This window comes from Streptococcus sp. HMSC072D03 (genome assembly GCF_001812855.1).
GTDB lineage: Bacteria > Bacillota > Bacilli > Lactobacillales > Streptococcaceae > Streptococcus > Streptococcus salivarius_D.
Map to the genome: position 1 here is coordinate 1 of NZ_KV810660.1, position 41,593 is coordinate 41,593.

The 41,593-nt window shown below is 40.3% G+C and carries 42 protein-coding genes and 1 other annotated feature; of the genes, 36 read left to right on the forward strand and 6 right to left on the reverse strand.

What is annotated here, in order from left to right; all coding sequences use genetic code 11:
- Positions 1–122: 122 nt before the first annotated feature.
- Positions 123–1,055 carry a manganese-dependent inorganic pyrophosphatase gene (locus HMPREF2877_RS05715; protein WP_070579090.1) on the forward strand — a complete coding sequence of 311 codons (933 nt, stop codon included), beginning with the start codon at positions 123–125 and terminating at the stop codon, positions 1,053–1,055.
- A 55-nt stretch (positions 1,056–1,110) separates the two neighbouring features.
- Positions 1,111–1,770: a DUF1803 domain-containing protein gene (locus HMPREF2877_RS05720; protein ID WP_070579121.1), complete on the forward strand. Its 660-nt coding sequence runs from the start codon at positions 1,111–1,113 to the stop codon at positions 1,768–1,770.
- A 29-nt stretch (positions 1,771–1,799) separates the two neighbouring features.
- On the opposite strand, the gene HMPREF2877_RS05725 is transcribed toward HMPREF2877_RS05720, so the two are convergent.
- Both HMPREF2877_RS05725 and recX read right to left on the reverse strand, forming a co-directional pair.
- Entirely contained in the window at positions 1,800–2,333 is a 534-nt protein-coding gene (locus tag HMPREF2877_RS05725) for a nucleoside tri-diphosphate phosphatase (RefSeq protein ID WP_002886644.1), read from the reverse strand.
- Positions 2,334–2,403: 70 nt separating this feature from the next.
- Positions 2,404–3,180 carry a recombination regulator RecX gene (gene recX / locus HMPREF2877_RS05730; protein WP_002886645.1) on the reverse strand — a complete coding sequence of 259 codons (777 nt, stop codon included), beginning with the start codon at positions 3,178–3,180 and terminating at the stop codon, positions 2,404–2,406.
- A gap of 34 nt (positions 3,181–3,214) precedes the next feature.
- On the opposite strand from recX, the gene rlmD reads away from it, so the two are divergent.
- Both rlmD and asnA read left to right on the forward strand, forming a co-directional pair.
- Complete coding sequence (gene rlmD, locus HMPREF2877_RS05735; RefSeq protein ID WP_002886646.1) at positions 3,215–4,570, forward strand: 23S rRNA (uracil(1939)-C(5))-methyltransferase RlmD; 1,356 nt, start codon at positions 3,215–3,217, stop codon at positions 4,568–4,570.
- Positions 4,571–4,679: 109 nt separating this feature from the next.
- Positions 4,680–5,672, forward strand: coding sequence for an aspartate--ammonia ligase (gene asnA / locus HMPREF2877_RS05740; protein ID WP_013990097.1), 993 nt, complete (start codon positions 4,680–4,682; stop codon positions 5,670–5,672).
- 152 nt (positions 5,673–5,824) lie between these two features.
- Here asnA and HMPREF2877_RS05745 read toward each other — a convergent pair whose 3' ends face one another.
- Positions 5,825–7,183: an aspartate kinase gene (locus HMPREF2877_RS05745; protein ID WP_045772151.1), complete on the reverse strand. Its 1,359-nt coding sequence runs from the start codon at positions 7,181–7,183 to the stop codon at positions 5,825–5,827.
- 129 nt (positions 7,184–7,312) lie between these two features.
- Here HMPREF2877_RS05745 and HMPREF2877_RS05750 point away from each other — a divergent pair, with 129 nt between their 5' ends.
- The 14 genes from HMPREF2877_RS05750 to HMPREF2877_RS05815 all read left to right on the forward strand — a co-directional run bounded on the left by HMPREF2877_RS05750 (position 7,313) and on the right by HMPREF2877_RS05815 (position 18,845).
- Entirely contained in the window at positions 7,313–7,951 is a 639-nt protein-coding gene (locus HMPREF2877_RS05750; protein WP_070579093.1) for an HAD family hydrolase, read from the forward strand.
- 211 nt (positions 7,952–8,162) lie between these two features.
- Positions 8,163–8,954 carry an enoyl-CoA hydratase gene (locus tag HMPREF2877_RS05755; protein WP_037597443.1) on the forward strand — a complete coding sequence of 264 codons (792 nt, stop codon included), beginning with the start codon at positions 8,163–8,165 and terminating at the stop codon, positions 8,952–8,954.
- A 104-nt stretch (positions 8,955–9,058) separates the two neighbouring features.
- The gene (locus HMPREF2877_RS05760) at positions 9,059–9,493 is read left to right on the forward strand and encodes a fatty acid biosynthesis transcriptional regulator FabT (protein WP_002885562.1); all 435 of its coding nucleotides are present in this window, start codon (positions 9,059–9,061) and stop codon (positions 9,491–9,493) included.
- Positions 9,493–10,455: a beta-ketoacyl-ACP synthase III gene (locus tag HMPREF2877_RS05765; protein WP_045769289.1), complete on the forward strand. Its 963-nt coding sequence runs from the start codon at positions 9,493–9,495 to the stop codon at positions 10,453–10,455. Before HMPREF2877_RS05760 ends, HMPREF2877_RS05765 begins: the two co-directional genes overlap by 1 nt.
- Positions 10,456–10,517: 62 nt before the next feature.
- Entirely contained in the window at positions 10,518–10,742 is a 225-nt protein-coding gene (locus HMPREF2877_RS05770; protein WP_002885495.1) for an acyl carrier protein, read from the forward strand.
- Between the two features lie 105 nt (positions 10,743–10,847).
- Positions 10,848–11,813 (forward strand): enoyl-[acyl-carrier-protein] reductase FabK, encoded by a 966-nt coding sequence (fabK, locus tag HMPREF2877_RS05775; protein WP_002886654.1) that lies wholly within the window; start codon positions 10,848–10,850, stop codon positions 11,811–11,813.
- 22 nt (positions 11,814–11,835) lie between these two features.
- Positions 11,836–12,756: an ACP S-malonyltransferase gene (gene fabD / locus HMPREF2877_RS05780; protein ID WP_045769288.1), complete on the forward strand. Its 921-nt coding sequence runs from the start codon at positions 11,836–11,838 to the stop codon at positions 12,754–12,756.
- A gap of 12 nt (positions 12,757–12,768) precedes the next feature.
- The gene (fabG, locus tag HMPREF2877_RS05785) at positions 12,769–13,503 is read left to right on the forward strand and encodes a 3-oxoacyl-[acyl-carrier-protein] reductase (protein ID WP_070579097.1); all 735 of its coding nucleotides are present in this window, start codon (positions 12,769–12,771) and stop codon (positions 13,501–13,503) included.
- Positions 13,504–13,564: 61 nt separating this feature from the next.
- The gene (fabF, locus tag HMPREF2877_RS05790) at positions 13,565–14,797 is read left to right on the forward strand and encodes a beta-ketoacyl-ACP synthase II (RefSeq protein WP_045769286.1); all 1,233 of its coding nucleotides are present in this window, start codon (positions 13,565–13,567) and stop codon (positions 14,795–14,797) included.
- A 3-nt stretch (positions 14,798–14,800) separates the two neighbouring features.
- Positions 14,801–15,295, forward strand: a complete 495-nt coding sequence (gene accB / locus HMPREF2877_RS05795) for an acetyl-CoA carboxylase biotin carboxyl carrier protein (RefSeq protein ID WP_002885548.1) — start codon at positions 14,801–14,803, stop codon at positions 15,293–15,295.
- Positions 15,292–15,717 (forward strand): 3-hydroxyacyl-ACP dehydratase FabZ, encoded by a 426-nt coding sequence (fabZ, locus tag HMPREF2877_RS05800; RefSeq protein WP_070579100.1) that lies wholly within the window; start codon positions 15,292–15,294, stop codon positions 15,715–15,717. The genes accB and fabZ overlap by 4 nt, the downstream gene beginning before the upstream one ends.
- A 118-nt stretch (positions 15,718–15,835) precedes the next feature.
- The gene (locus HMPREF2877_RS05805; protein ID WP_002885488.1) at positions 15,836–17,206 is read left to right on the forward strand and encodes an acetyl-CoA carboxylase biotin carboxylase subunit; all 1,371 of its coding nucleotides are present in this window, start codon (positions 15,836–15,838) and stop codon (positions 17,204–17,206) included.
- Between the two features lie 5 nt (positions 17,207–17,211).
- A complete protein-coding gene (accD, locus tag HMPREF2877_RS05810) occupies positions 17,212–18,078 on the forward strand; it encodes an acetyl-CoA carboxylase, carboxyltransferase subunit beta (RefSeq protein WP_045769285.1) in 867 nt (288 codons plus the stop codon).
- Positions 18,075–18,845 (forward strand): acetyl-CoA carboxylase carboxyl transferase subunit alpha, encoded by a 771-nt coding sequence (locus HMPREF2877_RS05815; protein ID WP_002886662.1) that lies wholly within the window; start codon positions 18,075–18,077, stop codon positions 18,843–18,845. Before accD ends, HMPREF2877_RS05815 begins: the two co-directional genes overlap by 4 nt.
- A 28-nt stretch (positions 18,846–18,873) precedes the next feature.
- On the opposite strand, the gene HMPREF2877_RS05820 is transcribed toward HMPREF2877_RS05815, so the two are convergent.
- Positions 18,874–19,356: an S-ribosylhomocysteine lyase gene (locus HMPREF2877_RS05820; protein ID WP_002885585.1), complete on the reverse strand. Its 483-nt coding sequence runs from the start codon at positions 19,354–19,356 to the stop codon at positions 18,874–18,876.
- A 143-nt stretch (positions 19,357–19,499) separates the two neighbouring features.
- Between HMPREF2877_RS05820 and HMPREF2877_RS05825 the strand changes: the two genes are divergently transcribed.
- From HMPREF2877_RS05825 to gorA, 5 genes are all read left to right on the forward strand, one after another.
- Positions 19,500–21,107 (forward strand): ribonuclease Y, encoded by a 1,608-nt coding sequence (locus HMPREF2877_RS05825; protein WP_070579103.1) that lies wholly within the window; start codon positions 19,500–19,502, stop codon positions 21,105–21,107.
- A gap of 211 nt (positions 21,108–21,318) precedes the next feature.
- A complete protein-coding gene (locus tag HMPREF2877_RS05830) occupies positions 21,319–22,065 on the forward strand; it encodes a DeoR/GlpR family DNA-binding transcription regulator (protein ID WP_013990106.1) in 747 nt (248 codons plus the stop codon).
- Positions 22,062–22,973, forward strand: coding sequence for a 1-phosphofructokinase (gene pfkB, locus HMPREF2877_RS05835; RefSeq protein WP_002885581.1), 912 nt, complete (start codon positions 22,062–22,064; stop codon positions 22,971–22,973). Before HMPREF2877_RS05830 ends, pfkB begins: the two co-directional genes overlap by 4 nt.
- Entirely contained in the window at positions 22,970–24,946 is a 1,977-nt protein-coding gene (locus HMPREF2877_RS05840) for a PTS fructose transporter subunit IIABC (RefSeq protein ID WP_045769282.1), read from the forward strand. Before pfkB ends, HMPREF2877_RS05840 begins: the two co-directional genes overlap by 4 nt.
- Positions 24,947–25,092: 146 nt before the next feature.
- Positions 25,093–26,445: a glutathione-disulfide reductase gene (gorA, locus tag HMPREF2877_RS05845; RefSeq protein ID WP_070579106.1), complete on the forward strand. Its 1,353-nt coding sequence runs from the start codon at positions 25,093–25,095 to the stop codon at positions 26,443–26,445.
- A gap of 277 nt (positions 26,446–26,722) precedes the next feature.
- Here the strand turns inward: gorA and HMPREF2877_RS05850 are convergent, their stop codons facing one another.
- Both HMPREF2877_RS05850 and HMPREF2877_RS05855 read right to left on the reverse strand, forming a co-directional pair.
- Positions 26,723–27,967: a bifunctional folylpolyglutamate synthase/dihydrofolate synthase gene (locus HMPREF2877_RS05850; RefSeq protein ID WP_014633558.1), complete on the reverse strand. Its 1,245-nt coding sequence runs from the start codon at positions 27,965–27,967 to the stop codon at positions 26,723–26,725.
- A 44-nt stretch (positions 27,968–28,011) separates the two neighbouring features.
- Positions 28,012–28,473: a DUF6556 family protein gene (locus HMPREF2877_RS05855; protein ID WP_045769279.1), complete on the reverse strand. Its 462-nt coding sequence runs from the start codon at positions 28,471–28,473 to the stop codon at positions 28,012–28,014.
- A gap of 108 nt (positions 28,474–28,581) precedes the next feature.
- Between HMPREF2877_RS05855 and HMPREF2877_RS05860 the strand changes: the two genes are divergently transcribed.
- The 13 genes from HMPREF2877_RS05860 to HMPREF2877_RS05920 all read left to right on the forward strand — a co-directional run bounded on the left by HMPREF2877_RS05860 (position 28,582) and on the right by HMPREF2877_RS05920 (position 41,503).
- On the forward strand, positions 28,582–29,727 hold the full coding sequence (locus tag HMPREF2877_RS05860) for a cysteine desulfurase family protein (RefSeq protein ID WP_070579109.1): 1,146 nt from the start codon (positions 28,582–28,584) through the stop codon (positions 29,725–29,727).
- Positions 29,728–29,781: 54 nt separating this feature from the next.
- On the forward strand, positions 29,782–31,005 hold the full coding sequence (gene thiI, locus HMPREF2877_RS05865) for a tRNA uracil 4-sulfurtransferase ThiI (RefSeq protein WP_013990113.1): 1,224 nt from the start codon (positions 29,782–29,784) through the stop codon (positions 31,003–31,005).
- A gap of 105 nt (positions 31,006–31,110) precedes the next feature.
- Positions 31,111–32,622, forward strand: coding sequence for an accessory Sec system glycosyltransferase GtfA (gene gtfA / locus HMPREF2877_RS05870; RefSeq protein ID WP_045772165.1), 1,512 nt, complete (start codon positions 31,111–31,113; stop codon positions 32,620–32,622).
- Positions 32,615–33,934 (forward strand): accessory Sec system glycosylation chaperone GtfB, encoded by a 1,320-nt coding sequence (gene gtfB / locus HMPREF2877_RS05875; RefSeq protein WP_002885503.1) that lies wholly within the window; start codon positions 32,615–32,617, stop codon positions 33,932–33,934. Before gtfA ends, gtfB begins: the two co-directional genes overlap by 8 nt.
- 4 nt (positions 33,935–33,938) lie before the next feature.
- Positions 33,939–34,475 carry a GNAT family N-acetyltransferase gene (locus HMPREF2877_RS05880; RefSeq protein WP_070579112.1) on the forward strand — a complete coding sequence of 179 codons (537 nt, stop codon included), beginning with the start codon at positions 33,939–33,941 and terminating at the stop codon, positions 34,473–34,475.
- Positions 34,476–34,587: 112 nt separating this feature from the next.
- Positions 34,588–34,662, forward strand: a sequence feature (ribosomal protein L21 leader region).
- Positions 34,663–34,702: 40 nt separating this feature from the next.
- Complete coding sequence (gene rplU, locus HMPREF2877_RS05885) at positions 34,703–35,017, forward strand: 50S ribosomal protein L21 (RefSeq protein ID WP_002885597.1); 315 nt, start codon at positions 34,703–34,705, stop codon at positions 35,015–35,017.
- A gap of 35 nt (positions 35,018–35,052) precedes the next feature.
- On the forward strand, positions 35,053–35,343 hold the full coding sequence (rpmA, locus tag HMPREF2877_RS05890) for a 50S ribosomal protein L27 (RefSeq protein ID WP_002885483.1): 291 nt from the start codon (positions 35,053–35,055) through the stop codon (positions 35,341–35,343).
- Between the two features lie 56 nt (positions 35,344–35,399).
- Positions 35,400–36,095: a GNAT family N-acetyltransferase gene (locus tag HMPREF2877_RS05895; protein ID WP_070579115.1), complete on the forward strand. Its 696-nt coding sequence runs from the start codon at positions 35,400–35,402 to the stop codon at positions 36,093–36,095.
- Between the two features lie 199 nt (positions 36,096–36,294).
- The gene (locus HMPREF2877_RS05900) at positions 36,295–36,669 is read left to right on the forward strand and encodes a DUF1149 family protein (RefSeq protein WP_002885550.1); all 375 of its coding nucleotides are present in this window, start codon (positions 36,295–36,297) and stop codon (positions 36,667–36,669) included.
- A gap of 1 nt (position 36,670) precedes the next feature.
- Positions 36,671–37,513, forward strand: a complete 843-nt coding sequence (locus HMPREF2877_RS05905) for a DegV family protein (protein WP_070579118.1) — start codon at positions 36,671–36,673, stop codon at positions 37,511–37,513.
- 59 nt (positions 37,514–37,572) lie between these two features.
- A complete protein-coding gene (dapB, locus tag HMPREF2877_RS05910; protein WP_013990119.1) occupies positions 37,573–38,340 on the forward strand; it encodes a 4-hydroxy-tetrahydrodipicolinate reductase in 768 nt (255 codons plus the stop codon).
- A complete protein-coding gene (locus HMPREF2877_RS05915) occupies positions 38,337–39,539 on the forward strand; it encodes a CCA tRNA nucleotidyltransferase (protein ID WP_045769276.1) in 1,203 nt (400 codons plus the stop codon). Before dapB ends, HMPREF2877_RS05915 begins: the two co-directional genes overlap by 4 nt.
- An 83-nt stretch (positions 39,540–39,622) precedes the next feature.
- The gene (locus tag HMPREF2877_RS05920; RefSeq protein WP_022496253.1) at positions 39,623–41,503 is read left to right on the forward strand and encodes an ABC-F family ATP-binding cassette domain-containing protein; all 1,881 of its coding nucleotides are present in this window, start codon (positions 39,623–39,625) and stop codon (positions 41,501–41,503) included.
- The last annotated feature ends 90 nt before the right edge of the window (positions 41,504–41,593 follow it).

Sequence of the window (41,593 nt, forward strand, 5' to 3'; positions counted from 1 at the left end):
GGTAACACGGGTTCGAATCCCGTACGGACTATATTTCGAGTAACTTAGGTTACTCTTTTTTATTTTGTTTCTTTTTTTTATATGTTATAATAGCTTATAATACTATTTTGAGAGGTGAATTTATGTCTAAAGTTTTTGTTTTTGGTCATCAAAATCCTGATTCTGATGCAATTGGTTCTTCTTTTGGATACGCTTATTTGAAACGTCAACTTGGTGTTGATGCTGAAGCTGTTGCTTTGGGTACTCCTAACGAGGAAACTGCTTTTGTTCTTGATTATTTTGGTGTTGAAGCACCACGAGTGGTTGAGTCTGCTCAATCAGAGGGAGTTAATCAAGTTATCCTTACAGACCATAATGAATTTCAACAATCTATTTCAGATATTAAGGACGTTGAAGTTATTGAGGTAGTCGACCATCACCGTGTTGCTAACTTTGAAACTGCTAATCCGTTAATGATGCGATTGGAACCTGTTGGATCTGCATCTTCAATTGTTTTTCGTATGTTTAAAGAAAACAATGTTGAAGTTCCTAAGGAAGTTGCTGGTTTGCTTTTGTCAGGTTTGATTTCAGATACTCTTCTTCTTAAATCTCCAACTACACATGCTTCAGATCCTGCAGTTGCAGCTGAACTTGCAGAAATTGCTGGTGTTAATCTTGAAGAATATGGTCTTGCTATGCTTAAAGCTGGTACTAATCTTTCTTCAAAATCTGCTGAAGAACTCATTGACATTGATGCAAAAACATTTGAATTGAATGGTAATCAAGTTCGTGTTGCACAAGTTAATACAGTTGATATTTCTGATGTTCTTTCTCGTCAAGCGGAAATTGAAGAAGCTATTAATAACTCAATTAAAAACAATGGTTACTCTGACTTTGTCTTAATGATTACTGATATTCTTAATTCTAATTCAGAAATTCTTGCACTTGGTTCAAATACTGATAAGGTTGAAGCTGCTTTCAATTTTGTTTTAGAAAATAATCATGCTTTCCTTGAAGGAGCTGTTTCTCGTAAGAAACAGGTAGTTCCTCAGTTGACTGAAAGCTTTAATGCGTAAAATTAGGCCATCAGGCCTTTTTTTTAGTCCTCTGATTAATGGTATAATACTTCTTATGATAATACAATTTAACCCAAACAAACTATGTAAGCAACCTTTTTTTATGGAAATAGTGAATTATCTATATCTTAATCAGCCTGTGACCCTGAGAGCAATAAAAAGGCAGTTTCCTTTTCAAAAGAATATCGATAAATTAATTGAGGAGTTTGTAAAAGAAGGCTATATCGAACGATTCGAGAAACGTTACCGTTTATTAATTAGTCTTGTGTCGGATTCTTCTAAAATTGACTTAGACCAGCATTTTTTTATTAATGATGATTCTACTTGTTATTTAGAACTATTAAATCGTAGATTTGTTACTGAGATAAGTAATTCTACTAATGAAGTTGTTATTATTGAACAAACGAGTATCACGAGAGACGATCTTACGATTTCAAATTATTTCTATAAATTAAGAGAAAATCTACCATTATCGGAAGAGCAGAATAGATTATATGATATATTAGGGGATGTTAATCCTGAATATTTTTTGAAACATGTTACGACTTTTCTTTTAAAATACGTAAGGAAGGAATATGCACTTCAAAAAAGGAAGAATATTTTTGTTGATGCTTTAGAATTATTAGGGTATCTTATTCAAGTTGAAGAAGGGCGTTATCTTTTGAATATGGATTTAGATTCCGAAGCATTAGTTTTTAGTGCAAAAAAAGACTAGTATTATTACTAGTCTTTTTTATGACAACTTTAACGATTCCTTAGTTCAAGATAACGTTTGTACCAGATGTTAACATAAGATTGTGAAAATGGCCCCTTACCATTGTTAATCCAATCTACCAAGATTTTAACATGTTCCTTTAAGATATAGTCAATATCAGGAGAGTAATGCATTTCTTTTTTATGTGTTTCATACTCATCTACATCTAGCAATTTTTTTTCACCATCAGCGAAGACTTTGACATCTAGGTCATAGTCAATATATTTTAGTGCTTCCTGGTCCAAAATATATGGACTAGCTAAATTGCAGTAGTAGGAAATGCCGTTATCCCTAATCATGGCTATAATATTAAACCAGTATTTTTTGTGGAAATAAACAATAGCAGGTTCACGTGTTACCCATCGTCTTCCGTCTGCTTCAGTAACGAGGGTGTGGTCGTTAACGCCAATAACAGCATTCTCAGTTGTCTTTAGTACCATAGTATCGCGCCAAGTACGGTGCAAACTACCATCATGCTTATAACTTTGAATTGTGATAAAGTCGCCTTCTTTTGGTAATTTCATGGCGTCCTCTTTCTACAATAAGGGTTATCCTCTTTATTGTATCATAATTTTGTGAAAAGAGGGGGAATACCTATAAATATTCTCTTAGAGCGGATGCTATCGCATCAAAGTCATAACCTTTTCGGGCTAAAGATTGTGTCAAGCGTTGTTTAAGCTCATAACCATCGTATTTTTTACTAAATTTTTGATATTGCTTATCAATTTCTTTATAAAGGAGGGCTTGTTCATTTTCTTCATCTGCTTCAAGTTCTAGATAATCGATTGCTAGTTTACTTTCTTGGAATGAAAAACCTTTATTGATAAGGCTTTGAGTTAATTTGTCTTTTAGGGCTTTAGATGGTAGTTTTCCCTGATATTTTCGTAACAGTTTTGAAGCTACTCTAATGGCTATTTCTGAGAAATCAAATTGGCTTAAAACATCGTCAATGATTTGTTTGTTACAACCTTTTTGAAGCCATTTTTGCTTCAGCACATAGGCCCCTTTATCACCTGAATTCAGATTTTGTTGAGCTAGACTCTCTAGGAGTTTGTAATCATCAATCCAATGATCTTTTTTTAGATTATCAATAATTTTGGGAATTATATGAGGGTTTATTTCATGTTTAAAAAGGTAATCTTTTACTTCTTTCTCACTACGTTGTTTAAATGAAATAAAATAGAGAGCTAAGTTTTTACCATGCGAGAACTGAGCAAAGGATTTAATATCCTCTAGTTGATCTTTGTCCAGTATCATTTCTTTAGTCAACATGTATTTAACGATGGTATCTTCTGTAACGTAGAGACTCTCTTTTTTGTCTATCTCAAGGAGATAAAGTCTCTTTTTCTTTTCGATTTTTGTGATTTTCATAGTTATTATTATATCAAAATGTTAGAATGGTAGTATGAATTTACAAGTGAAACAGCGTATCCCGCTTAAGATAAAACGCATGGGAATCAATGGCGAAGGCATTGGTTTTTATAAGAAAACTCTAGTTTTTGTACCAGGGGCTTTGAAGGGTGAAGAGGTGTTCTGTCAGATTGTTTCTGTTAAGAGAAACTTTGTTCAGGCGAAATTATTAAAGATCAATAAACCTTCTAAGTTTCGTGTCGAACCTGCATGTAGTATTTATGAAGATTGTGGTGGTTGCCAGTTAATGCATCTTCGTTATGATAAGCAATTAGAGTTTAAAACTGACTTGTTAGGACAAGCCTTGAAGAAGTTTAAACCGGCTAATTTTGAGTCATATGACATTCGTCCAACAATAGGGATGGAGCAACCACAACATTACCGAGCTAAACTACAATTTCAAACCCGTTCTTTTGGTGGCTCAGTTAAATCTGGCTTATTTGCGGAAGGGAGTCATCGCCTCATTAATATTGATGATTGCCTAGTTCAGGATGAGCTAACTCAAGCCATTATGAATAAGGTGACAAATTTGTTAGATAAATACAAGTTACCAATTTATAATGAGCGCAAAATTGCTGGAATTCGGACAGTTATGATACGACGTGCTTTGGGTTCAAATCAGGTTCAGTTGATTTTTGTAACCTCTAAATCAGTTTCTTTCACAAAATTAGTTAAGGAATTGACGGAAAATTTTCCAGAAATCGTAACAATTGCTGTCAATTATAATTATTCGAAATCCAGTGAGATTTATGGTCAAGAGACGGAAATTCTTTGGGGACAAGACACTATTCAAGAAGAGGTATTGGACTATAACTTCGCGCTCTCTCCTCGTGCATTTTACCAGTTGAATCCTCAACAAACAGAGGTACTCTATGGTCAGGCCGTTGAAGCTTTAGATGTGGATAAGGCTGAACATCTTATTGATGCTTACTGTGGGGTTGGTACTATTGGACTTGCTTTTGCAAATAAGGTAAAGAGTATTCGAGGTATGGATATTATTCCTGAGGCTATTGAGGATGCTAGGAAGAATGCCAAATCACTTGGACTGGAAAATGCTCACTATGAGGTGGGTAAAGCAGAAGATATCATTCCACGTTGGTACAAGGAAGGTTATCGAGCAGATGCTCTTATTGTGGATCCACCTAGAACTGGTTTAGATGATAAGCTACTTAAAACGATACTGGACTACACTCCTGAAAAAATGGTATATGTTTCATGTAATGTATCTACTTTGGCTAGAGACCTAGTTTCTTTGGCTAAAGTTTATGATGTTAATTATATCCAGTCAGTAGATATGTTTCCTCATACGGCTCGAACAGAAGCAGTTGTGAAGCTAACTAAGAAAATGTGATAAAACCTAACATAAAAAACAAGAAATTTTCAAAATTGTTGGAAAATTTCTTTATTTTTCTGAAAAATAGGAGTATAATAGGCTTATCGATTTTTTAAAGGAGGAGCGTATGAAAAAGAGCTTCATTCATCAACAAGAGGAAATTTCTTTTGTGAAGAATACTTTTACACAGTATTTGATTGATAAACTTGACGTCGTTGAAGTGCAAGGGCCTATTTTGAGTAAGGTCGGGGATGGTATGCAGGATAATTTGAGCGGTATTGAGAATCCTGTAACTGTTAATGTGCTTCAGATTCCTGACGCAACATACGAAGTTGTTCACTCATTAGCAAAATGGAAACGCCATACTTTGGCTCGTTTTGGTTTCAATGAAGGTGAAGGGCTCGTGGTTAATATGAAGGCTCTTCGTCCAGATGAAGATTCATTGGATGCAACGCACTCTGTTTACGTTGACCAATGGGACTGGGAAAAAGTTATTCCTGACGGACATCGTAATATCGCTTATTTGAAAGAAACTGTTGAAACCATTTATAAGGTTATTCGTTTGACTGAGCTAGCAGTTGAAGCACGTTACGATATTGAAGCAATTTTACCTAAGAAAATTACCTTCATCCATTCAGAAGAGCTTGTTGAGAAGTACCCTGATTTGACACCAAAAGAGCGTGAAGATGCTATTACCAAAGAATATGGTGCTGTATTCTTGATTGGTATCGGTGGTGTTCTTCCTGATGGAAAACCACATGATGGCCGTGCACCTGACTATGATGACTGGACAACTGAGTCTGAGAATGGTTACCATGGTTTGAATGGAGATATCTTGGTTTGGAACGAACAATTAGGACATGCTTTTGAATTGTCATCAATGGGTATTCGTGTTGATGAAGATGCCCTTAAACGTCAGGTTGAAATTACTGGCGACCAAGATCGTTTGAAATTGGATTGGCACCAAGCCTTGTTACATGGCCTTTTCCCACTAACAATTGGTGGAGGTATTGGTCAATCACGTATGGCTATGTTCTTGCTTCGTAAGAAACATATTGGTGAGGTTCAAACTTCAGTTTGGCCAGATGCCGTTCGTGAAACTTACGAAAACATCTTGTAAAAAAAAGCACTAACGAAAGTTAGTGTTTTTTGGTTTGCAATAGCTGTGCATAATTGATCAATGAATTGGCTATTGGAGTAGATATCATGAGAGCTAGCTCAGTTTTTCTCATAAAGAAAAAACCTATCCCTTTGAGGAGATAGGTTTTTAGATTAGTTGTCACTACGGAAAAAGGCATCGTAAAGAGCTCTGACGGCTGCTTTTTCTTGCTCAGTTTCAATTACGAACATAACAGAAACCTCACTAGAACCTTGAGAAATCATTTCTAGGTTAATATGTTTTTCAGAGAGCGCTTTAGCTGCTGTCGCTGTAACACCGATGTGGTCTTTCATATTTTCACCAACAATCATGAGGATTGAAAGGCCATGTTCAATTTCAACTTCATCAACACCGAGTTCACGAGTTAAGTATGAAAGGATTTCTTGTTCTTTGATTGGGGTAAGTTCACGTTCTCGAATAATGATTGAAAGATCATCGATTCCAGAAGGCATGTGTTCCCAACGGATGTTTAAATCTTCCAAGATTTGGAGGACTTTACGTCCGAAACCAACTTCACGGTTCATGAGGTATTTGGTCATGTTGATGCTGACGAATTTATCATCACTTGCGATACCCACGACAGGAACTGTTGCACCCTTATGTTCAAGAATAATACGTGTGCCAGGATGGTCTGGATTATTAGTATTTTTAATAACCAATGGAATTTTACCACGATAGGCAGGCAGTAGAGCCTCATCATGAAGAACTGAGAATCCAGCATAAGCCAACTCACGCATTTCTTTATAAGTTAACTCAGGAATAGAATGTGGTTCATGAACGACACCAGGATGGGCTGCGAAAATACCATCTACATCTGTGAAGTTTTCATATAAGTCTGCCTTAACTCCAGCTGCAACGATAGAACCTGTGATATCAGAGCCACCACGTGAGAAAGTACAAATTTGATTATCAGGGGTAACACCAAAGAAACCAGGGATAACAAGAACCTCATCTGATTCACGAAGCTCCTCCAACTTGTCATAAGCTCCTGGAAGGATACGAGCATTCCCAGGTTCGCTTGAGACAAAAATACCAGCTTGGCGAGGGTGAACGTAACGTGCTTCAATACCGTTATTACGGAAATATTCAGCGATTAATTTTGCGTTATTATCTTCCCCTGCAGCTAGGAAAGTATCATAAAGGAAATCATTGTCTTCAATCGGAAGAGTGGCAAGATCGTTGATAGATTTAGCAATCTTCGTCATTTCTGTTGATTTGAAGCCTAGCTCATCGACCATAGCTTGGTAGCGGTTAATAATCCATTCTTGGTCAGCTTTGACATCAACACCCTTTGTGTAGTGTTTATAGTATTTAATCAAGGCGTCTGTGACTTTGGTATCTTCATCGTTACGTTTACCTGGGGCAGAGACAACGACAAAGCGACGTTCAGGGTCAGATTTTACAATGTTTAAGACTTTTTCTAATTGTGTGGCTGAAGCAAGTGAGCTTCCACCGAATTTGATGACTTTCATAGTTACTCCAAAAATTTTAAATTACTCTACAATTATAGCAAAATTCTGACAATTTGTCACATTGTTTTTAAAAACGAGTAAGATTTAGTCTGATTATGGTACAATAAGGGAAGAAAAGGAGGATGTCCCGTGGTAGAGGCAATTATTTTTGATATGGATGGTGTCCTTTTTGACACTGAAAAATATTATTATGATCGACGTGCAAGTTTCTTAGCTCAAAAGGGAATTTCAATCGACCATTTACCCCCGTCTTTCTTTATAGGTGGAAATACCAAGCAAGTTTGGGAAAATATTCTCAGAGATGACTATGATAACTGGGATGTGCCAATTTTACAAGAAGAGTATAATGCTTATAAACAAGACAACCCCTTACCCTATAAAGAATTAATCTTTCCTGATGTTTTGAAAGTCCTGAATGAAGTGAAATCTCGAGGGTTGAAAATAGGTTTGGCTTCTAGCTCAGTGAAGGCAGATATCCTTAGAGCTTTGGAGGAAAACCGTTTGGATTGTTTCTTTGATGTGGTTCTCTCAGGAGAAGAATTTAAAGAGAGTAAACCCAATCCAGAGATTTATCTGACAGCATTGAAGCATTTGAATGTGGAAGCAAATCAGGCTTTGATTATCGAAGATAGCGAAAAGGGGATTGCTGCTGGAGTCGCTGCAGGTGTTGAGGTTTGGGCTATTAAAGATAATCGTTTTGGTATGGATCAAGGTGCAGCTAAAGGCTTGTTGGATAACCTTATAGATGTTTTAGATTTATTAAAATAGAAGTGACACCGAGTTGTAGAACTCGGTGTTTTGATGTATCAAATTAAAAAACTCTAAGTTTCTGTTGACCTTTAGATGGACTATGGTATACTAGAAAATAACGATGAATGATTTGATAATCAAATTATCTATTCATCAAATAAAATTGTGATAAAAATATAAAGAACATACGGTTTTCATATAGGAACTAGTTATCGGAGGAATGCAAAAAATGGCTTACGAAACAATTCTTTATAGTGTTGAAGATGGAGTAGCAACTTTAACACTTAATCGTCCAGAAGTGCAAAATGGGTTTAATATTCCAGTTTGTGATGAGATTATGGCTACAATTGAGGAAGCTAAACAAGATGCGTCAGTAAAATTCTTGGTAATCAATGCTAATGGGAAAGTCTTTTCTGTTGGTGGTGACCTTGATCAAATGCAAAAAGCGGTTGCTGTAGATGATGTACAGTCTTTGGTTCGTATTGCTGAGCAGGTAAATGAAATTTCTTTTGCTCTTAAAAAATTGCCTAAGCCAGTCATCATGGTAGTTGATGGCCCATGTGCAGGTGCTGCGGCTAACTTAGCTGTTGCTGCTGACTTTACGATTGCATCTGATAAAGCTAAATTCATCCAAGCTTTTGTAGGTGTTGGTTTGGCACCTGACGCTGGAGGTCTCTACCTTTTGACACGTTCAATCGGTATTAACCGTGCGACTCAAATTACCATGACAGGAGAGCCAGTATCAGCTGAAAAAGCTTTGGACTGGGGAATTGCCTACAAAGTTGTTGAGTCAGAAAAACTTGAAAAAACTGTGAGTCAATTGATTAAAAAATTGAACCGCTCTTCAGTGAATTCCTTTAAAGCCATTAAAGAAATGGTTTGGGAATCTGAATTCGCAGGATGGGAAAATTACGCTAAGTTGGAACTTGATTTGCAAAAATCTCTTGCCTTCACTGAGGACTTCAAAGAAGGGGTACGTGCTTATAGTGAGCGTCGTCGACCTAAATTCCAAGGAAAATAACCACATTTTCTAAAAGAAAAACTAAAGTTTTTTAATCGGGCTTGCGAATTTAGTTTGAGTCTGATATAATTTGAAAGTCAAAGTTTTATTGAAAGGAGTCTGGTGTGAATTACGACAAAATTGATGGCTATCTTGTTGATATTTTTAATAACGTAGTTATTATCGAAGAAGCAAGTTTAAAGAATTCAAAATTTAACGATGTTTCCCTCAAGGAAATGCATACCATTGATGTGATCGGTACACATCCAGATACGACACCAAGTGCAGTAGCTAAAGAACTCATGTTAACTCTTGGTACTGTAACAACTTCTCTCAATAAACTTGAAAAGAAAGGTTATATTGTCCGTACGCGTTCATCAGTTGACCGTCGTGTGGTCCATCTATCGCTTTCTAAAAAGGGTCGTTTGGTATATCGTCTTCACCGTCGTTTTCATAAATCAATGGTGATGAGGATTACGGAAGGCTTTAACGACGAGGAATTGAAGGTTATGAGCAAGGGATTGGAAAATCTCCACGCCTTTCTTGAGGAGTTGAAATAATGGCATTTGCAAAAATTAGTCAGGTTGCCCATTATGCACCTGCTCAGGTCGTGACTAATGATGACCTATCAAAAATCATGGATACTAGCGACGAGTGGATTCGCTCACGCACAGGTATTCAGGAACGTCGCATCTCATTGAATGAGAACACGAGTGATTTAGCTACCAATGTTGCCCATCAGCTATTAGAAAAATCAGGATTATCGCCTGAGGAGCTAGACTTTGTTTTAGTTGCAACGATTTCTCCGGATAGCTCTATGCCGTCAGTAGCGGCTCGAGTTCAAGGAGTAATTGGTGCAGTCAATGCTTTTGCTTTTGATATTACTGCAGCATGTAGTGGTTTCGTCTTTGCTCTGGCAACAGCAGAAAAATTGATTAAGTCAGGTGTCTACAAAAAAGGTTTAGTTATTGGTGCTGAAGTCCTTTCTAAAACTTTAGACTGGTCTGACCGTACAACAGCTGTCCTCTTTGGAGATGGTGCTGGCGGAGTCCTTTTGGAAGAAACTGAAGAAGAACATTTCTTCGGAGAATCTTTAAATACCGATGGTAGCAAGGGTGGTCTTGAGTCAGGAGCCTCTGCAGTTATCTCGCCTTATTCAGATGAGTCTGATCAGCCTAATCCCTATATGCAAATGGATGGGAAAGCAATCTTTGATTTTGCCGTTAAGACAGTTTCAAAGAGCATTAAGGCTTTGGTTGAAGAAAAAGGTGAACCTGATTACTTCCTTCTTCATCAAGCTAATATTCGTATTTTGGATATTATGGCTAAGAAAATCAATGTTAGTCGTGATAAATTCTTGGCAAACATGATGTCTTACGGTAATACCAGTGCGGCAAGTATCCCGATTTTGCTTTCTGAATACGTGGCAAATGGGACCTTAAAATTAGACAGCGGTCAAACAATTCTTTTATCAGGTTTTGGTGGGGGTTTGACATGGGGCAGTCTTATTGTTAAAATCTAGTTATATAAATTATGCACCAGCATAGATTATAAGAATATATTTATCTTAAAGGAGAAATTAAAATGGCAGTATTTGAAAAAGTACAAGAAATCATCGTTGAAGAACTTGGGAAAGATGCAGAAGAAGTAAAAGTAGAAACTACTTTTGACGAACTTGACGCTGACTCACTTGACGTGTTCCAAGTTATCTCAGAAATCGAAGATGAATTCGATATCCAAATCGAAACTGAAGAAGGTCTTAACACTGTTGGTGACCTTGTTGCTTACGTAGAAGAAAAAACTAAATAAGCAGGACATAGAGAATATTCTTATTGGGGATATTCTCCTTTGTTTATACAATTACTTTGATTATTAAACTATTTATTTGATTAGAAAATCGAAAAAAGGTGAAAAATGAAATCTCGTATTACAGAACTGTTAGGAATTAAATATCCAATCTTCCAAGGTGGTATGGCCTGGGTTGCTGATGGCGACTTGGCTGGAGCCGTTTCAAATGCTGGTGGACTCGGAATTATTGGTGGTGGTAATGCCCCTAAAGAAGTGGTAAAAGCTAATATTGATAGAGTAAAACAAATCACTGACAAACCATTCGGTGTTAATATCATGCTTTTGTCACCATTTGCAGATGACATCGTCGACCTCGTTATCGAAGAAGGCGTTAAGGTTGTTACAACAGGTGCCGGAAATCCAGGTAAATATATGGAGCGTTTCCACGAAGCTGGAATTACAGTAATCCCAGTTATTCCATCGGTAGCACTCGCTAAACGTATGGAAAAACTTGGAGCGGATGCTGTTGTCGCAGAAGGTATGGAAGCTGGTGGTCACATCGGTAAATTGACAACTATGGCTCTTGTTCGCCAGGTTGCGGATGCGGTATCTATCCCAGTTATTGGTGCTGGTGGTGTTGCTGATGGACGTGGTATGGCTGCTGTTCTTATGCTTGGAGCAGAAGCTGTTCAGGTTGGTACGCGTTTCGCTGTTGCTAAGGAATCTAATGCACACCAAAACTTCAAAGATAAGATTTTGAAGGCTAAAGATATTGATACTGTTATTTCAGCCTCAGTTGTTGGACACCCTGTTCGTGCGATTAAGAATAAATTGGCTACAGAATATAACCAAGCTGAAAAAGATTTCTTGGCTGGTAAGAAGACTCAAGAGGAAATTGAAGAGCTTGGTGCGGGTGCCCTTCGTAACGCTGTTGTTGATGGAGATGTGGAGTATGGTTCAGTTATGGCTGGACAAATTGCAGGTCTTGTTCGTAAAGAAGAAACATGTGCAGAAATCTTGGAAGACCTTTACACAGGTGCTGCCAAGGTGATTAAAGAAGAAGCTGCTCGTTGGGCAGATGTAAACGTCTAAAAACGTCGAAAGGATTAGGATAGTGACAAAACGTGCGTTCTTATTTGCTGGTCAAGGGGCTCAGAAATTGGGCATGGCGAGCGATTTGTATGCGACTTATCCCGTTGTCAAAGAGACATTTGATACGGCTAGTCGTATTCTAGGTTATGATTTGCGTGAATTGATTGATTCTAACGAAGAAAAACTTAATCAGACACGCTATACTCAACCAGCTATTTTGACAACGTCAGTAGCCATTTATCGCCTTTTGGCAGAAAATGGTATCACTCCTGATATTGTTGCCGGCCTCTCTTTGGGTGAATATTCTGCCCTAGTTGCGGCTGGAGCACTCTCATTTGAGGATGCGGTAGCCTTGGTTGCTAAACGTGGAGAATTCATGGAAACAGCGGCTCCTGCTGGAAGTGGGAAAATGGTTGCAGTCATGAATACAGATCCAAGTTTGATTGAAGAAATCTGTCAAAAAGCATCTGAAAAGGGTGTAGTAACGCCTGCTAACTATAATACTCCAGCACAAATTGTTATTGGTGGTGAAGTTGAGGCTGTTGATTATGCTGTGGAATTGCTAAAAGAAGCTGGTGCTAAACGTCTGATTCCTCTTAATGTTTCAGGTCCATTCCATACAGCTTTACTTGAATCAGCTAGTCAAAAATTGGCAGCAGAACTTGAGAAAGTGTCATTCACTGACTTTAAGCTTCCTTTGGTAGGTAATACTGAAGCTCAAATCATGAAGTCAGAAGATGTTAAGGCACTTTTGGCTCGTCAGGTGATGGAACCTGTACGTTTTTACGATTCAATCGCGACTATTCAAGAATTTGGTGTAGATGAAGTGATTGAGATTGGTCCAGGTAAGGTCTTGTCAGGTTTCTTGAAGAAGATTGACAAAACTCTTCCGACTCATAATGTTGAAGATCAAGCTAGTCTTGATGCCCTTCTTAATGCTTAAAACGAGGTAAACATGGAACTTAAGAATAAAAATGTTTTTGTAACAGGTTCAACACGTGGAATTGGATTAGCTGTGGCACATAAGTTTGCTAGTCTTGGTGCCAACGTTGTCCTAAATGGACGTTCTGAAATTTCTGAGGACTTGCTTGCACAGTTTGCAGACTATGGTGTAACTGTTGTTGGTATTTCTGGTGACATTTCTAATGGCGAGGATGCTAAACGTATGGTGGCAGAAGCCATTGACAAACTTGGTAGTGTTGATGTGCTAGTTAATAATGCTGGTATCACTAACGATAAGTTGATGTTGAAGATGACTGAAGAAGATTTTGAACGTGTCTTGAAAATCAACTTGACTGGTGCCTTCAATATGACACAAGCTGTCTTAAAACCAATGTCTAAAGCTCGTCAAGGAGCCATCATCAATATGTCATCTGTTGTAGGACTCATGGGAAATATTGGACAAGCTAACTATGCTGCCTCAAAAGCTGGGTTGATTGGTTTTACAAAATCAGTTGCTCGTGAAGTTGCGGCTCGTGGTGTTCGTGTCAATGCTATTGCCCCTGGTTTCATTGAATCAGATATGACTGATGCAATTCCAGAGAAGATGAAAGATGCCATGATTGCTCAAGTGCCAATGAAACGTATTGGTCAAGCAGATGAAGTTGCTGAAGTTGCGGCTTTCTTGGCTAGTCAAGAGTACCTTACAGGTCAAACCATCGCTATTGATGGTGGTATGACAATGCAATAATTGCTTGTCAATTATCAAAAATCATTTATTAAAATATCCATCCGACAAAAGGAGAATATATATGTCTACAAATCGTGTTGTTGTTACAGGTTACGGTGTAACCTCACCAATCGGTAATACACCAGAAGAATTTTGGAATAGTCTTCATGACGGTAAGATTGGTATTAAGCCAATTACTAAGTTTGATGCTTCTGAAATCCCAGTCTTTAATGCTGGTGAAATCCAAGATTTCCCATTCGATAAGTATTTTGTGAAAAAAGATACTAACCGTATGGACACTTACTCACTTTATGCGATTTATGCTGCTATGGAAGCTCTTGAAAATTCAGGACTTAACATGGAAGAAGTAGATCGTGATCGTGTTGGTGTTATCGTGTCATCTGGTATCGGTGGTCTCCAAGAACTTGAAGATCAAATCATTCGTATGCACGAACGTGGTATGAAACGTATCAAACCAATGTTTATCCCTAAAGCACTCTCAAACATGGGTGCTGGTAACATTGCTCTTAAAATTGGTGCTCAAGGGGTATGTAAATCAGTGACGACTGCTTGTGCCTCTGCCAATGATGCAATCGGTGAGGCCTTCCGTGAAATTAAATTCGGTTTGCATGATGTTGTCTTGGCTGGTGGTGCTGAAGCTTCAATCACTAAGATTGGTATCGGTGGTTTCAATGCTCTTACAGCACTTTCAACAACAGAGGATCCAGAACGTTCATCAATTCCATTTGATAAAGACCGTAATGGTTTTGTCATGGGTGAAGGTGCAGGGGTTCTCGTTATCGAAAGCTTGGAACATGCTCAAAAACGTGGTGCTAACATCTTGGCTGAGATTGTTGGTTACGGATCAAACTGTGATGCCTACCACATGACAACACCAACTCCAGACGGTTCTGGTGCTGCTAAAGCAATTAAATTGGCTATCAATGAAGCTGGTATCAAACCTGAAGATGTTGATTATGTTAATGCTCATGGGACATCAACACCTGCCAATGAAAAAGGTGAAAGTGGTGCCATTGTTTCTGTACTTGGTAAAGATGTTCCAGTTTCATCTACTAAATCATTTACAGGTCACTTGCTAGGTGCTGCTGGTGCGGTTGAGGCTATTGCAACAATCGAAGCTATTCGTCATAGCTATGTACCGAAAACTGCTGGTACAAAAGAATTGTCTGACTACATAGAAGCTAATGTTGTTTATGGTGAAGGTCAAGAAGCTGATATTGAGTACGCAATTTCAAATACTTTCGGTTTTGGTGGACACAATGCTGTCCTTGCCTTTAAACGTTGGGAGGCTTAATTCATGAATATTTCTGAAATCAAAGATTTGTTGGCTCAATTTGATGCATCAACTTTGCGTGAATTTTCATACAAAAACAATGGTGAAGAATTGAACTTGAGCAAAAATCAAACAAGTTCAGTAACAGCTGCCCCAGTAGCTCCTACAGTTGAAGTAGTTGCGCCAGCTCCTCAGGCTCCGGTTGCTCCAGTAGCAGCACCTGCTGCTGTTGAAACTCCAGCAACACCAGTTGAAGAAGCCTCTGCACCAGCTCAGGCTGCTGAAGGAGAAGTGGTTGAAAGTCCACTTGTCGGTGTGGCTTACTTGTCTCCATCACCTGAAAAACCAGCCTTTGTTTCTGTTGGTGACACTGTTAAGAAAGGTCAAACTCTTCTTATCGTTGAAGCGATGAAGGTTATGAATGAGGTACCAGCACCTAAAGATGGTGTTATTACTGAAATCTTGGTAGCGAATGAAGAAGTTGTTGACTACGGAAAAGGATTGGTACGCATCAAATGACAATTGATATTAACGCTATTCGTGAAGCTTTACCACACAGTTATCCAATGCTTTTGGTTGACCGTGTGCTAGAAGTTTCAGAAGACGAAATCACAGCTATTAAAAATGTAACGATCAATGAACCTTTCTTTAATGGACATTTTCCTCAATACCCAGTTATGCCTGGCGTTCTTATCATGGAAGCTCTTGCGCAAACAGCTGGTGTTCTTGAATTGTCTAAACCTGAAAACAAAGGCAAATTAGTCTTTTACGCAGGTATGGATAAGGTTAAATTTAAAAAACAAGTGGTTCCAGGTGACCAACTTGTTATGACAGCTAAGTTTGTTAAACGTCGTGGAACAATTGCTGTTGTTGAAGCTAAGGCTGAAGTCGATGGGAAACTTGCTGCATCAGGTACTTTGACTTTTGCTATTGGAAGCTAATGTTTTGTGAAAATCCTTCTGGCGACAGTCGGAAAGGATTTTTCTTTAGACATTGGTCTATCACATAGAAAGGAAATCAACACAGACTATCGAAAAATGTCTGATGTTATCTTGTTTTATGTTTAAAAAATTATTGATTGCCAATCGTGGTGAAATTGCAGTGCGTATTATCCGTGCAGCGCGTGAATTGGGGATCCAAACGGTTGCTATTTATTCTGAAGCGGATAAGGATTCTCTCCATACTATGCTCGCTGATGAAGCTATTTGTATCGGGCCTGCAAAATCAACGGATTCTTATTTGAATATGAATCGTGTCCTATCAGCTGCTATTGTGACTGAGGCTCAAGCTATTCACCCAGGGTTTGGTTTCTTGAGTGAAAACTCTAAATTTGCCACTCTCTGTGAAGAAATGAACATCAAGTTTATTGGTCCTTCAGGCGAAGTCATGGACAAGATGGGTGACAAAATCAATGCCCGTGCTGAAATGATTAAGGCTAATGTCCCTGTAATTCCTGGTTCAGATGGTGAAGTCTTTACAGCTGAGGAGGCTTTGGAAGTTGCCAACCGTCTTGGTTACCCAGTGATGCTTAAGGCTTCTGCTGGTGGTGGCGGTAAGGGGATTCGTAAGGTTAACACTGAAGAAGAGTTAGCTCCCGCTTTCGAATCTGCGTCACAAGAAGCTAAAGCAGCCTTTGGTAATGGGGCGATGTATATTGAAAAAGTTATTTACCCAGCTCGTCATATCGAGGTTCAAATTTTGGGAGATAGCTACGGTAACATTGTTCACCTAGGTGAGCGTGATTGCTCTCTTCAACGTAATAACCAAAAGGTCTTGGAAGAATCACCTTCAGTTGCTATTGGTAAGACTCTTCGTCACGAAATTGGTTCAGCGGCCGTACGTGCTGCTAAGGCTGTTAATTATGAAAATGCGGGTACTATTGAGTTTCTTCTTGATGAAAAAACAGGTCAGTTCTATTTCATGGAAATGAATACCCGTGTTCAGGTTGAGCACCCAGTTACAGAATTTGTAAGTGGTGTGGATATTGTTAAAGAACAAATCCGTATTGCCGCAGGTGAAAAACTCTCTGTGACCCAAGATGATATTGAAATCAAGGGACATGCTATTGAGTGTCGTATCAATGCAGAAAATCCTAAGTTCAACTTTGCACCTAGTCCAGGGAAAATTAGCAACCTCTACCTACCTAGTGGTGGCGTTGGTCTCCGTGTAGACAGTGCAGTTTATCCTGGCTATACTATTCCACCTTACTATGATTCAATGATTGCCAAAATCATTGTTCATGGAGAGAATCGATTTGAGGCACTCATGAAGATGCAACGTGCTCTTTATGAGCTAGAAATCGATGGTGTTGTGACTAATGCTGACTTCCAGTTGGATTTGATTTCAGATCGTAGCGTTATCGCTGGGGATTATGATACTTCCTTCTTGATGGAGACTTTCCTACCAGATTATCAGAATCGTGAGGAATAAAGTTTATGGGATTATTTGATCGAAAAGAAAAGTATATCCGTATCAATCCTAACCGTTCTGTACGTAATGGGATTGATCACCAAGTGCCAGAAGTTCCAGATGAACTTTTTGCCAAATGTCCTGGTTGTAAACAAGCTATTTATCAAAAGGACTTGGGACAAGCTAAAATTTGTCCAAATTGTTCTTATACCTTCCGTATTTCAGCTAAAGAACGTCTCGATTTAACGGTTGATGAGGGGTCATTCCAAGAACTTTTTACTGGTATTAAAACTGAAAATCCATTGAATTTCCCAGGTTATATGGAGAAATTAGCAGCGACTAAGGAAAAAACGGGTCTTGATGAAGCTGTTGTAACTGGTGTTGCAAGTATCAAGGGGCAAAAAACAGCCTTGGCCATTATGGATTCTAACTTTATCATGGCTTCAATGGGAACTGTTGTTGGTGAGAAAATCACCAAACTCTTTGAACATGCGATTGAGGAAAAACTTCCAGTTGTTATTTTTACAGCATCTGGTGGTGCCCGTATGCAAGAAGGAATCATGAGTTTGATGCAGATGGCCAAGATTTCAGCCGCTGTAAAACGTCATTCGAATGCTGGCTTGTTGTATTTGACTGTATTGACAGATCCAACAACTGGTGGAGTTACAGCAAGTTTCGCCATGGAAGGCGATATCATCTTAGCTGAGCCACAAACCTTGATTGGTTTCGCAGGTCGTCGTGTTATTGAAAACACAGTTCGCGAAACTTTGCCAGATGATTTCCAAAAGGCTGAGTTCCTTCAAGAACATGGTTTTGTTGATGCCATTGTTAAACGTACAGAGTTGGCTGATACCATTGCCACACTCTTATCATTCCATGGAGGTGTTCAATGAGCGACGTAGCACGTATTTTAAAAGAAGCGCGTGACCAAGGCCGTTTAACTGCTTTGGACTTTGCCCAAGGAATCTTCGATGACTTTATCGAACTTCATGGCGACCGTAATTTCCGTGACGATGGTGCCATTATTGGTGGTATTGGTCGTTTAAATGGCCAAGCGGTTACTGTAGTGGGTATCCAAAAAGGTAGAAACCTACAAGATAACCTTAACCGTAACTTTGGGCAACCTCATCCAGAGGGCTATCGTAAGGCTCTTCGCCTCATGAAACAGGCTGAAAAGTTTGGACGTCCAGTTGTTACCTTTATCAATACTGCAGGTGCTTATCCTGGTGTTGGAGCAGAGGAACGTGGACAAGGTGAGGCAATTGCGCGTAACCTTATGGAAATGAGTGATCTTAAGGTGCCAATTATTGCCATCATCATTGGTGAAGGTGGTTCGGGAGGAGCTCTTGCCTTGGCGGTAGCCGATAAGGTTTGGATGCTTGAAAATACCATCTACTCTATCTTGAGTCCGGAAGGGTTTGCGACTATTCTCTGGAAAGATGGCTCACGTTCAGAAGAGGCAGCAGAGTTGATGAAGATTACATCAGGCGAGTTGCTTAATATGGGAATCGTTGATAAGGTGATTCCAGAACGTGGTTACTTTACAAGTGAAATTATTGAAGCAATTAAGACAGCAATTGTAGATGAGTTGGCAGAATTAAGCCAATTATCAACAGAGGACTTGCTTGAAGCGCGTTATCAACGTTTTAGAAAATACTAAAAAACATTGGGATATATCCCAATGTTTTTTAAACGGTATGACGTTCGAAGGCTTGGTCTGAGATACCTTGTTCGAGGATAAGTTTAGCCCATTCCTTAGCTGAATGAAGACTGTGATCCTTGTAGTTACCACAAGATTCAATGGTAGTTCCTGGAACATCTTCCCATGTAATCTCGTTAGCAATAGCTTCAAGACTAGATTTGATAACTTTAGCAATTTCTGTAGGATCTTGTTTACCCCACATAATCATATGGAAGCCTGTACGGCAACCAAATGGTGAGCAATCAATAAGTCCATCGATACGTTGACGGATCAGTTTAGCGAGTAGGTGTTCGATAGTGTGAAGACCACCTGTGTCAATACTATTTTCATTAGGTTGAATCAAACGGATATCAAAGTTTGTAATGATATCTCCTTTAGGTCCAACTTCCTCAGAAATAAGACGCACATAAGGTGCTTTTACAATGGTGTGATCAAGTTCAAAACTTTCAACAGTAACGTCTTTTGGCATGGTAATACCTCCCTATTCTAATAGAGTTATGATACCATAAAATCAGTTTAAAGTTCTAGTATATATTTGAGAAATCGCTATAAATATGATACACTAGAAGACGGTTTTCTTTAGGGAAACCTTAGAAAAGTTGAGGTAAAGACATGATAAACATGATAATTTTAGTTGTCTTTGCACTCATTGGTTTAGTCGTTGGATATTTAGCAATTTCTATTAAACTTAGCAAAGCTAAGGAACAAGCAGAAACTACCTTGCTAAAGGCAGAACAAGACGCTGTGAACCTTCGCAGTCAGGCGGAACATGATGCAGATCATCTGCGTGTGACTGCTGAACGCGAAAGTAAGGCTCAACGTAAAGAGTTCTTGTTAGAAGCAAAAGAGGAAGCTAGAAAATATCGAGAAGATATTGAAAAAGAATTCAAATCTGAACGTCAAGAGCTTAAACAGATGGAAAATCGTTTAACAGAACGTGCCACTAGCCTTGATCGTAAGGATGAAAATCTATCAAGTAAAGAACTTGCCCTCGAGAAGAAAGAGCAGAGTCTTGCTGACAAATCTAAACATCTTAATGAGCGTGAAGAGAATGTGACTCAGTTGGAGGCTGAGAAGCAGGCTGAACTTGAACGTGTTGGTCAAATGACCATTGCAGAAGCGCGTGAGGTAATCTTAACGGAGACTGAGAATAATCTGACTCATGAGATTGCAACACGTATCAAAGATGCAGAAGCACAGGTTAAAGATACTGTTGATAAGACGGCCAAAAATGTGTTGGCGCAAGCTATGCAACGCTTGGCTGGAGATTATGTTACTGAACAAACAGTAACTACTGTTCACCTTCCAGATGACAATATGAAAGGTCGTATCATTGGACGTGAGGGGCGTAACATCCGTACGCTTGAAAGTCTAACAGGTATTGACGTTATTATTGACGACACTCCAGAAGTGGTTGTCCTTTCTGGTTTTGATCCAGTTCGTCGTGAAATTGCACGTATGACTCTCGAAGCCTTGATTAAGGATGGACGCATCCATCCAGCTCGTATTGAAGAGTTGGTTGAGAAGAGCCGTCAGGAAATGGATAACCGTATCCGTGAATATGGTGAAGAGGCAGCCTACGAAATTGGTGCTATGAATCTTCATCCTGATTTGATCAAGATTATGGGACGCTTGCAGTTCCGTACGTCGTATGGTCAAAACGTACTTCGTCACTCAGTTGAAGTTGGTAAACTAGCAGGTATCATGGCTGGTGAATTGGGTGAAAATGTTGCCCTCGCTCGTCGTGCTGGTTTCCTTCACGATATGGGGAAAGCCATTGACAAAGAAGTCGAAGGTAGCCACGTAGAGATTGGTGCTGAGTTTGCACGTAAGTACAAAGAACATCCAGTTGTGGTTAACGCTATTGCCAGCCACCATGGCGATGTAGAACCTGAGAGCGTCATTGCAGTTATTGTAGCTGCAGCAGATGCTTTGAGTTCGGCTCGTCCAGGGGCTCGTAATGAATCTGTTGAGAATTACGTCAAACGCCTCCGAGATTTGGAAGAAATTGCATCAAGCTTTGACGGTGTTCAAACAAGCTTCGCCCTTCAAGCTGGTCGTGAGATTCGTATTATGGTTCATCCAAACAAAATCTCAGATGATGAAGTTACGATCTTGTCTCACAAGGTACGTGAACAAATTGAGAAGAATTTGGATTACCCAGGAAATATTAAGGTTACAGTCATTCGTGAATTCCGTGCGGTTGACTATGCAAAATAAGATAAGAGAGCCGCAAGGCTTTTTTATTTTGCACTTATACTGAAAGGTTGTATTCTTTTTGAAAATGTAAGAACTTTCTTATCAAATTGCGTCATTTTGGCAGATTAGTGTTTTATAATGAAATATTTTGATTTTTTTTGACTGTTTTTAGTTGACAGTTATTAAAAATTTAGTATAATAGACTTTGTAAACGATTACAGAAGGAGAGATTATGCTAAAGTCTGAACGTAAGCAGATTATCTTGTCTCAGTTGAAACAAGATGGTTTTGTCACTTTGGAAAACCTAACTGTTTTGTTAAGTGATACTTCCGAGTCGACGATTCGTCGCGACTTGGACGAGTTAGCGGCAGATGGCCAACTTAAGCGTGTTCATGGTGGTGCTGAAAGCATTCATGGTCTAAAGGAAGAAATTGCCAATAGTCAAAAAGCTATTAGAAACGTTAAAGAAAAGGCTCAGTTAGCTGGTTATGCTGCCGATTTGATTAAGGAAGGTGATGTCGTCTTTCTTGAGGCTAGTACAACAAATGAACTTTTGATTCCACATTTGGCCAATCGTCAGGTAACGGTTGTGACTAATTCTATCCATCATGCGGTTAAGTTGGTAGATCTTGGTGTTAGCACTAGGATTGTTGGAGGAAAGGTTAAACATTCAACGGATGCCTCTATTGGAAGTACTGCTCAAGAGCAAATCAGACAACTGAATTTTGATTGTGCTTTCATTGGTGCTAATGGCGTTGATGCTAATTATTTCACCACACCAGACATGGAAGAGGCAGTTATTAAACGGACGGTTATAGCTAATGCGCAAAAAGCCTATGTTCTAGCTGATGCCTCTAAACTTGGTCAGATTACCTATGCTAAGGTAGCCGAGGTCGAGAAAGTAACCATAATTACAAACGCTTCGGAAGAAGAGCTCCTAAAAGAATTGAAAGAGAAAACGAGGGTTATTGAAGTATGATTTATACTGTAACGCTGAATCCATCAATCGACTTTATTGTTCGTATCGATAAAGTAGAGATTGGTGAAGTTAACCGTATGGAGAGTGATGATAAGTTCGCTGGCGGTAAGGGCATTAATGTTAGTCGTATTTTGCAACGTTTAGGTGTTGATAATACTGCAACGGGCTTCATCGGTGGTTTTACAGGACGTTTTGTGACAGATGGTTTGGATGCAGAGGGCATTAAAACCAAGTTTGTAGCTGTGGATCAAGACACACGTATTAATGTTAAAATCAAGGCTGACCAAGAAACTGAAATTAACGGTGCAGGACCTGTCATTAATGAGTACCAATTGGCTGAATTGGAAGCAGTTCTTTCAAGTGTAAGTGCCGATGATGTGGTTGTTTTTGCTGGATCAGCACCAAGCAATCTTGGGAACAAGGTCTACAACAAATTGATTCCACTAGTGCGTGAAACGGGTGCACAGGTTGTCTGTGACTTTGAAGGTCAAACCTTGCTTGATTCCTTAGCTTACCAACCACTCTTGGTTAAACCAAATAACCATGAGTTAGAAGCTATTTTCAATGTCAAACTTAATGGTTTGGCTGATGTTGAAAAATATGCGCGTGAAATCCTTGCTAAGGGTGCACAGAACGTTATCATCTCAATGGCAGGTGATGGAGCTCTGCTTGTCACACCAGAGGCTGCTTACTTTGCTAAACCAATCAAGGGAACAGTTAAAAACTCTGTTGGTGCGGGTGACTCGATGGTTGCTGGTTTCACTGGTGAGTTTGTAAAATCAGGTGATCCGATTGAGGCTCTCAAGTGGGGAGTAGCGTGTGGAACATCTACAGCCTTCTCAGATGACTTAGCGACAATTGAATTTATTAAAGAAACATACAATAAAGTAGAGGTAGAAAAACTATGAAAATTCAGGATTTACTGAACAAAAAAGTAATGTTGCTTGACCTTCAAGCAACTACAAAAGAAGCTGCTATCGATGAAATGATTAACAGCTTGGTTGACAATGGTGTTGTGACTGACTTTGATGTTTTCAAAGCAGGTATTATGGCTCGTGAAGCACAAACATCAACTGGTTTGGGTGATGGAATCGCTATGCCGCACAGCAAAAATGCTGCAGTAAAAGAAGCAACAGTACTTTTTGCTAAATCTAATAAAGGTGTAGATTACGAATCACTTGATGGTCAACCTACAGACCTCTTCTTTATGATTGCTGCTCCAGAGGGAGCAAATGACACTCACTTGGCAGCCCTTGCTGAGTTGTCAAAATACCTTATGCAAGATGGTTTTGCAGATCGTTTGCGTAAGGTGACTTCTCCAGATGAAGTGATTGCTGCTTTCAATACGGGTGAAGAAGAAGCACAGGCTGAGGAAGCTAAGAAAGCACAAGCTGTTAAAGAAGCAGCTTCAAGCGATAAACCACTTATCGTAGCTGTAACAGCTTGTACAACTGGTATTGCTCACACTTACATGGCTGAAGAATCACTAATTAAAACAGGTGAAGAAATGGGAGTCAATGTTCGTGTTGAAACTAACGGTGCTTCAGGTGTCGGAACACCTTTGACTGCTGAAGAAATCAGTAAGGCTGTAGGTGTTATCGTAGCAGCAGACAAGGCAGTTGAAACAGCACGTTTCGATGGTAAAAAATTGCTTTCTAAACCAGTCGCTGCAGGTATTCGTCAACCTCAAGAATTAATCCAAAACATCTTGGATGGAAAAGCTGAAGTCTTCCACGCTGAAAATGCTGGAGCTGTTCAAGAATCAAGTGAGAAATTGAGCCTTGGTGGTGCCTTCTATAAACACTTGATGAGTGGGGTATCACAAATGCTTCCATTCGTTATCGGTGGTGGTATCATGATTGCGCTTGCCTTCTTGCTTGACCAAATCATGGGTGTTCCTAAAGATCAATTGTCACAACTTGGTTCTTACCATGAAATTGCTGCTCAATTCAAGGCAATTGGTGGCGCTGCCTTTGGCTTCATGCTTCCAGTACTTGCAGGTTACATTGCTTACTCTATCGCTGAAAAACCAGGTTTGGTATCAGGTTTCGTAGCTGGTGCTATTGCTTCAAGTGGTGCAGCCTTTGGTGGTGTTCCATTTGCTTCAGGTGGTAAAGCAACCCTTGCCCTTGCTGGCGTATCTTCAGGTTTCCTTGGAGCTCTTGTTGGTGGTTTCCTTGCAGGTGGTGTTATCCTTGTTCTTCGTAAACTCTTGGCAGGTATTCCACGTGCCCTTGAAGGAATCCGTTCTATCTTGCTCTTGCCACTTCTTGGTGTATTTGCCACTGGTTTCTTGATGTTGGCAGTAAATATCCCAATGGCAGCAATTAATACTGGTCTTAATAACTTCTTGTCAAGCTTGTCAGGAAGCTCAGCCGTACTACTTGGTCTCCTTGTTGGTGGTATGATGGCAGTGGATATGGGTGGACCAGTCAACAAAGCAGCTTATGTCTTTGGTACAGGTACTCTCGCAGCAACAGTAACTTCAGGTGGTTCAGTTGTTATGGCAGCAGTTATGGCAGCTGGTATGGTTCCTCCGTTGGCAGTATTTGTAGCAACACTCTTGTTTAAAGATAAATTCACTGAAGAAGAACGCAACTCTGGTTTGACAAACATTGTTATGGGACTTTCATTCATCACTGAAGGTGCGATCCCATTTGGTGCAGCTGACCCAGCACGCGCTATCCCAAGCTTTATCGTCGGTTCAGCTCTTACAGGTGCTCTTGTAGGTATGGCAGGAATCAAATTGATGGCACCACACGGAGGTATCTTCGTTATTGCCCTCACATCAAATGCCCTTCTCTACCTTCTCTTCATCTTGATTGGTGCTGTGGTATCAGGTATCCTCTTCGGATTCCTCCGCAAACCACTTGATAAATAAGATATGACAAAACAATCTCGTTGTGACGGGATTGTTTTTGTGTCGTAGCAGATTTTTGTCAGGGTACCTATTTTATGATAAAGTATAGGCAGAAATGGCTTATCTAGTAGCTAATACGCTGTATAAAGAAACATAAGAGGTAAAATATGGTAAAAGAATACGATTATATTGTCATTGGTGGTGGTTCTGGTGGTATTGCCAGTGCCAATCGTGCTGCCATGCATGGTGCTAAGGTTATTCTCTTTGAAGGAAAAGAGGTCGGTGGTACCTGTGTCAATGTAGGTTGTGTGCCTAAAAAGGTCATGTGGTATGGTGCTCAGGTTGCCGAAACCCTTCACCGTTATGCAGGTGAGTACGGTTTTGATGTGACGATTAATAAGTTTGATTTTGCAACGCTTAAGGCCAATCGTCAGGCTTATATTGACCGTATCCATGGTTCTTATGAGCGTGGTTTTGATAACAATGGCGTTGAACGTGTATACGAGTATGCAAGATTTGTTGACCCTCATACGGTTGAAGTAGCGGGTGAGCGTTATACAGCACCCAATATCCTTATTGCGACTGGTGGTCACGCCCTTTATCCAAACATTCCAGGTAGTGAATATGGGATTACCTCCGATGGTTTCTTTGAGCTAGATGAGGTGCCAAAACGTACAGCTGTCATTGGTGCTGGCTACATCGCTGTTGAGGTTGCTGGTGTTCTCAACGCTCTTGGAAGTGACACACACCTCTTTGTGCGTAAAGATCGTCCATTGCGTACCTTTGATAAGGATATCGTTGATGTTTTAGTTGATGAAATGGCTAAATCTGGTCCAACCCTCCATACGCATGCTAATGCGACAGAGGTAGTGAAGAATGCAGATGATTCCTTAACCATTAGTTTTGATAATGGAGAGACGATTACAGTTGATTGCTTAATCTGGGCTATTGGACGCGCAGCCAACACTTCTGGTTTTGGTCTTGAAAAGACAGGTGTTAAATTGACTGAAAAAGGAACAATCTATTCGGATGAGTTTGAAAATACATCTGTTCCTGGAATCTATGCCCTTGGCGATGTGACTGGTAAACTTGATTTGACACCAGTTGCAGTCAAGGCTGGACGTCAATTGTCAGAGCGACTCTTCAACAATAAAGCTGATGCTAAGCTTGATTACACTGATGTAGCCACCGTGGTCTTTAGCCATCCAGTTATTGGTTCTGTTGGCTTGACTGAAGAAAAAGCAATCGCTAAGTATGGTGCGGAGAATATTAAGGTTTATAAATCTAGTTTCACACCAATGTATACGGCCCTTGGAGACAATCGTCAGCCTTCAACTATGAAATTAGTAACGCTTGGTGAGGATGAAAAAATCATTGGCCTTCACGGTATTGGCTATGGTGTTGATGAGATGATTCAAGGTTTCTCTGTGGCCATTAAGATGGGAGCAACTAAGGCTGATTTTGATAATACGGTTGCCATTCACCCAACAGGTTCAGAAGAATTTGTGACGATGAGATAGAAAAGTGAAGTCTGTTAACCGAGAGTTTCAGACCTTTCTTTGTGTCTGAATGGCTTCAATTGAAAGTAATCGCAAGGGAATTCCCTTGCGAATTTCCATAGCCTTTTTGGCTATGGAAACCATCCATCCAACAGGTTCAGAAGAATTTGTAACGATGCGATAGAAAAGTGAAGTCTGTTAACTGAGAGTTTCAGACTTTTCTTTGTGTTCAAATAGCAGCCTACACTTTGTGTAAAGCTATAGACTGTCTAAATAAAAAAGGCCTTCAGGCCTTATTTTATTTAATTAAGTAGTTTCTTACTTCTGAGATAAAGTAAAGAGATCCAGTGACAACAAATAAGTCATCAGGATTTGCTGATTCAGCTTGTGCTAGCCAGTCTCTATAGTCGGCTACACGTTTGAAGTCTTTGGGATAGTCATTCAAGGGCAGTGCCTCAAAAAGGTCAAAGCTGGTTACCGTTATATCATAATCTTTCAATTCCTCTAGTAAGTCTGCCAAAGGCTTTCGTCTAAGTCCTGCAAAGAGGATGTGTACCCTACGATTAGCGAAGTTATCTTTTAGTACCTGTTTTAAGCTAGCAATTCCTTGAGGATTATGAGCACCATCTAGGTAAATGTTATTTCCTATCCACTCACTACGACCAGGCCAATGCGTCTCTTCGATTCCCTCTTGGGTGCTCTTATCGGTAATCTTAGGAAATGTTTGAGCTAGGAGATGGGCAGCAGTGACAGCTAGCCCAGCATTGTTTTCTTGATGCTGTCCTAACATTGGTAGCTTAAGATTTGGACTTTCCCAATGGTCATAAGAAATTTGGATCGTTTGATTGTCCTTCGGAAGCAGCTGAATTTCCCTATCAATGATGGCTAAAGGAGCTTGTAGGTCATGTGATTTTTGGTTGAAGAAATGTTCAACTTCTGCAGAGACACGACCAAGTAAGATAGGTGTGTTTTTTCGCATGACGCCTGCCTTATGATTGGCAATGTCCAAAAGGCTATCGCCCAAGGTCTCAGTGTGATCAAAGCCAATCGAAGTACAGATGACAAGCTCTGGCGAAAGAACATTGGTCGAATCAAGGCGTCCACCAATTCCAGCCTCAATGATAGCCATATCAACCTGTTTAAGGTCAAAGTAGAGGAACATGAGTAAGGTGACCAATTCAAATTCCGTTGGTCGCTCAAAAGCAGTGTGCTCTTCTAAATCATCGAGTAGAACCTGAGCTTTCGCAACAAGGCTAATCAAATCTTTATCAGGGATTTCTGTGCCGTTAATGCTAATACGTTCGTTGAAGCGAGTGATATAAGGGGAGGTGAAAGTCCCGACCTGATAGCCTGACTTTGTTAGGATATTTTGTAGGTAGCTAGTTGTTGATCCCTTACCGTTGGTCCCGACTATATGCACCGTTGGAAAGTGAGTCTGAGGATTTCCGGCTTGTTTCAAGAGCCAACGCATACGTTCGAGTTGAGGGCGACGGCCATTGCCCTTGAAAGAATGGATAAAATTTAGAGTTTCTGTATAGTTCATAGGATTATAGAAAAAAGGCAGGGTTTCCTAGCCTTTTATATGTTTTAGTTAGAAGCGGCATCACCAGTTGTTGCGCCACCAGTAGTCGCATTGCCAGATGTTGTGTCTGCAGTAGCTGCTGATGAAGAGGTAGTCGTATTGCCACCCGTTGTTGTATCTGCAGATGACGAATAGGTGTTAGTTCCTGCTTGGCTACTTGTTTCTGTTTCTGAATCAGTCGCATTTCCATAACTAGATGAGGTAGCACTTGATTCTTGAGTCTTATTATTGCCTTCTTTGATGACTACAGTTGATTGATTGGCTGATGAATCAGAAGTGTCCTTATTTTTAGAGGCTGTGAAATTCATGATGGTGATTGAAGCCACGATGATTGACAAAATTGTCCCGACGGCAGTAAGGACTTTTTGGAAGGCAGTGAAGCCTTTTGTAACGTGTTCAGTCACATTTGGGGCAGATTTTTTTTCTTCTTTTGATGAATGATTACGGCGTGAGTAATTTTCAGACATGATGCTCTCCTTAAAAATATTTCGTACTTTCTATTATATGATTTTCTCGCAAAAATTGCTAAAAAAATTATGCTATAATAAATAGTAAATAAAAATCGAGGAAAAATCATGATTTATTTTGATAATTCAGCCACGACGGTGCCTTATCCAGAGGCACTTAGAACCTATCAAGAAGTGGCTACTAAAATTTTTGGGAACCCATCCAGCCTACACCAATTAGGAACATCTGCGACACGTATTTTGGAGGCTTCTCGTAAGCAAGTTGCGGAACTCATTGGAAAATCAGCCGATGAGATTTTCTTTACGTCTGGAGGAACCGAAGGTGATAACTGGGTCATCAAAGGTGTAGCTTTCGAAAAAGAGCCTTACGGCAAACACATCATTGTTTCTGATATTGAACACCCTGCGGTAAAAGAATCTGCCAAATGGCTTTCAGAGCATGGTTTCGAGGTGTCTTATGCACCAGTAAATGAGCAAGGGTTTGTGGATGTTGAAGCTCTTGCTGAATTATTACGCCCTGACACGATCTTGGTTTCGGTTATGGCTGTTAATAATGAAATCGGATCAATTCAACCTATTCAAGCCATCTCAGATCTCTTGGCTAATGAGCCTACCATATCTTTCCATGTGGATGCTGTCCAGGCTATTGGAAAGATTCCAGTATCGTCCTATTTAACTGATCGTGTAGATTTTGCAACTTTTTCTGGTCACAAGTTTCATGCTGTTCGTGGTGTCGGTTTTGTCTACAAAAAGGCAGGGAAAAAGATTACGCCACTCTTAACCGGTGGTGGTCAAGAAAAAGATTTTCGTTCAACTACTGAAAATGTTGCTGGGATTGCGAGTATGGCCAAGGCCTTGCGCTTGGTCACTGACAAAGAGGAATTTTCTCTTCCTAAAATTGCCAAGATGAAAAAGATTATCTTTGACGAATTGGCTAAGTACGAGGATATTACTATTTTCTCAGGTAAGGGTGAAGACTTTGCTCCCAATATTTTGACCTTTGGAATCAAGGGTGTTCGTGGTGAAGTTATTGTCCATGCTTTTGAAGAGCATCAAATCTATATTTCAACGACATCAGCATGTTCATCTAAGGCGGGGAAACCAGCGGGAACCCTTATTTCTATGGGTGTACCGACTAAGTTAGCTCAAACAGCTGTTCGTATCAGTCTTGATGATGACAATGATATGGGACAGGTGGAACAGTTCCTCACGATTTTCAAGCAGGTCTACGCCAAGACACAAAAAGTGAGATAGCAAGATTTAATCGACTAAACAATAAAACTAAATTCGAATTTAAAAGGAAAAGGAATGACACTAACATATTCAGAAATTATGGTTCGCTATGGTGAATTGTCTACTAAGGGCAAGAACCGTATGCGCTTTATCAATAAACTTAGAAATAATATTAAAGATGTCCTATCCATCTATCCAGAAGTTAAAGTGACTTTTGATCGAGACCGTGGACATATCTACCTCAATGATACAGACTACGAGCCAGTAGCAGAGTCTTTGAAGCAAATTTTTGGTATTCAAGCCTTTAGTCCTGTTTACAAGTTTGAAAAAGATGTCGAGGTTTTGAAAAAAGCTGTTCAAGACATTATGACTGGACTCTATCGTGATGGTCTTACTTTTAAAGTAACTGCTAAACGTAGTGACCATGACTTTGTTCTCGACAGTCGTGAGCTCAATCTTACTTTAGGAAATGCAGTTTTTGATGTATTGCCTGACATTAAGGCTCAGATGAAGGGACCAGATGTCAATCTTAAGGTAGAAATTCGTGCCGAGGCGGCTTATATTTCTCACGAGGAAATCAAAGGAGCAGGCGGTCTACCTGTAGGTACTGCTGGTAAAGGAATGCTCATGCTTTCAGGTGGGATTGATTCGCCAGTGGCAGGCTATCTTGCCCTTAAACGTGGCGTAGATATTGAAGCTGTCCACTTTGCAAGTCCTCCTTACACTAGCCCTGGAGCTCTTAAAAAGGCTCAAGATTTGACCCGTAAGTTGACTAAATTTGGTGGTAATATTCAGTTCATCGAAGTACCATTTACTGAAATTCAAGAGGAAATCAAAGAAAAAGCGCCAGAAGCTTATTTGATGACCTTGACCCGTCGTTTCATGATGCGTATTACTGACCGCATTCGTGAAGAACGCCGAGGCCTTGTGATTATCAACGGTGAGAGTCTTGGTCAGGTTGCCAGTCAGACTATGGAGTCTATGCAGGCGATTAATGCTGTCACATGTACGCCAGTGATTCGTCCAGTTGTCACTATGGACAAGTTGGAAATCATTGATTTGGCACAAAAAATTGATACCTTTGACATTTCCATCCAACCTTTTGAGGATTGCTGTACTATCTTTGCACCTGACCGTCCAAAAACTAATCCAAAAATCAAAAATGTCGAACAATATGAACGTCGTATGGATGTTGACGCCTTGGTTGAACGTGCGGTTGCAGGAATCATGGTGACTGAAATCACACCTATTGAAGAGGCGCAAGACGAAGTGGATACACTTATCGAAGACTTGCTCTAGTCTAGGAGGATACAGTACTAACATAGTAGTGCTTAGCTGCTACTAGAGTTAGGTATGTCGAAAAAGAAATGTCGATGTTGAACTTTTACCCAGAAAGGAAAATACATGACTGTTTATAACATCAATTTAGGAATCGGTTGGGCATCAAGTGGTGTTGAGTACGCCCAGGCCTATCGTTCTACAATTTTCAAAAACACAGGTATTAAGGCCAAATTTGTCTTTATGGATATGTTCTTGCAGGACAATCTTTCTGATTTGACCCGTAACATGGGGTTTGCGGATGAAGATATCATCTGGCTCTACAGCTATTTTACAGACCTAAAAATTGCTCCAACGACCTATACGGTCAAGGATTTGGAAAAGGAAATTCCTTATGACATCACGCGTCGTGAGATTAATGGTAAAGTGGTTAAGCTCTTTTGTGCCAAGGAAGATATCTTCTATGCAGCCTACTTGCGTAAAGAGGGTGAAGACATCGTTCACCGTGTGGAAAAAGTATCGCGTGGTTGCTTAATCCGTAAAGACTTTTACTCTTATACTAAGATGTTCACGGAGTACTACACACCGGTAGACAATAAGGCTCACCTCTATCAACGCCGTTTCTTCAATGAGGATGGTAGTGTTGCTTATGATGAAATTGTTGATGGTAAGGATAGTGTCTTCCGTTTTCCAGATAAGATTTTGTCATCTAAGCATGAATTTATCGCCTACTTCATGTCTCAACTTGGTCTAACTGACCAAGATACCGTCATCTTGGACCGTGCAACTGGTACGGGACAGGCTGTTTTCCGTAACACCAAACCTGCTAAGCTTGGGGTTGTGGTCCATGCAGAGCACTTTAGTGAAAATGCTGTGACAGACAAGACTATTTTATGGAATAACTTTTACGAGTACCAATTCAGCAATGCAGATAAGGTTGATTTCTTTATCACAGCGACAGAGCGCCAACGTAGCATTATGCTAGATCAGTTCAATAAATACACACCATTTACACCTCATATCGTAACCATCCCTGTGGGAAGTGTGGATAAACTGAGAAAGCCTGAAGGAGAGCGTAAACCATTCTCAATCATCACAGCCTCACGTTTGGCCAATGAAAAACACGTGGACTGGTTGGCCAAGGCTGTTGTTAAGGCTAAAGAAAGTCTGCCACAAGTAAACTTTGATATCTATGGAACAGGTGCTGAAGAAGCCAAACTTAAGGCCATTATCGAGGAAAATCAAGCTCAGGATTATATCCACCTTAAAGGTCACCAAGACTTGACAGAAGTCTACAAGGACTACGAACTTTACCTATCAGGTTCTAAGAGTGAAGGGTTTGGTTTGACACTTCTAGAAGCCGTGGGATCTGGTCTAGGTATGATTGGTTTTGATGTTCGTTATGGGAACCAAACCTTTATCAAGGATAATGAAAATGGGTACCTCATTCCTCGTTTTGAAAAAGATGATGAGCCTGCTATCGTAGCTGCCTTGGCAGAGAAAATTGTAGCCTTTTTCAATCGCTCAGATTTGGATTATGTTCATCAAGTCTCTTATGATATTGCCAAAGGCTTTTTGACAGAGGAAATCGAGCAGAAGTGGCTTAACTTAGTAAAGGAGATGACTAGTCATGATTAATTTATTTGAAAACTATAGTCAGGGTAGTTGGGATCTCCATTACTCACTGATTGTCGCTGGCTATGTGAATACAACAGTTTGTCTTTCAGATGATGGCTTTCTGCCTAGTGATGTGACCTCACCTTACCTTTATTTCACTGGTTTTGACAAGGTTCAAGGTTCTGCACTTTACTTTAATCAGGTCCCTGTGCCTGACTACTGGGAAATTATAGGAACGAATAGCAATGCGGAAATCTTCCGTTTTGACAAAAAACGTGGTCATATTCATTATGCGCATCCTGCTCACCAACGTCTGGTTAAAGCTGTTGACTGGTATGATGAATCAGGACGCCTGCGCGTGACTGATCGCTACAATAACAAGGGTTACCGTTTCTCACAAACAACCTATAATGTTAAGCAAGAAGCGACCATTACGAGCTATTTCACTCCAGACAACAAGGAAGTTATCGTCATCAACCATTTGACTAAAGACGTTATCTTGAATTGGAAAGACAAGGTCTACATTTTCAAAAATAAATCTGAATTTGTAGTCTTCTATCTTAAAGAAGCTGGTTATGATTTGAGTCGTATTCTATACAACTCATTGGCGACACCTTTCTTGACAACTATGAATCTTCCAAATTCTGGTCAAGATGTTCTCTTCTGGCAAGAACCAATCACTGATTCAGTTCCTGGAAATATGCGTCTGCTTCTTGAGAGCAACCATCGTCAGACTAAGATTGTTGTACAAGATTACACAGCTTATACGAATCTTCTAAAGTTGGTTAGTCCAGAGCAAGCTTCTCGCGTGGCCTTCCTTGGCTTCATGTATCCATTTGCCCGTCAGAACAACTTCCAAAATCAAGCGCTTATCTTGACCAATTCAGATCAGATTGAACATTTGGAAAGCATTGTCAGTGAAGTGCCTACCATGCACTATCATGTTGGGGCAATCACAGAAATGTCAAGCCGCTTGATGGATTTGGCTAAATATAGTAATGTTAGCCTTTACCCTAATATTACAACAGAGCAGGTTAAGCGTCTTTATAAGGAAGCTGATTTCTACTTGGATATTAACCATCAAAATGAAATCTTGTCAGCGACACGTGCTGCCTTTGAAAATAACTTGCTTATCCTTGCCTTTACGAACACTAGCCATGGTCCTGAGTATACCGCGCCAAGTAATATCTTCTCACCAATGAATGCTGGGCAATTTAAGCAAACGCTTAAAGAAGCCTTGGGCAACCGTGACTTCCTTAGTCACTTGCTTGATCGCCAACGTGAGCATGCTCATGTAGCAACACCAGAAGATTATAAGAAGGTTATTGGTTAGGAAAATGACATTAGAGGTTCGTAACATTTATCCTCTGACACCAACATTTAAGAATGTCGCTTCGCTTTATGAAGCGGCTTTTCCTGTGGAGGAGCGTCTCCCACTCTGGCAATTGTCTTGGAACAGCTTGAAAAGAGGACAATCTTTCTTGGCATATTTTGATAGGGAAGTTTTCATTGGTCTGACCTATAGCATTTATACTGAAAACCTGGTCTACCTACTTTTTCTTGCAGTTGAGGAAAGTAAACAATCTCAGGGATATGGCAGTCAGATTTTGGCACAAGTTAAGAAAGAAGCAGGGGTACGACCGTGTGTGCTTACGATTGAACCCATGGATGAGGAGGCTGCTTCTAACCGTAATCAGCGCTTAAAACGCTTAGCATTTTATGAGCGACATGGCTATCAGCTATTGAATCACTTCTATTTCGAAGGGACTGAACGCTATCAAATTTTGACAACGGATAGGAGCCTTTGTTTAGCTGATTTGGAGCAGGATTTATCTAAGACCTTCTTAGGAAAATATGGTATAAGGGTTGAGTAGGGGAATCATTACTTGGTTAAAGGTCAATGAGCAGAATAAGAATAATCAAAATAACTTTTTCTCTTGTCATTAGAGGGAAAAAATGATAGAATTGTAACGTTGACTAAATGCACGTCCTGTGCAACCGCACGACTACTGTTTGCAAGTGGGTTCGTCCCCGCAGTACTAGGCGAGTCTTCACAGAGGGAAACCTCAGACACATTAAAAATTTTAATAGGAGGTGCATCATGAGCACATACGCAATCATCAAAACTGGTGGAAAACAAGTTAAAGTTGAAGTAGGTCAAGCAATCTACGTTGAAAAAATCAACGCTGAAGCAGGATCAGAAGTAACTTTTAACGAAGTTGTTCTTGTCGGTGGTGATAAAACTGTAGTAGGTACTCCAGTTGTTGAGGGAGCTACTGTTGTCGGAACTATCGAAAAACAAGGTAAACAAAAGAAAGTTGTTACTTTCAAATACAAACCTAAAAAAGGTAGCCACCGTAAACAAGGTCACCGTCAACCTTATACAAAAGTTGTTATCAACGCTATCAACGCGTAAGTTAGCGACTAATCACTAAGAAAGGACACAATCTTATGTTGAAAACTCTTGAAAACTTGCAACTTTTCGCCCACAAAAAAGGTGGGGGTTCTACTTCCAATGGTCGTGATTCACAAGCTAAACGTCTTGGTGCTAAAGCAGCTGATGGACAAACTGTATCAGGTGGATCAATCCTTTACCGTCAACGCGGTACACACATCTACCCAGGTGTAAACGTAGGCCGTGGTGGTGACGATACACTCTTCGCTAAAGTTGAAGGTGTTGTACGTTTCGAACGTAAAGGTCGCGACAAAAAACAAGTATCTGTATACCCAGTTGCTAAATAATTAAGCTAAAGTCTGCACTTTTGTGTAGGCTTTTCTTTATGAAGAAGGAGAATCCTATGCCTTTAAATCACTACCAACAAGAAGTGGGGCCAAGTCTAGCGGATGCTAGTCCAGGTAAGATGCCAGATGTTGCCCTATTAGAAGGCCGTTATTGCAGCGTTGAACATTTGACAGTGGCAGAGCATTATAAGGATATTTTAGACTTTTATTTTACTAATCAGATTCTTTCTGATTGGACCTATATGTATGCGGAGCCTTTTGAATCTGAAGAAGCTGTACGTCAGTGTTTGGAGGATTATGAGCAATCCGATAACCCTTATTTCTTTGCCATCAGGGATAAGGCTTCAGGTAAGGTTCTGGGAACCTTTTCACTTATGGCTATTACTCCAAAAAATCGTAGTGTTGAGATGGGACGGGTGATTTTGGCACCTGCTTTACAAAAGACTCGAGCAGCCACAGAAGCTCAATACCTGCTTATGAAATATGTCTTTGAAGATCTTAACTATCGTCGTTATGAGTGGAAATGTGATAGTCTCAACCGTCCTTCTGCCAATGCTGCCATGCGTTTAGGGTTTACCTATGAGGGGCGTTTTCGTAACCATGCTATCTATAAGGGACGTAGCCGTGATACGGACTGGTTCTCGATTATTGATAGTGAGTGGCCGGCACTTAAGAAACGATTTGAGAATTGGCTAGCTCCTGAGAATTTTGATGAAAAGGGACAGCAGAAACATTCTTTAAGAGACTGTTAGCTGGCAATATAAGGGCTCTCTTCTGATGAAGGAGCCTTATTTTAGTAGTCTTAGTCCTAAATCAAAGCTCCTACTTTTCTAGTGATTATTATCGCTGTCAAAATCAGTCTAAATACTCATTTTTCTGTCAATAATATTCCCATAATAAAGCATATTTATGCTATAATAAAGAGTAATTGTATCAAGGAGAATATGACTAATGGATTTAATTCGCGAAAAAGTATTTGTTAACCGTTACCACTATGATGTTCGTAACCATGAGTGGGAAAAAGAGAATGGTGTTCCTAAAACAAATGTTGAAGTAACTTTCCAGTTGCACAATAAAGATGAAGAAGCTAACAATACGTCTGTTGTAGCTGTTTTGCAATTTATGATTGTCCGTGATGAGTTTGTTATCTCAGGGATTGTTTCTCAAATGGACCACATTCAAAACCGTATCGTCAATGAACCAAAAGACTTCTCACAAGAAGAAGCAGAAGCCTTGGCTGCACCGCTCTTGGATACGCTTCAACGTTTGACTTATGAAGTAACTGAAATTGCCTTGGATCGTCCAGGTATCAATTTGGAGTTCTAAGATGTCTCTTGCAGTTATTACGGATTCATCGGTTAATCTCCCTGCTGAAATTCAGGGTCATGCTGATGTTTATGTTTTAGATATTCCGGTCATCATTGAGGGGCAGCCTTTTGTTGAAGGAAAAAACTTGGATGTCAATCAGTTTTATGCGCAAATGGCAAACTTTGAGGAACTGCTCAAGACGTCGCAACCTAATCTAGCTGACTTGGATAACTTGCTTACGGAGTTGGAGGAGAAAGGTTATACCCATGTCATTGGGCTTTTCCTTTCTTCAGGAATCTCTGGTTTTTGGGCCAATAGTCAGATTTTGATTGAGGACCATGCCAAGTTGAAGATTGCTTTTCCTGATACAAAAATCACAGCAGCTCCTATGGGAGCCATGGTGAGAAACGTTTTGCATTGGTCAGCCCAAGGGATGTCTTTTGAGAGCATTTTGAAGAAGCTTGAGGAACAAGTTGATCAAACGACGGCTTATATTCTTGTGGATGATCTTAATCATCTGGTTAAGGGTGGCCGTTTGTCGAATGGTTCGGCGATTTTAGGAAATCTTTTGTCTATCAAACCTATTTTGAATTTTAATGACGAAGGAAAAATCGTTGTTTTTGAAAAGGTGCGTACAGAGAAGAAAGCTGTGAAACGTTTGGTTGCTCTAGCTGAGGAAAATCGTGAAATGGAACTTAGTATTCTTCACACGAATGCTCCTGAAAAAGCTGAAGATTTTAAAAGGCAGCTAGAAGCAGAGGGAATTAGCGTTTCAACAGTGGTATCCTTATGTGCTGTAATTGCGACACACTTGGGTGAAGGAGCGCTAGTACTAGGTCTAACACCTAAATTTACCAAATAAGTACTATCCATCTGGGATGGGCTTGTCTATGATTAAGATCAATAGAGAGGGAAAATAACATGTCTATTAAAGTTATTGTTGCTGGATTTAAAGGAAGAATGGGTTCAACTGCGGTTGAAATGGTCAAGGGAGATGACGAATTGACTTTGGCTGCCTTGCTTGACCCATTTGCGACAGAAAAAGAAGTGGACGGTGTTCCTGTCTTCACAGATAAAGCGGGTTTGGTTGGCTTTGACGCAGATGTCTGGGTGGATTTCACTATGCCAGCTGTTGCCTATGAAAATACTCGTTTTGCTTTGGAGAATGGTTTTGCACCAGTTGTGGGTACCACAGGATTTACTGAAGCACAAATTCAGGAATTGACAGACCTTTCTAAAGACAAGTCTATTGGTGGTTTGATTGCACCTAACTTTGCTATTGGTGCTATCCTTCTTATGAAGTTTGCGGCAGAAGCTAGTAAATATTTCCCAGATCTTGAAATCATTGAGCTTCACCATGACAAGAAAAAAGATGCGCCTTCAGGTACAGCGGTGAAAACAGCTGAACTTATCCGTGAGGTTCGCGAAACAAAACGTCAAGGTGCTGAGGATGAGGTGGAAACACTTGCTGGAGCACGTGGTGCTGAGTTTGATGGTTTCCGTATTCACAGTGTACGTTTGCCCGGACTTGTGGCTCACCAAGAGGTTATCTTTGGTGGCCAAGGAGAAGGCTTGACCTTGCGTCATGATTCTTATGATCGTATTTCCTTTATGGGTGGCGTTAACCTCGGTATTAAAGAAGTGGTTAAACGTGCTCAGCTTGTTTATGGTTTGGAACATTTACTATGAGATTAAGTTATTTGCCTTCTGAGTTTCAGAAGGCTTTACCAATATTAGAGAAGATTAAGGCTGCGGGTTTTGAGGCTTACTTTGTTGGTGGTTCGGTACGTGATGCCCTTCTTAACCGTCCCATTCATGATGTAGATATCGCTTCATCTTCATATCCTGAGGAGACCAAGCAGATCTTCGAGCGTACGGTGGATATCGGTATTGAGCATGGGACCGTTTTGGTTTTGGAAAATGGCGGTGAGTATGAGGTGACGACCTTCCGAACAGAGGACGTCTATGTAGATTACCGTCGTCCGTCTAGCGTGTCCTTTGTGCGTTCATTGGAAGAAGACCTCAAGCGTCGTGATTTTACAGTCAATGCTTTTGCTCTCAATGAAAATGCTGAGATTATCGATAAGTTCGATGGTCTTGCTGATTTGGACAACCGTGTTTTGAGGGCTGTTGGTAAGGCTGAGGAACGCTTTAACGAGGATGCCCTTCGTATCATGCGAGGGCTACGTTTTGCCGCGAGTTTAGACTTTGATATCGAAGAAAAAACTTTTCAGGCTATGACCAGCCATGGCCCGCTTCTGGAAAAGATTTCGATTGAGCGAAGTTTCATCGAGTTCGATAAGTTGCTTTTGGCACCACATTGGAAAAAAGGAATCAAGGCGCTTCTAGCGACTAAGGCTTATCAGTACCTTCCGGATTTTCAAGAAACTGCTGAAGAATGGCAGTCTTTTGTGGCAGACTATGTGGAGGACTTTAGATTTACAAGTTCTGAACAGGCTTGGGCGGCAACTCTTTTGGCTCTCAAGCATGATAATCCACGCTCTTTCCTTAAAAAATGGAAGACGTCTGTTAATTTCCAAAAGACAGTTCAGTCCTTGATTGAGATTTTCAATTTCCGTTTGGAGAGAGCCGTGACTAAACAAGATGTTTATCAGTATGGTAAAGAGCTCTTAGAGGCGGCTGAGACTTTGAGGCAGGCCCAGGGCTTGGACGTTGATTATGAGCGTATTGTCGATTTGGATGGTCAGTTGCTCATCCATGATAAGCACGAAATCGTTGTGAATGGTGGCACACTGATGAAGGAGCTAGGATTCAAACCTGGTCCGGACCTTGGACGTACACTTAAAGCCATTGAAAATGCCATCGTTGATGGGAAACTAGCTAATGACAAGGAAGCCATCATGGCCTTTGTTCAAGCGATGAAATAAGTCTACGGACGTTATAAAAATGACACACCGCTACAGAGCATGCGTAGGATCCGTAGCGGTGTTATTTGTAAGAAGGAAGTAAGATGTCAGATTTTATTGTTGAAAAATTAACCAAGTCCGTTGGAGACAAGACGGTTTTTAAAGAGATTTCATTTATTATCCATGATTTGGATCGTATTGGGATTATTGGTGTCAATGGGACAGGTAAGACAACCTTGTTAGATGTTGTCTCTGAGCGTATTGGTTTTGATGGTGATGTGTCACCTTTCACTAAGGCTAATGGCTATAAGATTGCTTATTTGACTCAGGAGCCAGAATTTGATGATAGCAAGACAGTGCTTGATACGGTCTTGTCATCAGACCTTCGTGAGATGGCTTTGATTCGTGAATATGAAACCCTTATGGCAGATTATTCTGAGGAGAATCAGGCTCGCTTGGAGAAGGTTATGGCTGAGATGGATAGTCTAGATGCTTGGTCCATTGAGAGTGAGGTTAAGACAGTCTTGTCTAAGTTGGGATTGTCAGACCTCTCGCAAAAGGTCGGGGACCTCTCAGGTGGTCTTCGTCGTCGTGTGCAGTTGGCTCAGGTTCTCTTAAATGATGCAGATCTCCTGCTCTTGGATGAGCCAACCAACCATTTGGATATTGATACTATTGCTTGGTTGACGAATTTTCTCAAGTCTTCTAAAAAGACGGTACTCTTTATTACCCACGACCGTTATTTCTTGGACAATGTAGCCACACGTATCTTTGAGTTAGACCAGGCTAATCTGATTGAATACCAGGGGAATTACCAAGACTATGTGCGTCTAAAGGCCGAACAAGATGAACGAGATGCAGCAGCCCTTCACAAGAAAAAGCAACTCTATAAGCAGGAGTTGGCATGGATGCGAACGCAACCACAGGCACGTGCGACTAAACAACAAGCTCGTATCAATCGCTTTAAGGATCTTAAGGGTGAGGTTCACCAAACGGTCAATAATGAGGATCTTGAAATTAACTTTGAGACCAGCCGTATTGGTAAGAAGGTAGTGAACTTCGAGCATGTCGATTTCGCTTATGAAGATGGCAAGCAAATTCTCAGTGATTTCAATCTTATCATGCAAAATCGTGATCGTATCGGTATTGTTGGGGATAATGGTGTCGGGAAATCGACCTTGCTCAATCTGATTAATGGTGACCTTGTGCCTACAGCTGGTGTCCTAGATATTGGTGAGACGGTACGTATTGGTTATTTCTCACAGCAAATTAAAGATATGGATGAGAGCAAGCGTGTCATTAACTACTTGCAAGAAGTTGCAGATGAAGTTAAGACAACGGTTGGAACAACCAGTATCACAGAGCTCTTGGAGCAATTCCTTTTCCCTCGTTCTACCCATGGGACACAGATTGCCAAGCTCTCTGGTGGGGAAAAGAAACGTCTTTATCTACTTAAGATTCTGATTGAAAAGCCCAACGTTCTGCTCTTGGATGAGCCGACAAATGATTTGGACATTGCAACTTTGACGGTTTTGGAAAACTTCCTTAATGGTTTTGGCGGCCCTGTCGTTACCGTAAGTCACGACCGCTATTTCTTGGACAAGGTAGCTAACAAGATTCTAGCCTTTGAAGAGGGTGGTGTTCGAGAGTTCTTTGGTAACTACACAGACTACCTTGATGAAAAAGCCTTCTTACAAGAGCAATCAGCCCTCCTCGAGAAGGAAAAAGAGCAAGCTAGCGTTAAAGTTGAGAAAGTTAAAGAAGACAAAAAACGCATGAGCTACTTTGAAAAACAAGAGTGGGCGACCATCGAGGACGAGATTGCTGACCTTGAAGCCAAAATCGAAGAGATTGAAGCAGCTATGCTTGAAAATGCTAGCGATTATGGACAGTTAGCTACCCTTCAACGTGATTTGGATGCTGCTAACGAAACCTTACTTGAAAAGTATGAACGTTATGAGTATTTGAGTGAGCTAGAAGGATAAGCTCTTTAGTAATCAAAGTATGACAAAAGCCTTGCAAATGTTGAACTGCAAGGCTTTTTTATTTATCTTACGAAAACCACTAGCTGTGCT

Coding starts and splice junctions, on each gene's coding strand:
- HMPREF2877_RS05720 (WP_070579121.1), top strand. CDS start 1,111: ATGATAATACAATTTAACCCAAACAAACTATGTAAGCAACCTTTTTTT.
- HMPREF2877_RS05830 (WP_013990106.1), top strand. CDS start 21,319: ATGCTAAAGTCTGAACGTAAGCAGATTATCTTGTCTCAGTTGAAACAA.
- HMPREF2877_RS05920 (WP_022496253.1), top strand. CDS start 39,623: ATGTCAGATTTTATTGTTGAAAAATTAACCAAGTCCGTTGGAGACAAG.
- gtfA (WP_045772165.1), top strand. CDS start 31,111: ATGACTGTTTATAACATCAATTTAGGAATCGGTTGGGCATCAAGTGGT.
- HMPREF2877_RS05770 (WP_002885495.1), top strand. CDS start 10,518: ATGGCAGTATTTGAAAAAGTACAAGAAATCATCGTTGAAGAACTTGGG.
- accB (WP_002885548.1), top strand. CDS start 14,801: ATGAATATTTCTGAAATCAAAGATTTGTTGGCTCAATTTGATGCATCA.
- HMPREF2877_RS05855 (WP_045769279.1), bottom strand. CDS start 28,473: ATGTCTGAAAATTACTCACGCCGTAATCATTCATCAAAAGAAGAAAAA.
- HMPREF2877_RS05905 (WP_070579118.1), top strand. CDS start 36,671: ATGTCTCTTGCAGTTATTACGGATTCATCGGTTAATCTCCCTGCTGAA.
- pfkB (WP_002885581.1), top strand. CDS start 22,062: ATGATTTATACTGTAACGCTGAATCCATCAATCGACTTTATTGTTCGT.
- recX (WP_002886645.1), bottom strand. CDS start 3,180: ATGAAAATCACAAAAATCGAAAAGAAAAAGAGACTTTATCTCCTTGAG.
- thiI (WP_013990113.1), top strand. CDS start 29,782: ATGACACTAACATATTCAGAAATTATGGTTCGCTATGGTGAATTGTCT.
- HMPREF2877_RS05745 (WP_045772151.1), bottom strand. CDS start 7,183: ATGAAAGTCATCAAATTCGGTGGAAGCTCACTTGCTTCAGCCACACAA.
- HMPREF2877_RS05900 (WP_002885550.1), top strand. CDS start 36,295: ATGGATTTAATTCGCGAAAAAGTATTTGTTAACCGTTACCACTATGAT.
- HMPREF2877_RS05915 (WP_045769276.1), top strand. CDS start 38,337: ATGAGATTAAGTTATTTGCCTTCTGAGTTTCAGAAGGCTTTACCAATA.
- HMPREF2877_RS05840 (WP_045769282.1), top strand. CDS start 22,970: ATGAAAATTCAGGATTTACTGAACAAAAAAGTAATGTTGCTTGACCTT.
- HMPREF2877_RS05805 (WP_002885488.1), top strand. CDS start 15,836: ATGTTTAAAAAATTATTGATTGCCAATCGTGGTGAAATTGCAGTGCGT.
- fabZ (WP_070579100.1), top strand. CDS start 15,292: ATGACAATTGATATTAACGCTATTCGTGAAGCTTTACCACACAGTTAT.
- HMPREF2877_RS05820 (WP_002885585.1), bottom strand. CDS start 19,356: ATGCCAAAAGACGTTACTGTTGAAAGTTTTGAACTTGATCACACCATT.
- HMPREF2877_RS05765 (WP_045769289.1), top strand. CDS start 9,493: ATGGCATTTGCAAAAATTAGTCAGGTTGCCCATTATGCACCTGCTCAG.
- rplU (WP_002885597.1), top strand. CDS start 34,703: ATGAGCACATACGCAATCATCAAAACTGGTGGAAAACAAGTTAAAGTT.
- asnA (WP_013990097.1), top strand. CDS start 4,680: ATGAAAAAGAGCTTCATTCATCAACAAGAGGAAATTTCTTTTGTGAAG.
- gorA (WP_070579106.1), top strand. CDS start 25,093: ATGGTAAAAGAATACGATTATATTGTCATTGGTGGTGGTTCTGGTGGT.
- HMPREF2877_RS05880 (WP_070579112.1), top strand. CDS start 33,939: ATGACATTAGAGGTTCGTAACATTTATCCTCTGACACCAACATTTAAG.
- HMPREF2877_RS05860 (WP_070579109.1), top strand. CDS start 28,582: ATGATTTATTTTGATAATTCAGCCACGACGGTGCCTTATCCAGAGGCA.
- rpmA (WP_002885483.1), top strand. CDS start 35,053: ATGTTGAAAACTCTTGAAAACTTGCAACTTTTCGCCCACAAAAAAGGT.
- HMPREF2877_RS05755 (WP_037597443.1), top strand. CDS start 8,163: ATGGCTTACGAAACAATTCTTTATAGTGTTGAAGATGGAGTAGCAACT.
- HMPREF2877_RS05815 (WP_002886662.1), top strand. CDS start 18,075: ATGAGCGACGTAGCACGTATTTTAAAAGAAGCGCGTGACCAAGGCCGT.
- accD (WP_045769285.1), top strand. CDS start 17,212: ATGGGATTATTTGATCGAAAAGAAAAGTATATCCGTATCAATCCTAAC.
- HMPREF2877_RS05895 (WP_070579115.1), top strand. CDS start 35,400: ATGCCTTTAAATCACTACCAACAAGAAGTGGGGCCAAGTCTAGCGGAT.
- fabK (WP_002886654.1), top strand. CDS start 10,848: ATGAAATCTCGTATTACAGAACTGTTAGGAATTAAATATCCAATCTTC.
- HMPREF2877_RS05715 (WP_070579090.1), top strand. CDS start 123: ATGTCTAAAGTTTTTGTTTTTGGTCATCAAAATCCTGATTCTGATGCA.
- HMPREF2877_RS05725 (WP_002886644.1), bottom strand. CDS start 2,333: ATGAAATTACCAAAAGAAGGCGACTTTATCACAATTCAAAGTTATAAG.
- gtfB (WP_002885503.1), top strand. CDS start 32,615: ATGATTAATTTATTTGAAAACTATAGTCAGGGTAGTTGGGATCTCCAT.
- rlmD (WP_002886646.1), top strand. CDS start 3,215: ATGAATTTACAAGTGAAACAGCGTATCCCGCTTAAGATAAAACGCATG.
- HMPREF2877_RS05825 (WP_070579103.1), top strand. CDS start 19,500: ATGATAAACATGATAATTTTAGTTGTCTTTGCACTCATTGGTTTAGTC.
- HMPREF2877_RS05850 (WP_014633558.1), bottom strand. CDS start 27,967: ATGAACTATACAGAAACTCTAAATTTTATCCATTCTTTCAAGGGCAAT.
- fabG (WP_070579097.1), top strand. CDS start 12,769: ATGGAACTTAAGAATAAAAATGTTTTTGTAACAGGTTCAACACGTGGA.
- dapB (WP_013990119.1), top strand. CDS start 37,573: ATGTCTATTAAAGTTATTGTTGCTGGATTTAAAGGAAGAATGGGTTCA.
- fabF (WP_045769286.1), top strand. CDS start 13,565: ATGTCTACAAATCGTGTTGTTGTTACAGGTTACGGTGTAACCTCACCA.